The sequence below is a fragment of the Rhodococcus sp. NPDC059234 genome (genome assembly GCF_042754225.1).
GTDB lineage: Bacteria > Actinomycetota > Actinomycetes > Mycobacteriales > Mycobacteriaceae > Rhodococcus_G.
The window spans coordinates 1-42,707 of the sequence record NZ_JBHZAH010000035.1 but is presented as its reverse complement, the minus strand read 5'-3'; the positions used below and the strand labels follow the sequence as shown (position 1 = coordinate 42,707).

36 protein-coding genes are annotated in these 42,707 nt (G+C 70.2%); 18 read left to right on the top strand and 18 right to left on the bottom strand.

Translation table 11 applies throughout. The features are described from left to right. Window positions 1–2,180 precede the first annotated feature (2,180 nt). From rsmG to ACFXGJ_RS10475, 4 genes are all read left to right on the top strand, one after another. Window positions 2,181–2,852, top strand: a complete 672-nt coding sequence (gene rsmG, locus ACFXGJ_RS10490; RefSeq protein WP_378618651.1) for a 16S rRNA (guanine(527)-N(7))-methyltransferase RsmG — start codon at window positions 2,181–2,183, stop codon at window positions 2,850–2,852. 61 nt (window positions 2,853–2,913) lie between these two features. Further along, window positions 2,914–3,918, top strand: a complete 1,005-nt coding sequence (locus ACFXGJ_RS10485) for a ParA family protein (protein ID WP_378618643.1) — start codon at window positions 2,914–2,916, stop codon at window positions 3,916–3,918. After that, window positions 3,918–5,000: a ParB/RepB/Spo0J family partition protein gene (locus tag ACFXGJ_RS10480; RefSeq protein ID WP_378618640.1), complete on the top strand. Its 1,083-nt coding sequence runs from the start codon at window positions 3,918–3,920 to the stop codon at window positions 4,998–5,000. The genes ACFXGJ_RS10485 and ACFXGJ_RS10480 overlap by 1 nt, the downstream gene beginning before the upstream one ends. Before the next feature lie 232 nt (window positions 5,001–5,232). After that, entirely contained in the window at window positions 5,233–5,913 is a 681-nt protein-coding gene (locus ACFXGJ_RS10475) for a GNAT family N-acetyltransferase (protein ID WP_378618638.1), read from the top strand. Window positions 5,914–5,958: 45 nt separating this feature from the next. On the opposite strand, the gene ACFXGJ_RS10470 is transcribed toward ACFXGJ_RS10475, so the two are convergent. From ACFXGJ_RS10470 to ACFXGJ_RS10450, 5 genes are all read right to left on the bottom strand, one after another. Next, the gene (locus ACFXGJ_RS10470; protein WP_378618635.1) at window positions 5,959–7,158 is read right to left on the bottom strand and encodes an N-acetylmuramoyl-L-alanine amidase; all 1,200 of its coding nucleotides are present in this window, start codon (window positions 7,156–7,158) and stop codon (window positions 5,959–5,961) included. A gap of 108 nt (window positions 7,159–7,266) precedes the next feature. Beyond that, window positions 7,267–7,590, bottom strand: a complete 324-nt coding sequence (gene trxA / locus ACFXGJ_RS10465) for a thioredoxin (RefSeq protein ID WP_378618628.1) — start codon at window positions 7,588–7,590, stop codon at window positions 7,267–7,269. A gap of 110 nt (window positions 7,591–7,700) precedes the next feature. Beyond that, window positions 7,701–8,690 carry a thioredoxin-disulfide reductase gene (trxB, locus tag ACFXGJ_RS10460; RefSeq protein ID WP_378618625.1) on the bottom strand — a complete coding sequence of 330 codons (990 nt, stop codon included), beginning with the start codon at window positions 8,688–8,690 and terminating at the stop codon, window positions 7,701–7,703. 44 nt (window positions 8,691–8,734) lie between these two features. Continuing rightward, window positions 8,735–9,358 carry a TetR/AcrR family transcriptional regulator gene (locus ACFXGJ_RS10455; RefSeq protein ID WP_378618648.1) on the bottom strand — a complete coding sequence of 208 codons (624 nt, stop codon included), beginning with the start codon at window positions 9,356–9,358 and terminating at the stop codon, window positions 8,735–8,737. Between the two features lie 146 nt (window positions 9,359–9,504). Then, a complete protein-coding gene (locus tag ACFXGJ_RS10450) occupies window positions 9,505–10,734 on the bottom strand; it encodes an NADH:flavin oxidoreductase (protein WP_378618623.1) in 1,230 nt (409 codons plus the stop codon). Between the two features lie 96 nt (window positions 10,735–10,830). Between ACFXGJ_RS10450 and ACFXGJ_RS10445 the strand changes: the two genes are divergently transcribed. After that, window positions 10,831–11,400, top strand: coding sequence for a TetR family transcriptional regulator (locus ACFXGJ_RS10445; protein ID WP_378618621.1), 570 nt, complete (start codon window positions 10,831–10,833; stop codon window positions 11,398–11,400). A gap of 15 nt (window positions 11,401–11,415) precedes the next feature. On the opposite strand, the gene ACFXGJ_RS10440 is transcribed toward ACFXGJ_RS10445, so the two are convergent. The 5 genes from ACFXGJ_RS10440 to ACFXGJ_RS10420 all read right to left on the bottom strand — a co-directional run bounded on the left by ACFXGJ_RS10440 (window position 11,416) and on the right by ACFXGJ_RS10420 (window position 19,963). Next, window positions 11,416–12,156 carry a hypothetical protein gene (locus tag ACFXGJ_RS10440; protein WP_378618618.1) on the bottom strand — a complete coding sequence of 247 codons (741 nt, stop codon included), beginning with the start codon at window positions 12,154–12,156 and terminating at the stop codon, window positions 11,416–11,418. A 92-nt stretch (window positions 12,157–12,248) separates the two neighbouring features. Next, on the bottom strand, window positions 12,249–12,845 hold the full coding sequence (sigM, locus tag ACFXGJ_RS10435) for an RNA polymerase sigma factor SigM (protein WP_378618616.1): 597 nt from the start codon (window positions 12,843–12,845) through the stop codon (window positions 12,249–12,251). A 70-nt stretch (window positions 12,846–12,915) separates the two neighbouring features. Beyond that, entirely contained in the window at window positions 12,916–16,605 is a 3,690-nt protein-coding gene (gene murJ / locus ACFXGJ_RS10430; RefSeq protein WP_378618646.1) for a murein biosynthesis integral membrane protein MurJ, read from the bottom strand. 392 nt (window positions 16,606–16,997) lie between these two features. Continuing rightward, window positions 16,998–19,409: a glycoprotein gene (locus ACFXGJ_RS10425; protein WP_378618613.1), complete on the bottom strand. Its 2,412-nt coding sequence runs from the start codon at window positions 19,407–19,409 to the stop codon at window positions 16,998–17,000. Then, entirely contained in the window at window positions 19,406–19,963 is a 558-nt protein-coding gene (locus ACFXGJ_RS10420; RefSeq protein WP_378618610.1) for an NUDIX hydrolase, read from the bottom strand. Before ACFXGJ_RS10420 ends, ACFXGJ_RS10425 begins: the two co-directional genes overlap by 4 nt. Window positions 19,964–20,075: 112 nt before the next feature. Here ACFXGJ_RS10420 and ACFXGJ_RS10415 point away from each other — a divergent pair, with 112 nt between their 5' ends. Further along, complete coding sequence (locus tag ACFXGJ_RS10415; RefSeq protein ID WP_378618607.1) at window positions 20,076–21,527, top strand: CCA tRNA nucleotidyltransferase; 1,452 nt, start codon at window positions 20,076–20,078, stop codon at window positions 21,525–21,527. A gap of 20 nt (window positions 21,528–21,547) precedes the next feature. Here the strand turns inward: ACFXGJ_RS10415 and ACFXGJ_RS10410 are convergent, their stop codons facing one another. Continuing rightward, window positions 21,548–22,270, bottom strand: coding sequence for a hypothetical protein (locus tag ACFXGJ_RS10410; RefSeq protein WP_378618604.1), 723 nt, complete (start codon window positions 22,268–22,270; stop codon window positions 21,548–21,550). 17 nt (window positions 22,271–22,287) lie between these two features. After that, window positions 22,288–23,814 (bottom strand): DUF4185 domain-containing protein, encoded by a 1,527-nt coding sequence (locus tag ACFXGJ_RS10405; RefSeq protein WP_378618600.1) that lies wholly within the window; start codon window positions 23,812–23,814, stop codon window positions 22,288–22,290. 175 nt (window positions 23,815–23,989) lie between these two features. On the opposite strand from ACFXGJ_RS10405, the gene ACFXGJ_RS10400 reads away from it, so the two are divergent. Then, window positions 23,990–24,427, top strand: a complete 438-nt coding sequence (locus ACFXGJ_RS10400) for a hypothetical protein (protein ID WP_378618598.1) — start codon at window positions 23,990–23,992, stop codon at window positions 24,425–24,427. A gap of 3 nt (window positions 24,428–24,430) precedes the next feature. Here ACFXGJ_RS10400 and ACFXGJ_RS10395 read toward each other — a convergent pair whose 3' ends face one another. Together ACFXGJ_RS10395 and ACFXGJ_RS10390 are read right to left on the bottom strand one after the other, a co-directional pair. Continuing rightward, window positions 24,431–25,720, bottom strand: a complete 1,290-nt coding sequence (locus tag ACFXGJ_RS10395) for an MFS transporter (RefSeq protein ID WP_378618596.1) — start codon at window positions 25,718–25,720, stop codon at window positions 24,431–24,433. Between the two features lie 9 nt (window positions 25,721–25,729). Then, entirely contained in the window at window positions 25,730–26,677 is a 948-nt protein-coding gene (locus ACFXGJ_RS10390; RefSeq protein ID WP_378618595.1) for an NAD-dependent epimerase/dehydratase family protein, read from the bottom strand. Window positions 26,678–26,809: 132 nt separating this feature from the next. Here ACFXGJ_RS10390 and ACFXGJ_RS10385 point away from each other — a divergent pair, with 132 nt between their 5' ends. The 8 genes from ACFXGJ_RS10385 (at window position 26,810) to ACFXGJ_RS10350 (ending at window position 34,096) form a co-directional block, all read left to right on the top strand. Then, window positions 26,810–27,508: a TetR/AcrR family transcriptional regulator gene (locus ACFXGJ_RS10385; RefSeq protein ID WP_378618592.1), complete on the top strand. Its 699-nt coding sequence runs from the start codon at window positions 26,810–26,812 to the stop codon at window positions 27,506–27,508. A gap of 58 nt (window positions 27,509–27,566) precedes the next feature. Continuing rightward, window positions 27,567–28,172 (top strand): YqgE/AlgH family protein, encoded by a 606-nt coding sequence (locus tag ACFXGJ_RS10380; protein ID WP_378618589.1) that lies wholly within the window; start codon window positions 27,567–27,569, stop codon window positions 28,170–28,172. A gap of 107 nt (window positions 28,173–28,279) precedes the next feature. After that, on the top strand, window positions 28,280–28,786 hold the full coding sequence (locus tag ACFXGJ_RS10375; RefSeq protein ID WP_378618587.1) for a sigma-70 family RNA polymerase sigma factor: 507 nt from the start codon (window positions 28,280–28,282) through the stop codon (window positions 28,784–28,786). Further along, window positions 28,783–29,544 (top strand): anti-sigma factor family protein, encoded by a 762-nt coding sequence (locus tag ACFXGJ_RS10370; RefSeq protein ID WP_378618584.1) that lies wholly within the window; start codon window positions 28,783–28,785, stop codon window positions 29,542–29,544. The genes ACFXGJ_RS10375 and ACFXGJ_RS10370 overlap by 4 nt, the downstream gene beginning before the upstream one ends. A gap of 83 nt (window positions 29,545–29,627) precedes the next feature. Next, a complete protein-coding gene (locus ACFXGJ_RS10365) occupies window positions 29,628–31,364 on the top strand; it encodes a thiamine pyrophosphate-binding protein (RefSeq protein ID WP_378618582.1) in 1,737 nt (578 codons plus the stop codon). Continuing rightward, a complete protein-coding gene (locus tag ACFXGJ_RS10360) occupies window positions 31,361–32,032 on the top strand; it encodes an SRPBCC family protein (protein ID WP_378618579.1) in 672 nt (223 codons plus the stop codon). Before ACFXGJ_RS10365 ends, ACFXGJ_RS10360 begins: the two co-directional genes overlap by 4 nt. A gap of 1 nt (window position 32,033) precedes the next feature. Further along, window positions 32,034–33,077: a 3-oxoacyl-ACP synthase III family protein gene (locus ACFXGJ_RS10355; RefSeq protein ID WP_378618569.1), complete on the top strand. Its 1,044-nt coding sequence runs from the start codon at window positions 32,034–32,036 to the stop codon at window positions 33,075–33,077. Then, on the top strand, window positions 33,074–34,096 hold the full coding sequence (locus tag ACFXGJ_RS10350; RefSeq protein ID WP_378618566.1) for an aminotransferase class I/II-fold pyridoxal phosphate-dependent enzyme: 1,023 nt from the start codon (window positions 33,074–33,076) through the stop codon (window positions 34,094–34,096). Before ACFXGJ_RS10355 ends, ACFXGJ_RS10350 begins: the two co-directional genes overlap by 4 nt. A gap of 27 nt (window positions 34,097–34,123) precedes the next feature. On the opposite strand, the gene ACFXGJ_RS10345 is transcribed toward ACFXGJ_RS10350, so the two are convergent. Then, complete coding sequence (locus ACFXGJ_RS10345; protein ID WP_378618564.1) at window positions 34,124–35,128, bottom strand: bile acid:sodium symporter family protein; 1,005 nt, start codon at window positions 35,126–35,128, stop codon at window positions 34,124–34,126. A gap of 86 nt (window positions 35,129–35,214) precedes the next feature. Here ACFXGJ_RS10345 and ACFXGJ_RS10340 point away from each other — a divergent pair, with 86 nt between their 5' ends. Continuing rightward, on the top strand, window positions 35,215–36,075 hold the full coding sequence (locus ACFXGJ_RS10340; protein WP_378618561.1) for a LysR substrate-binding domain-containing protein: 861 nt from the start codon (window positions 35,215–35,217) through the stop codon (window positions 36,073–36,075). A 7-nt stretch (window positions 36,076–36,082) separates the two neighbouring features. Here ACFXGJ_RS10340 and ACFXGJ_RS10335 read toward each other — a convergent pair whose 3' ends face one another. After that, complete coding sequence (locus ACFXGJ_RS10335; protein ID WP_378618558.1) at window positions 36,083–37,042, bottom strand: DUF1648 domain-containing protein; 960 nt, start codon at window positions 37,040–37,042, stop codon at window positions 36,083–36,085. Window positions 37,043–37,101: 59 nt separating this feature from the next. Continuing rightward, on the bottom strand, window positions 37,102–37,581 hold the full coding sequence (locus ACFXGJ_RS10330; protein WP_378618555.1) for an SdpI family protein: 480 nt from the start codon (window positions 37,579–37,581) through the stop codon (window positions 37,102–37,104). 99 nt (window positions 37,582–37,680) lie between these two features. Here ACFXGJ_RS10330 and leuS point away from each other — a divergent pair, with 99 nt between their 5' ends. Further along, the gene (gene leuS / locus ACFXGJ_RS10325) at window positions 37,681–40,542 is read left to right on the top strand and encodes a leucine--tRNA ligase (RefSeq protein WP_378618553.1); all 2,862 of its coding nucleotides are present in this window, start codon (window positions 37,681–37,683) and stop codon (window positions 40,540–40,542) included. Between the two features lie 57 nt (window positions 40,543–40,599). On the opposite strand, the gene ACFXGJ_RS10320 is transcribed toward leuS, so the two are convergent. Next, on the bottom strand, window positions 40,600–42,072 hold the full coding sequence (locus ACFXGJ_RS10320) for a lipase family protein (protein WP_378618550.1): 1,473 nt from the start codon (window positions 42,070–42,072) through the stop codon (window positions 40,600–40,602). A 160-nt stretch (window positions 42,073–42,232) separates the two neighbouring features. On the opposite strand from ACFXGJ_RS10320, the gene ACFXGJ_RS10315 reads away from it, so the two are divergent. After that, on the top strand, window positions 42,233–42,607 hold the full coding sequence (locus ACFXGJ_RS10315) for a nuclear transport factor 2 family protein (RefSeq protein WP_378618547.1): 375 nt from the start codon (window positions 42,233–42,235) through the stop codon (window positions 42,605–42,607). The last annotated feature ends 100 nt before the right edge of the window (window positions 42,608–42,707 follow it).

The window sequence follows — 42,707 nt, the reverse complement described above, 5'->3', positions numbered from 1 at the left end:
CCCGACCGCTTCCGGTCGGGGGCCAACTGCTTTTGCGGTTACGTCACCGTGACGAATGGTCCTGGTGTGGCGGGGTCGGCGCATGTCGCGGTGTTTTCGGGGGTTTCACGTGAAACGGCGCGCCTCGGATCCGAATCGGGTTCGGGCGGTGCGTTCCTCGTATGCACCCTTCAGTGATCGAGCGTTGACCGTGATCGCGACGTCGGTGTGGCTCCGCATGAGCGATGACACCGTGTCCGTGGTTGGTGTTGTAGGGGCGAGACCGATCACCGCCTGACCCCCAGGGGCCGAGCCGCTGACGATCGGGCGCCACTCCCCTCCCCCGGGCACTGCCGGGTCGGGCGCGTTGGTGCCGGCGAGGTTTCACGTGGATCCGGCTCGAGGATCGCGACGGTGACGAGACCATCGACTCCGCGCTCCCGTTGCCAAGCTGAGGTTGCCGCATCGCGTACTCGACGATGGAACGCGGGAACCGGCTCGAGGACGCGTCGCCGACGGTGGGGCGTGCACACGGCGCATCGAATCGACGGGAACTCGCACGGCGGCCGCGTCCCCGCCCCGACTCACGCCCACCGGTGCTGCCGCTCCGGTGCGGGCGTTGTCGTCGCTTGTGCCGGCGTCGAGTTGCGTCGACACGGGTCCGGTGACCGTCGTATGGACGGTCGATCGGTGGACTCGGCTCGGGGCACTGCGGGCGGACCGCGACACGCGGACCGAGCCATCGCCCACCGAGCGGGATCGCGATGGTCGAACCCTCGTCGAAGCGATGCTCGATTCGGCGACCGGGTGCGAGTCGCACACCCGGACGACCTGCCCTGTGCCGACCCGCTGCCGGGGGCGCCGGCGTCCCGCTGTCGTGCGGTGCCGCGGGTGGCGGTCGTCGCCGCGGGTCGCACCGATCCGGGGTGGTCCGCGCCGTCAATGTTTCACGTGAAGCCGCTGTTTCACGTGAATCCTTGACGGTGGAGCGTCCCGCACCGGTTCGGGTGCGCGACGGTGCGAGTCGACCATGCTGCCGGTGGCGTCGGGTATGTCGCCCGATCGGTGGTGCCGCCGTCGAGGCGGACGGCCTTCTGCCCATCTCGACCGCGGGAGGCGAGAGCGTGGTCACCGTCCCGGCTCCCTGCTCGAGGGGGTCTTTGCCGTACTCCGCGATGTCATACAAGAAACGTCGTCACTCGAGCAACGTCATTCGAGGGCGTGGCACCGCCGACGTCGTGCGGCCGGGGTCGTGGGTGCAGGCCGGAGACGAGTGCTCTCGGTTCACCGGCCCGCCGATGCCGTGCTGGCGTCGACCTCCCGCGCGGGCGCGTCCGTCGCGCCGACGAGGTTGCTCGCGCCGATGTTTCACGTGAATCGTTGTTTCACGTGAATCGTCATGGGGAGGCAACCTCGACCGGAACCACCGCCGCCCGCGGGACGCCCGACCGGCTGCCCTTCGTGGAGAACCACACCCAACCCCTCCCCTCCCCCACCGCCGCAGAACCGCGTACGGGTACCGACCGCATGCGGCCGCAACCCTCGAGTGGATCCGCGGTGGTGCCGACCCGATGCTCCTGCCTGGAGCGGGTGGGGGCCTACCGGGATTCGAGGTGAAGCGATCCGGGCCAGGGTCCGGCACACGCCGCCGACCACCCGCGGGTCGCACGCTCGGCCACCCCGTTCGCTGAGTCGCGTTGCGAGACGACCACTCCCCTCCCCCACCGTTTCCGCACCCGCGCGAACCTTCGGCGGTGAGGGGAACGACGTCCAGGCGGGAGTCGCGCAGTCCCCGAGTCATGTTTCACGTGAATCAGTACGTTTCACGGCGCCGAATCCCTGAGGTCCCCTGAATACGGTGGAGAGGGCCCTACCCCGCGTGATGGTCGTATGGGGGGGCGACGTCCCCGTGACAAGTGGTCCCCACGGGTGGAGTGGAGACCCGGACCCTCCGATCGGTGGGCCTGGGTACGGGCGGTGATCGACTCGCACCCGTCCGCGGGGTGCCCACCTACGTCGCACGCGATCATGCCTCGCGTCTCGCCCCGGAGCCGCCCCGTCCGGCGGTCACGTTTGCCGCGCCTCCCGGTGGCCACCCCTCCCCTCCCCCGCCGGGGGACCGCGCCGGACGGATCGGGTAGAGCGGTCGCACAGCCGATTTCGGCCGTTCGGTTTGTGCAATGCAGAGCCGACGCGGGAAGATGTTTCACGTGGAACAGACCGAGTCCGAGGACATGCCCGAGGCCGCCAGAACCGTTTTCGGGGACCGTCTAGACATCGCCCGGAAGTATCGAGACTCCCTTGCGACGGACGGTGTAGAGCGAGGCTTGATCGGACCCCGCGAGGTCCCCCGACTCTGGGATCGGCACCTCCTCAACTGTGCGGTGATCGGGGAGTTGATCGCCGAGGGCGAATCCGTCGTCGATGTCGGCAGCGGGGCCGGTCTGCCCGGCATCCCCCTGGCGATCGCGCGCCCGGACCTCCGGATCACCCTCGTCGAGCCGCTCCTGCGACGATCGGTCTACCTCGCCGAGTTCATCGAGGCGGCCGGTCTCGACGTTCGAGTGGTGCGTGGCCGCGCCGAGCAGCCCGGCGTCCTCAAGGAGGCCGGCGGGGCCGACGTCGTGACGTCGAGGGCGGTGGCCCCACTGGAGAAGCTGGCGCGGTGGTCCATCCCCCTCGTACACGAGCACGGCAGGATGCTGGCGATGAAGGGATCCAGCGCGGCGGAAGAGATTTCGCGTGACCGCGCTTCCCTTTCCCGGTTGGGTGCTGGCAAGCTAGAGATCGTCGAATGCGGTGTCGACGTCCTTCCCACTCCGACGATTGTGGTTCGTGCGGAACGTGTTCCGCGACGGTCCCAACGCCGATGAGGGTGGTCGAGCCGGTGGGTTCAGTCGTGGTGGTCGAGTCAGTTCAGTGAAGGAGCAATACATGTCGGGTGGACCCGAAATCTCTGTTTCACGTGAAACGGAACACAGCGCCTCGAGATCCACCGACAAACCGTCCGGTAACGGAACCGAACCCCACTCCCCCAGTCCGTACGCGGGCATCTCCGTGGAGGAGACCCCGATCGGCGCCGCGGCCCAGCGCGCCAGTCAGGTACTCCACCCCGCCAGCGTGTCCCTGCCCAAGCCGGACCGCAGGCGGATGCTCACGATCGCCAACCAGAAGGGTGGCGTCGGCAAGACCACCACGGCGGTGAACCTGGCGTCCGCGCTCGCGGTGCAGGGGTTGACCGTCCTCGTGGTCGATCTCGACCCCCAGGGCAACGCCAGCACCGCGCTCGGCGTCCCGCACCACTCCGGGACCCCGTCGAGCTACGAACTCCTCATCGGCGAGGCCACCGCCCAGGACGCGATCCAGAAGAGCCCGCACAGTGATCGGCTGTTCTGCATTCCCGCGACGATCGACCTGGCCGGCGCGGAGATCGAACTCGTCTCCATGGTGGCTCGCGAGGGCAGGCTGAAGAATGCGCTCTCCGAGGCCGCACTCTCGGAGATCGACGCCGACTTCATCCTCATCGACTGCCCGCCGTCGCTCGGATTGTTGACGGTCAACGCGCTGGTCGCCGCCAACGAGGTCCTCATCCCCATCCAGTGCGAGTACTACGCACTCGAGGGCGTGGGTCAGCTGCTGCGCAACATCGATCTGGTCCAGTCCCATCTCAACCCCGATCTCCACGTCTCCACCGTGCTGTTGACCATGTACGACGGGCGCACGAAGCTGGCGGACCAGGTCGCCGAGGAGGTGCGTAACCACTTCGGGGACGCCGTCCTGCGCGCCGTGATTCCCCGCAGCGTCAAGGTCTCCGAGGCGCCCGGGTACGGGATGACCGTCCTCGACTACGATCCGGGTTCACGTGGCGCCATGAGCTACCTCGACGCCGGCCGTGAACTCGCCGCCCGCACCGCATCGACCAACGCGCAGGAGAACTAGTGAGTCAGAGAAGCAAGGGCGGGCTCGGCCGCGGCCTCGCGGCGCTCATCCCCACGGGCCCCGACGCCGGCCCGCGGCTCGGCAGCGCGGCCGCCGACGTCATCATCGGCAATGCCACCGCCCCGGTCGTTCCGAAGCCCGCGCCGGCGGAGCCCGTCGAGGAAGCCCCGGCGGATCCGGCGACGAACGGCAAGGCCGGTACGAAGAGCGCCCGCAAGACCGTGATCACGGTCGAGGCGACGCCCGACGACGCCACCGATCTCGCCCCCATCGGCGCTAGCTACCGGGAGATCCCGGCAGCGCAGATCGAGCCGAACCCCAAGCAGCCTCGCTCGGTCTTCGACGAGGAGGCGCTCGCCGAGTTGGTGCACTCGATCCGCGAGTTCGGCCTGATGCAGCCGATCGTGGTCCGCCGGATCGCCGCCGACCGTTTTCAGCTCGTCATGGGTGAGCGGCGTTGGCGTGCCAGCCAGGCCGCGGGACTCGAGAAGATCCCGGCGATCGTGCGCGAGACCAACGACGGCGCGATGCTGCGCGATGCCCTGCTCGAGAACATCCACCGGGTGCAGCTGAACCCGTTGGAGGAGGCCGCGGCCTACCAGCAGCTGCTCGAGGAGTTCAACGTCACGCACGACGAGCTCGCCAGCCGGATCGGGCGGTCCCGGCCCGTCGTGACCAACATGATCCGACTGCTCAAGCTCCCGATCCCGGTCCAGCGCCGAGTCGCGGCGGGGGTGCTCTCCGCGGGCCACGCCCGGGCGCTGCTGTCCCTCGAGGCAGGTGCGGACGCGCAGGAACTGCTCGCCGCTCGCATCGTCGCGGAGGGGTTGTCGGTGCGGGCGACCGAAGAGGCGGTCACGCTCGCCAACCGCGACGGTGGCGATCTGCCCACTCCCCCGGTCAAGCGCAAGCCGATCCAGATGCCGGGTCTGCAGGACGTCGCGGACCGGCTCTCCGGAGCCTTCGACACCCGCGTGACCGTCAGCCTCGGTAAGCGCAAGGGCAAGATCGTCGTCGAATTCGGGTCGGTGGACGATCTGCAGCGCATCGTGGAGATGATGGAGACCCACGGGCCCCAGTAGTCCCGAAATCCCAGGTCCAGGCACCCTCGGCCGATCCGTCACTGTGACAATAGAGCGGATCGGCGGGGGTGCTGGATCGGGAAGTTGCCGAAATCTTCTGTTCTACAACAGTTTTCGTGCGGCACCCGTCCGGTGGGGGCCGCGGTCGGATGGATCGCCTATCCTTGAGGGTGCGAATGTGTCAGGTGGGGGTCTCGGCCCGCCACTGCGATGTCTTGGAGGCGGAGTCAGGGTGACGATGCGCATCAACCCGCTCACCCTCGACGGTCTCGACCAGCTGCCCCGCCACTCCCGGCGCTGCGTCTTCTGGGAGATGGATCCCTCCGCCCTCCGGCGGTCCCGCGAGTTCTCCGATCCGGAGTTCGAGAAGGAAGCCTGGCTCTCGATGGTCATGCTCGAGTGGGGCTCGTGCGGGCAGGTCGCGACCCTCGACGGCAGGCCCGCCGGATGTGCCCTCTATTCGCCACCCGGCGACGTGCCGCGTGCCAAGCTCTTCCCCACCTCGCCGGTGAGCCCGGACGCGGTCCTGCTGACCACGATGAGGCTCGAACCCGCCGCGCAGCTGGACGGGGTGGGCCCCAGCCTGATTCAGGCCGTTGTGAGCGATCTGGTGCGCCGCGGCGTGCGTGCCCTCGAGGCGTTCGGCATCGTCCGTGGACCCGAAGACGAGGCCCCGGCAGGCAAGGCCGGCCACGAGTGCGGCCCCACGGAATGCATGATCGAGGCCAGCTTTCTCGAGGACATGGGGTTCGAAGTCGTTGCCGCACATCGTCGCTATCCTCGACTGCGGCTCGAGCTGGATCGTGACCACGGTTGGAAGGCGGACGTCGAGTCGGCCCTCGAACAACTGCTGATCGCCGCCTCGCTGACGGTGGTCGACATCGAGCACAAGTCCACCGTCGGTGCCGTCTGACCCCGCGACGTTCCCCGGACGATCAGCTGACGGCGACGATCCGGGTCAGGCCGGGTCAGCCTTCGCGAGCTCCTCGGCGAGAAGCTCCTTGAAGGTGAAGGTCCCGGTCGGCTGGTCGTCCTGACCGAGCAGGTACAGCCGCTTGACCGCGATGAGGATGGCCTCGGCGATGATGTCGCGGTTGCGCGGGTTGATGAGGGTCTTCACGTCGGAATCGTTTGTGAGGTAACCGATGTCGACCTGAACCGTCGGCATGTTGGTCAGCCGCAATACGTCCCAGGATCGGCCGTGTGTCCGGCAGTCCTGTAGCGGTGCGCGCGCGACGATTTCACGCTGGATGAAGCTCGAGAGCACCTGCCCGATGCGGGAGGTGGCACCGTGCGAGTTGCCGAAGTGGAAGCTGGCGACACCGTTGGCGTGCGGGCTCGCGCTGCTGGCACACCGCAGCGAGATCATCAGGTCGGCGTCGAAGGCGTTGGACCGTTCGGCCCGTTCCGCTGTCGACGGGTTCGCGTTCTGCGGCCGCGAGAGGAAGGTCTCCATGCCGGTCGCCGCCATCCGGCCCTCGAGGCGGCTGGCGAGGTCCCAGAGGATCTGGGCCTCGGTGAGCGGACCGTTCGGGGTGTTGAGCAGCGCACCGGTCGCGTCGCCGCCGAGATCCGGGTCGATCACGATGCGCTTGCCGCTGAGCTGCGGGCCGGAGCGTCGGACCGACTCCTCCTCGGTGATCGCGTGCGGCGAGCCGCCGGTCACCCGGGTGCCGAGCAGGTCCAGCGACCGCAGCGTCGCGGGACCGCAGATGCCGTCCGAGGAGATGCCGATCTCGCGCTGGAAGGACGACAATCCCTCGTGCGTCTGCGGCCCGAAGTAGCCGTCCACCCGGCCGGGGTAGAAGCCGAGGTCCTGGAGGCGGGTCTGCAGGGTCGCGACGTCGTCGCCGTACAGCGGCGCCGACAGCTGGTAGGCGAGGGTGCGTGCGCCGAGCCGGTACGACGCCTCCTTGAGTGAGCGGTACGTCGCGGCTCCGACGACGCCGTCGACGAGCAGTCCCCGCTGCTGCTGGAAGGCCCGCACGGCGCTGTCGAGGTTGTGGTCGAACACCGCGTCGGGCGCGATCCACTGGGAGCCGTTGACCGGCTCGCGGCCGACGACGGAAACGCCGTTGTGCAGGAATCCCAAGGCCGACAGGGTGCCTCGAATCTCGGCAACGGCGGGACCGTGGTCGCCGTGACGGAGTCGATGCATATCGTGCGGGCCTTTCCTTCGTCCTGACGGCGCTGCGATGCGCGCCGCGTCGATCGATTGTCGCAGAAGCCCCCGAGATTCTGGGAATCTCGGGGGCTGCGATATCGGCTACAGGACGTCGGAAAGGTCCTTGAGCAGGGCGGCCTTGCCCTTGGCGCCGACGATCTGCTTGATCGGCTTGCCGCCCTGGAACAGGATCATCGTGGGGATCGACATGACCTGGAAGTCACGCGCCGCCGCCGGGTTGGCGTCGATGTCGAGCTTGGCGACGGTCAGCTTGTCGCCGTGCTCGCCCGCGATCTCCTCGAGCACCGGCGCGACCATCTTGCACGGTCCGCACCAGGTCGCCCAGAAGTCGACCAGCACGGGCTTGTCGGAGTCGAGGACGTCCTGCTTGAAGGAGTCGTCGGTGATGGTGATCGTGTTCGCCATGGGGGTCTCCTCGGGTGACGGAACTACGGGGACGGTGGGTGGTCAGGCGTCGCGGGTACTCGGGCTAAGCCTCCGCGGGTACTCGGGCTAAGCCTCCGCGGGTACTCGGGCTAGGCCTCGACGGCGACGGGCGCGCCGGCGGCGTCGACGGTGTTCGCGGTGATGTCGCCCTTCTCGGCCAGCCAGCGCTCGGCGTCGATCGCGGCGGAGGCACCGGTGCCGGCGGCCGTGATGGCCTGGCGGTAGGTGTGGTCGACGAGGTCACCCGCGGCGAACACCCCCGGGGCGGAGGTGTGGGTCGTCGGCGACTGCACCCGCACGTAGCCCTCGTCGTCGATGTCGACCTGACCCTTGACCAGTTCGCTGCGCGGGTCGTGGCCGATGGCGACGAACATGCCGGTGATCGCCAGGGTCGACTGTTCGCCGGTCACGGTGTCGCGGACCACGAGGCCGGTGACGCTGTTCTCCCCGAGCACCTCGATCGGCTCGGCGTTGGTGACGATCCGGATCTTCTCGTTGGCCTTGGCGCGCTCGAGCATGATGCGGGAGGCGCGGAACTCCTCGCGGCGGTGCACGAGGGTGACCGAGCGGGCGAAGCGGGTGAGGAAGGTGGCCTCCTCCATCGCCGAGTCGCCGCCGCCGATGACGGCGATGTCCTGGTCCTTGAAGAAGAATCCGTCGCAGGTGGCGCAGGCGCTGACGCCGCGCCCGAGCAGGCGCTCCTCGCCCGGAATGCCGAGGTAGCGGGCGGCCGCGCCCATCGCGAGGATGACGGCGTGCGCGTAGTAGGCCTCGCCGTTCACGACGACCTTCTTCACCTCGCCGGTCAGGTCGATCTCGTCGACGTCCTCGGTGCGGATGTCGGCGCCGAAGCGCTTGGCCTGCTCGCGCATCTCGTCCATCAGGTCCGGGCCCATGATGCCCTCACGGAACCCGGGGAAGTTCTCCACCTCGGTGGTGGTCATCAGGGCGCCGCCGAACTGGGTGCCCTCGAACAGCAGCGGCTCGAGTTCCGCGCGGCCGGCGTAGACGCCGGCGGTGTACCCGGCGGGTCCGGAACCGACGATGATCAGGTCGCGAACCGAGGTCGGAGTAGTCATGCGGGCCTTCCGGGAGAGTGAACGTTGTCTGGCTCAACACCAGACTAAGGGGTGATGTTCCCGGCCCTCGAGCCCGATGCGGCGAGCGTCACATAGGGCTCGATCAGCTCGGCGGCCCGCGCCTGGACCGAGCCGACGTCGGCACCAGCCTCGATCTGCCGGGTAGCGGCGTGAACCACCGCGTTGATCAGTTCCGCAGTGGCGACCGGATCGCTCGCGCCGAGCTCGGCGAGCGCCGCCGTGAGCGGGGCCACCAGCTGTCGGTGCATCGCCGCGCTGGTCTCGTTGATGCGTTCGCGCGGCGCGATCGAGGAGATGGCCGACGCGATCGCGTGCTCGCCGTCGGCGACCAGGTCGAGGTTCGCCCGGACGTAGGCCAGCACCCGACGGTCGGCCGCGCCCGCCGCGACCATCTCCAGCTCGACCCGCGCCGACCAGCGCGGGAACGAGTCCTCGATGAGTGCGTCGAGCAGGTGCTGACGGGACTTGAAGTACTGGTACATGCTCGACCGGGCCAGGCCGGCCCTGGCCGCGACCTCCGCGAACCCGGGGATCTCGGCGGTGCCTTCGGCACTGCTCTCGGCGAGGAGGTCGCGGGCGGCGTCGAGCAGTGCGCGTTGCTGGGCTGCCCGGTGCTCGGCAACGGTGGGCGCGCTGATCCGCGGCAACGTTCCCCCTCCGGTGCTGGCGGCCCGGGCGCTGCGCTCGGATCGCGGTGGGGCGACCCCCGTCATCGGGTCACCTCGGTCGTGCACATCGTAGTCAAGGGGAACCGTCACGGTGGGAAAGCGCCCACTCTCCGACGGTCCGACCGCTAGCCGGCCGCGACGCTCGGCGAAGGCAGGTTCGTGACGGTCTCGCGCACCACGCACCGGGTACCGGTGTAGATCGTGGGCATGCACTTGTTGCAGTGGATGCACCGCCCCTCGGCCGCCCGATCGCCGCGCATCCGGTTGACGAGGTCGGGTTCACGCAGGATCGCGCGTGCCATCGCGACGAACTCGAAGCCCTCGTCGAGCGCGTTCTCGATGGTGTCGACCCGGTTGACGCCGCCGAGCAGGATCAGCGGCATCGAGAGGATCTCGCGGAACTGCCGGGCGAGGGGAAGGAAGAAGGCCTCCTCGAAGGGATAGGTCGGGAACAGGTGCGGGCCGTACACCTTCAGTCCGAGCCCCACCAGTTTCGGTTGGGACGCAACGAATTCCGCCATCGGAACCTCGCCGCGGAAGAAGTACATCCCGTTGAGCAGCGAGCTGCCGCCGGTCAGCTGCAGGGCGTCGAGGTGCCCGTCCGACTCGAGTAGCTTCGCGATCTGCAGGCTCTCGTCGAGCCAGAGGCCCTTCGGTACGCCGTCGGTCATGTTGAACTTGGCCGTCACCGCGACCCGGTCACCGACCGCGGCCCGGACCCGCTCGATCATCTCGCGGGGGAATCGGGCCCGCGCCGCGACGCTGCCGCCGTAGCCGTCCCGGCGCTTGTTGAGGTTCGGGCTCATGAACGAGCTGAGCAGGTAGTTGTGACCGAGGTGCACCTCGATCGCGTCGAACCCGGCCTCGACGGCGACCCGCGCCGACCGCTCGAAGTCGGCGGTGACCGAGGCCAGCTGGGTCGTCGTCGCTCCGCGCACCAGACCCATTGCGGGAGCGCTGATCCGGGTGGACGGGGCCAGCGTCGGCTGCTTGTTGGACAGGGTGTTGGCGACCAGTCCGGCGTGCCCGATCTGGGCGGCGGCCAGGGCGCCCTCGGCGTGCACGGCCTCGGTCAGCCGGGTGAGGCCGGGCAGGCTGGCCTCGTTCAGCACGAGGGTGTCCCGGTGCACCCGGCCCGACTCGGACACCGCGCAGTAGGCGACGGTGGTCAGCGCGGCGCCGCCGGCCGCCACGGCGCGGTGGAACTCGACGAGCTCGTCGGAGACGGCACCGCGAGGCATGACGCCCTCGAAGGTGGCGGCCTTGACGATGCGGTTGCGCAGCGTCAGCGGTCCGAGCTCGGCGGGTTCGAAGATCTGCGGCCGGGGGGCCGGGGCGGGTGGAGTGGTCGTCATCGGTGTCCTCGCGCTCTGCCCGGAATTACGGTGCCACCGGACTCGTAATGGGGAGGGTATAGCCCCGACGGCCACGATGGAAGAGAATTCGGGCCAATGAATGCCACCGGATCTGGACGACCCCGCGACCCCCGCATCGACGCCGACGTCCTCGCGGCGACCAGGGACCTGCTGTTGGAGGTGGGATTCGACCAGCTCAGCGTGCGGGCGGTGGCGGGACGGGCGGGTGTCAGCCGGGCGGCGATCGCCCGCCGCTGGGAGTCGAAGGCCCAGCTGGTCCTCGACGCCGTGCTGGGCGTGACCCCCGACCTGACCCCCTTCGACGGTGCGGACCGTGCGGGCTGGATTCACTGGGTGGTGACCGGCAGCTCGGCACTGTTCAGGCAGCCGGAGGTCCGCGAGGCGGTCCCGGGACTGCTCGCGACACTGCGGGACCACGACGAACTGCGTGGAGCACTGTGGCGCAACTTCGCGGGTCCGGCCGCCGCGCTCTTCCCGGGCTCGGCGGGGGCGGCTACGGGCGACCCGGACACCGCGCGGGCCCTGCTGGTCCTCGGCGCGGGCGCAGCGCTGTTCCTGTCGTTGATCGCGCCGGAGGAGGACACCCCGCAGATGCGGGCGAAGGTGCTCGAGATCCTGATGCCGGTGGCCGACGGGTCGAACTGACGGGAGCGGGTGGTGTCAGCCGATGTCGGCGCGCGCCAGCGTCGCGGGATCGTCGGTGCCGCAACCTGTTCCGACCACCAATGCGGTGATCTGCGGCGGGCGCGGTCCCGCGAACAGCATGAGGATTCCCGCCACGCCGCGTAGCCGCACCGGACCGGAGCCGAGCAGTGGACGGGAGGGGTCGATTCCGTTCGCGAGCAGGCAGGCATCGCGTGCGGCCGGGGATTCGAGCGGGCCGAGGGACGAGTGGCCGAGCACGCTCAATGCGGTCGCCGGTTGCAGGGAGTCGCCGATTTCGACTCCCCCGTCGGATCGGCCGGGCTGGGGCTGCGCGAACAGGGGCGTCGCCGGCGACGGAGAGTCGGGCTGCGATTCGGTGGTCAGTTGGGCGACGCCGATCGCGGCTCCCGAGGCGACGACGAGCACGGCGGCGGCGGCTGCTGCGAGCCGGACCGGACTGCGCCCGCGGCGGGTCGAGAGCGCGATCGGGGTGGCCGGGGCCTCGGCGAGGGCCCCCTGGATGCGGGTCAGGACCTCGGGCGGGATCGGTGGTGCGGGCGGGTCGAGGGTGCGCAGCGCGCCGAGGTCGGCGCGCACCGCGTCGAGTGCGTCGAGCGTGCGCATCGCCTCGGGGTCCTGGATCGCCACGGCCCGGAGTCGATCGGCGAACTCGGGGTCGAGCACCCCGGCGTGAAGGTCGGCGAGTAGTTCGGGGTCGAATGGGGGGAACAGTGCATCGTCTCCCTGGGCGACCATTGACACCTCCCTGCGATCTAAGAGCTACTGGCTGTACCGAACTCGGTGCAGGGCCGCTCGCTGTGCGCCCGCTGCGATTCCCGTCACAGGAATTAGACCCCGTCCGGAGTGATTTGGTTCCGATCGTTCTGCATATATTTGAGCCGTTGCGCGAGTTTGCTTCGGGCGCGGGCACATCGGCTCTTCACGGTGCCCTCGGGAACACCGAGTAGCGCCGCGGCCTCCGCCACGGAATAGCCTTCCAGATCCACTGCGACGATCGCCGCGCGTTGCTCCGCCGGCAGCGTGAACAACGCCTCCTCGATCGCCATCGACGTCTCTCGGTCGGACATTTCGTCGCGGGCTCCGGCCGGCTCGTACTTCTCGTCGTCCGAGAGCGGCACGGTCGGTCGGGCGCGGTTGCGCCGTATCCGGTCCAGACACGCGTTGACCACGATCTTGTGCAGCCAGCTTCGCACCGCCGCGTCCGCCCGGAAGCTCGCCGCCGTGCGGTGTGCGGACAGCAGCGCCTCCTGCAACGCGTCCGCGGCGTCCTCCGGCGTGTAGCTCGTCCGTTTCGCGGTCTGCCACAGGTGGTCCTGGTGCCTACTCAGTAACTCTGCAAAAGCGCGTGCGTCCCCCGACGCGTGCGCCGCCAGCAACTGGGCGTCTGTCATGCCCTCGCCGGCGATCCCCCTGTTGATTCGCACGCGCGGATGCTAACCGACCGCGAGGTCTGCGGCTACTCCCCGGCGTCTGACCTGGGAGATCTCGTGTCGACTAGCGCGCCTTCGAGAATCCCAGCTCGGCGATGGAGGTCTGGTTCTTGCCGTCGTCGGTACCGAGCTTGGTGATCCACACCAGCACCCGGGTCGCGTTGCCGTCGCTGGTCACCGGGATGGTCGTCACGCCGTCCTTGAGCACGCCCGTCCCGATCACCTGGGTCTGGTCCAGCGTCGGGTTGTCGCTCGGTGCGGTGCGGATCTCGACGGCCGAGCCGACGCTGGGAGAGGTGATCGTGACCTCCCCGAGCGCGGCCGGCTGCGCGAGGTTCACCAGCAGGCCGACGCCGGACTTGAACGACGGGAACTGCTGGAAGTACGTGTCCGTGCTCCACTTGGTGGCCGGATTTCCGTCCACCGCCAGACCGGCGGTCGACGGGTTGTCCGCCGACCCCTGCGGGGAGTACACGGTGGCACCGGCGGGCACGATCGGAGAGGGTGCGGCCACCGGAGCTGCCGAGGGCGAGGGCGCGTCGCTGGGGCCCGCCGCGCTGGTGGTGAGGCCGATGTTCTGCTCGTTCAGCGGCTCGGTCGAGCTTCCGCCGGCGAACAGGTTCGCCAGCCACCATCCGACGAGTGCCAGCACGATCACGGTGAGCACGCCGAGCGCCGCGAGGGCGATGAGCATGCGGTTGCTACGGATCTTCCGCTGCTCGGCGTCCTCGGGATCGGCAAGGGCGTGACCGGACGAACCGGCGGGCCGCTGGCCGAGCCGCAGCGCCGGCATGAGATCGGTCTTCTGGTCGACCACCGAGGCCTGGTCCAGCACGTGCTGGACGGTGGCCGCGGTGCGGATGCCGCCGCCCTGCTCGAGGGAGCGGACCGCGACCGCCGAGATCTCGAACGGGACCTCGGGGCGAATCTTGCGCGGCTCGACCGGCTGGCCGTCGTCCCCGCGGTCGGCCAGCTTCATGCCGCCGACCGTGTTCGCCGGGCGTTCCCCCGCGGCGGGCGGTGCGGCCCCGGCCTCGGGTGCCGGAGCGGGCTCCGCGAGCGGCCAGCGGGCGGTGATCAGGCCGTACAGCATGGCGCCGAGGCCCCGCACGTCGGAGCTGGCGTCCGCATCGGCCAGGGTCGCGGGGAACGCGAGCACCGCGTCGCCGCTCGCCGAGATCCGGACGCGGTCCGGGTGGTCGATCGAGAGCGCGCCGCCGCCGCGATGGGCGGCCTCGGCCGCCGATGCGAGGGCGCGGATCGCGCGGGCGGCACCGATCGGCGACGGCACCGTCTCGGCCATCTCCCGCAGCGACCGGCCGGGAGTCCACTCGGCGACGACGATGCCGCCGGAGCTGCCCCGGACCACGTCGAGCACCCGGGCCAGGCCCGGGGAATTGATCCGCCCGAGCCGAAGGGTGCGCGAGAGGACCGCCTGCGGACCCTCTGCTTCCGGTGTGTCCGCGCCGGCGCGCTGGTCGGCGTCGACGAAGGTCAACGCGACCTCGCGGTCGAGCTTGGTGTCGTGTGCCTGCCAGAACTTGAGCCCGCGCGCACCGCCGTGCGGGGCGAGCAGGCGGTACCGGCCGCCGGCAACGGACGCCCCCGCCAGGAGCTTCGGGCCGCGCTGCGTGCGGCGGGCCGTGGGCTCGCCGACACGCATCGGCGGCAGCTGCGGCGAACCGATCGGGATGATCCCGGTGTCGACCGTGAGGTCGCGCTCCGGTCGCACCGAGTCGGCAGGCCGCTTGTCCGCCCGCGCCTCGGCGTTCTCGGTTGTGCGCGTTGCGGATTGGGGTGCCGACGCCTCCACCGTGGACCCGGCAGATTTGCCGCCGGTAACGTCTTCGTCGCTCACCCTCGCTCCTTCGCGCATCTGGCTGGAATTCTCCCCGCCCGAGATCGGCGCCCCGGTACGCCCGGCACCAGGGTACGGGAGTTGCTGCCTGCTATTGAGTGGTACCTGAGCACGACCTATCACGGGAAGCAACTCGGTGTCGGCCTCGTACATCGAGACCGAATCCGCCGTGGCAGCCGTGGAGACCTTCGGTGCCCTGCCGAGCAGTCGGTTCACGAGACGCGTCACCGCGACGGTCCCGGCCACCACCTCCGGGATCCCGGCGATGCGGAGCAGCGCGAAGGTCAGGCCGAGCATGATCACCGCGGACACGCCGACCTCGACGAAGGCGCCGGGGCCGCCGAACTTGTCGGCGAGCCGGCCCAGGCCCAGCAACTGCTCGGCGGCGAGCATGGTGATACCGCCCGCCACGGACGCCACCACGACGAGGAAGGCCGTCTTGCCGACGTTCGCCATCCGCAGTGACCCGAGGCTGCGCCGCAGCAGCACGCCGCCGATGATCGCGCCTGCGGTGAAGCCGAGTCCGTTCGCGACACCCAGCAGGCTGACCACCTGGCTGTTGTCGGAGGCCACCGTCGGTGCCAGCAGCGACAGACCGACCTTCACGCCGGTGATGCCGAGGATGATCCAGGTGGGCGTCCAGGCCTGCTCGCGGGCGTAGAACACGCGAAGGTGGATGAGCACCAGCGCGTACGGGATCAGCGTGAACGCCGACCAGCTGACCGCGTGTCCCAGCCGCTCGGCGTCGGCAGACCCGAAGTTGCCGTAGCCGAACAGTGCATGTCCGACCTGCGGTCCGGCGAAGGTGAGGAAGATGACGACAGGCACCAGCGAGACCATGGTCAGCCTGGTCGCGACGGACAGGTCGTCGACGACGGCGGGGGTGTCCTCGGCGGCCGCGTTGCGGCTCAGTCGAGGCATGATTGCGGTGAGCACGGTGACGCCGAGGATGCCGTACGGCAGCTGCAGCAGCAGCCACGCCTGCTGGTAGATGACGGGTCCGGCGGCGTCGACGGAGGCCGCGACCCGGGTACCGATGGTGAGACCGATCTGGCTGATCAGCACGTACAGGACGATGGCCACGCCCATGCCCGCGAACAGCCTGAGCCGGTTGTCGATCCCCCACAGCGGCTTGAGGCTGATGCCCTGCCGCCGGATCGCGGGCACCAGGGTCAGGACCTGGACCACGACACCGAAGGTGAAGCCGAGGCCGAGGACCAGCAGGCGTGCAGTGGTGACCTCGTCCCCGCCGGGCAGCAGCCAGTAGATGCCGAGGACCACCAGGACGGTGAGATTGTTCAGGACCGGCGCCCAGGCGCCCGGCCGGAACACCTGTCGGGTGTTCAGCAGCGCGGTCAGCAGCGCGGAGAGGCCGTAGAAGAAGATGGCGGGCAGCAGCAGGTAGGCGAAGTGCGTGGACAGCTGCTCGTCGACCTTGCCGTGTTCGGGCAGGAACAGCCGGGTCAGCAGGGGGGCGGCCGCAACCGCCGCCAGCGCGGCGGTGCCGAGGGTGACGACCGAGATGGTGAACAGTCGCCGGACGAAGGCCGCGCCGCCGTCCTCGTCCTCGTTCTCCGCGCGGACCAGGACCGGCACCACGATCGCGGTGAGGACCGCGCCGAGCACCAGCTCGGAGATCATGTTCGGCATCGTGCTCGCGACGGTGAACGAGCTGGCCGCGGCCGCGCCGAGGGTGGTCAGCAGCAGGACCTGCTTGAGGAAGCCGGTGATCCGACTGACCAGGGTCGCGATGGCGATGGAGCCGGTCGACGCGATCAGTCGGGAGTTCGAGTTGGGGTTGTCGTCCCCGCCGTCCTGCTCGGTGGGGCGCTCCGGGGCGGGCGGCGCCTCGACCAAGGGGGTCGATGCGGGTCGCCGGACAGGGTCACCGGGCAGGTGGCGCTGCGGAGCGGCGCGCTGCGGGACCGGCTGCGGTCGGTAGGGCCGGGGTGGTCCCGGCTGGGACTGCTGGGGACGGCGAGGCTGCTGGGGTTGCTGAGGCTGCTGGGGGTACTGAGGCGGGTACGGCTGGTGCTGCTGAGGACGGGGTGCCTGCCGGGGATCGGGGTAGGACCGCTCCCAGGGCGCCGAAGACGAGGGACCCGCCGCGCCCGGTCGCTCCGCACCGGTGCCGCCGGGTCGCTGCGAACGCTCCGCTCCGGTGCCCTCGGGTCGCTGCGAACGCTCCGCTCCGGTGCCCTCGGGTCGCTGCGAACGCTCCGCTCCGGTGCCCTCGGGTCGCTGCGAACGCTCCGCTCCGGGACCCGGTGGTCGCTGCATGCTCCCAGTCATCGAGCTTTGTACCCTTCATCCGCTGGGTCCGGCTGACCCCGGAACCGGTGCCAGAGCCGCCGTCCCGCAAGTAGCAACAGTAGTGCGCCCGCGCAGCCGGTGATGATCACGAGCACCTTGCCGTACGCATTCGAGCGAACCGACACGGCCGCCGGCTCGCCCAACTCCCGGTCGCTGGTGGTGGTCAGCGCGACGTTGACGACCATCTTCCCCGAATCGGCCACCTTGGCCGGGACCTGCAACGCCCGACTGCCGCGCGCCGGGAGTTGCTGGTCGCCGATGTCGGTGACGGTCATCCCCGGCGGTGCCGAGATACGCAGTCGCACCGTGATTCCGACCGGCAGGTCGTTGCGCGCGACGAAGAGCAGCGGACTCTGCTCCGAGGCCAGCGTGTAGGCGCCGCCGGGTGCCAGTACGGTCACCGAGCCGTATATCCGGTGCATTGCCGCCTGTACCTGTGCGATCCGCTGGTCCGCCGCCGCCGAGGCTGCCGGCCTGTCCCCGCTTCGCCTGCCGGACGAACTCATCGCGCGCAGCAGGTCCTCGCTCAGTGGGGCGGTGTACCGGACCGGCGTCAGGGCCGACTGCGGATCGTTGACCAGTGTCGCGGTCAATGCGTCGATCTCCGGCGCTTCCGCGGCCGCACCGTCCTGTACCGACGTCGGCGCGCCGTCCTTCACCGCCTGCTCGGGGTAGTCCAGGTCGAACGGCGGCTGCGGCGCGGCCCGGTCCACGAGTTCGGACAGCGCCCGCGGCGTCGCCAGGCCCGATCGCAGCATCGTCGAGACGGTGGAGAGCACCGCCCTGGCCTCGTCGCCGTCGACAGTCCACTGCTGCGGCGGCACCAGCAGCAGCGGGCGCGGGTTCGCGTTCGCCAATCGGGTCTGGGTGGACCGGGTGGTCAGCGACAACCAGGTGACCGCGCCCAGCGCGTCCTGCAGCCGGGCGGTCCGGGAGTCGTCGGCGAGGTCGTAGCGGGTGCCGGCGGGCCCGAAGGTGGGGGTCTGCGGTGCATCGCCGACCCCAGCGAGAGCGGTGGCCGCGGGCACGTCGAACAGCGCCGCGTACAGCGGACCGCCGTTGTTGCCCCCGTTCAGCGGAACTTTCGCCTGGGTCGTGTCGTCGGTGAGGGAGTTGGCGGCGAGCAGGGTCGTCGGCCCGAGACCGGGAAGCCCGGCCGCGGTCGCCGGATCGAGGACACCGACGTCCGGCCAGGTCAGTCCGCGCAGGGAGGTGACGCCGAGCAGGGTGTCGACGATGTCGGCGGGAGAGGTCACGGCACGCGCGGTCAGGGCCGGGTCGCCCACGCGGTGCAGCGCGGTCAGGTCCACCTGCGCGAAGGGGACGGCGGTGGTGCACATGTGTGGGGCCAGTTTGCGGAGCCGAGCCAACCAGTCCACGGCCGCCGCCTGGCCGGTGCCGGGGTGAGCCCGGCCGGTCGGGTCGGCCGGATCGTCGACCACCAGGTAACCCGCGGTCATGTTGCCGACCGTGATCAACAGGTCGGGGTCGATCGCCAGGCACATGCTGTCGGCGAGCTTGTGGTCACGGTCCACGCCCTCGCCGGTCGCGAACTCCGCCGCCGCCACGAGCTGCTCGAGCCGGCCACCGGACGCGAGCGACGAGGCGAGGTCGTCGTCGACGAGCCGCACCTTCTCGTCGGTCGAGCCGGGGATCCCGGCCGCCAGCCGCGGCTTGTCCGCCAGCGGCCACATCAGCGTCGCCGCGACCGGGTCGGCGGTGGACGGGGGCACCGGCGCCGCCTCGGGCCGGTTCGGATCGCTGCTGCTGGGGTCACGGGGCACGCCGAGCACCGGCAGGAGGAAGCGGGCGTCGTCGAGGCGAGCCTGCCCGCCGTACTCGGGGGTGCCGTTGACGTTGACCAGCATCGGATAGACGCCGGGATCGGTGATCTGAAGCGACGCCCCGGTGGTCGAGCGCAACGGCATCGAGAGGCGGAACGTCTCCGACTGCCCGACCTCGAGTTTGTCGCGGACCGGGGTGAACTTCCCGATGACGTCGAACTGCTCCTGGTCGGCGCTCAGCACCGTGCGCAGCTGGTTGGGTGCGGACACCGCGGGTGCGCGCTGCAGCCGGACCTGCAGGTCGCGGACGGGCCGGTCGCCGACATTGGTGACGGTGCCCGAGACGGTGACCACGGGATCGCTCGACGTGGTCACCGTCGACGGGGTCACCGCGTCGACCGACAGCGCGACGAACCGCTGCTGCGTGGGACCGGTGGTCGCGTGCGGGGTGCTCGTGCGGGCGGGCGCGGGTGCGCTCGAACCCGCCGGCGGTGTGGTCGTCGTCGGCGCTGCGCTCACCGAGGCGAGAAATCCGGGCGGTGTAGCGGCAAGAGCCAGTGTGGTCAGGGTCGTCACGGTGAGGCGACGCAGGAACGTCCTCATCCGTTCTCTCTGGTCGTTCGGCCGGCTCCGGAACCCATCCGGTCGATCAGCGCACCCGCGACCTCGGCCAGCCGGCGTTCGTCCGCGTACGCGAGTCTGGAACCCAGCTCGGCCAGAGGGACCCACGCCACCTCGGTGACCTCGACGTCCTCGTCGGACAGTTCGCCGCCCTGGAAGCGGAGCAGATAGTGGTGCACCGTCTTGTGCACGCGGCGGCCCTCGGTGACGAACCAGTAGTCGATGCTGCCGAGTTCGGCGAGCACGGTGCCGCGGATCCCGGTCTCCTCTGCGACCTCACGCATCGCGGTCTGCTCGGCCGTCTCGCCCTGCTCGATGTGCCCCTTCGGCAGCGACCACAACAGCCGGCCCCGACGATCGGTGCGGCCGATGAGCGCCGCGCACTGCTTGTCGCGGGGGCCGTCGAGGCCGTCGACGACCAGGCCGCCGGCGGAGGTCTCGCGGACCGTGCGCATGCGAGCGTTCGAGCGCTCGCCGTGCCCGCTTCGACGCCGCGGGTTGCGGCGGCTGCGATTCGCACGTTCGGCAGGAGACACCCAATCGATACTAGTTGTCCCGCCCGACCAGGCCCGAATCCCACACCGGGTGACGGGCGTGCGGTGTCCGCGGCGGCGGAGCCGGCCCGCAGCGTCGGTAAGCTGCACAGTCGTGGTTTCCCCTACTCCCGACGCCGACCGACGCGCACGACTTCTCGCCTCCGCGACCGAGACCCTGCGCGCCCTCTCGGACGTGCTGACTCCGCTCGGTGCGCGATTCGCCGCCGCGGGACACGAGTTGTACCTGGTCGGCGGGAGCGTGCGGGACGCGGTGCTGGGCAGGCTCGGCACCGATCTCGACTTCACCACCGATGCGCGCCCCGAGCAGGTGCAGGCGCTGCTCAAGGGCTGGGCCGACAACCAGTGGGACACCGGCATCGACTTCGGCACCATCAGCGCCGCGAAGTCCGATCAGCAGATCGAGATCACGACCTTCCGCACCGACGCCTACGACGGGGTCACCCGGAACCCCGAGGTCCGCTACGGCACCAGCCTCGACGAGGACCTGATCCGCCGCGACTTCCGGGTCAACGCGATGGCGGTGCGGATCGGCGCGGACGGCGGCCAGGAGTTCGTCGACCCGCTCGGTGGCATGGACGACCTGCTGGCGGGCGTCCTCGACACCCCCGCCGCCCCCGAGATCTCCTTCAACGACGACCCGCTCCGGATGCTGCGGGCCGCCCGGTTCGTCTCCCAGCTCGGCTTCGCCCTGACGCCGCGGGTGCACCAGGCGATCGTGGACATGGCCGGACAGATCGACCGGATCACCGCCGAACGCGTGCACGCGGAGCTCGACAAACTGATCCTCGGCGAGTACCCCGTCGACGGCATCAACGTCATGTGCGAGACGGGCCTGGCCGCCCGGGTGCTCCCGGAGATCCCGAACATGGAGCTCGAGATCGACGAGCACCACCAGCACAAGGACGTCTATCAGCACTCGCTGACGGTGCTGCAGCAGGCGATCGATCTCGAGGACGGCGACCCCGACCTCGTGCTGCGCTGGGCCGCGATCCTGCACGACATCGGCAAGCCGGACACCAAGCGCAACGAGCCGGGCGGCGGCGTCAGTTTCCACCACCACGAGGTGGTCGGCGCGAAGATGGTGCGCAAGCGGATGCGGGCGCTCAAGTACTCCAAGCAGATGGTCGACGACGTCGCCCAGCTGGTGTTCCTGCACCTTCGCTTCCACGGGTACGGCGAGGGGCAGTGGACGGACTCGGCGGTGCGCCGCTACGTCACCGACGCCGGCGACCTGCTTCCCCGGCTGAACAAGCTGGTCCGCGCCGACTGCACCACCCGCAACAAGCGCCGGGCGGCGAAGCTGCAGGCCACCTACGACGACCTCGAGCGGCGGATCGCGCTCCTGGCCGAGCAGGAGGACCTGGCGCGGGTCCGGCCCGACCTCGACGGCAACGCGATCATGGAGTTGCTCGGTATCCCGGCGGGACCCGAGGTCGGGAAGGCGTGGACCTTCCTCAAGGAGCTGCGCCTGGACCGGGGACCGCTGCCCCGCGAGGAGGCCGAGGCCGAACTGCTGAAGTGGTGGGCCTCCACCGAGCACTGAGCGCCGCCGGGGCGATCCCCTCAGCCGGTGACCGCGCGGATCAGCTGCGTGAAGTCGAAAGAAGCCGTGAGGCTGGGTACTTCGAGGGTGAAGGTGACGACGTCGCCGTCGCGTGCGGCGCTGACACCGCGGATCCCGTGCGGCAGCGCGGGCAGCGGAACCGCCCGCGCCCGCAGGTACCGGCGCGGTACCGGCAGTCCGCGCCACCGCGCCTCGAACACCCCGATCTGCACCTTGTCGTCGATCAGCATCGCATCGACGACGGCCCGCAGTCGGCGGTCGCGGTGCTCGGCGTGGAACAGGCCCGACTCACCGTCGCACACGGTCCAGCCGTGTCCCTGCCCGTTGATCCAGTCCAGCAGGTCGGGCACCGCGATCCGCCCCTGCACGTCGATCTGTGCGGTGTGGACGCGCGACGGTGCGCCGGGCACCAGGCGCACGCCGTTGGCCACCGCGGTCAGTTCGGTGACCGGCGGGCCGCTCCACTCGACGTCCGTCAGCCGGACGCGGGACTGCAGGTGCGCCCCGCGGCGGCGGATGCGCAGCGAACCGAGCAGCGCCGTCATCGGGACACCCTGCGGGCTCACGGTGATTCGTCGTCCGACGTAGCGCCGCGCGATCCCGGAGCTGACCACTGTCACCAGGGTGTCGGGCAGCAGCGCGGTCGTCGTACCGGCACCGAGCGTCGCCACCGGATCGAGCCAATCCGATGCCAGCGAGGTCCACGACCTTTCGGCGCCCACCCGGGGGACGATAGTCGTCAGTTCAATTTCGCGTGCATCAGGTAGACGTTGTAGCTGTCCCACTCGGACATCGTGAAGTACAGATCGTGTTCGGTGGACCACGGGTGGATGAAGCCGCCGTACATCTTCGGGTAGTCGGCGGAGAGAACCATCGGAGCCCCGTCGGTCCAGGCTCCCTGCGGACTTGTGGCCTGGCGCAACACGATTGCGCCCGCGATGGTGTCCAGGTAGCTCATCTGCCAGAGCCCGCGGGACTCGTCGTAGCGCACCGACAGTTCGGCGGCGGTACCGCTGAGGATCGGTGTCGGCGCCGACTCCCCGATCGGCGTCCAGTTCCCGTCCTTCCAGTACTGGTAGGCGGTCTTGTTGAGGACCTGGTCCTTCTGCACTCGGGCCACCGCGACGGTGCCGAGCCTGCCGTTGGGGGTGCCGAACATGTACACGTGGTCGCCGGCCGGGACCATGCTGGCCACCTGGAAATGATTGAGGCCGAAGATGTTCTCCCACTGGGCATACGGGTCCTTGGTCCAGGTCTGGCCCTGGTCGTCGGAGTACGCGATGCCGCCGCGGTTGGTGTACCACATGCCGGGGATCATGCTCCAGCGCCGAACCGACATGTAGCTCATGTACTGCCGGTCGCCGATCGCGAAACCGGAGGTCGGGATGGTGGTGGTCTCCCAGTTCTTGATCTTGCGGCTGCCGAGCACTTCGACGGCGTGGCAGCGGCTGTCCTGCACCATGGAGTCGATGGTCATGCCGTCGGCGAGGTTTCGATCGGTGCTGTGCCCCAGCACATTCGACCGCCAGTCCTGCCCGTTGGCGCCCGGCGGCGCCCAGTCCTTGCCGAAGGTGTCGCCGAAGACCACCGCGACCTCGCCCGGCTTGGACTCCCAGGTGATGCCCAGGTCGGTCCCGTTGACCTGCCAGCGCTTGTCGGTGCGGTTGATCGAGCCGTGCCCGGTCAACTGCGAGACGAGCGTGGCGTCACCGACCTTCGGCGCGGCCGCCGCGCCGGCGACCGGTGCGGGTTCGACCGGCGGGGACTGCGGGGCCGGCGCGGGTGGAAGTGGTTGGCCGGGGCCGGGAATCGGGATGGGGATGGGTTCGGGGTCGGGTCCGATGGAGAAGCGCGGCACCGACGATCCCCACGCCCCCGACCCGGACGAGGACGAACCCGACTCGTTCGACGCCGAGCCGGATGACCCCGCTGAACCGGATTCGGGCTGCTCGGGTGTGGCGTCGGTGATGTCGGGGCACGGGTCCGCGCACGGGTCCGCGGGCAGCGGGGCCTGCGGCACCCGAGTCTGGTCCTGCGGCGGGTCGGGAACCGGGACCGGGACGATCTCGGGCCACGGGATCTTGACGTCCAGGCTGCCGGGCAGTGCGGACTGGTCGCCGCCCTTCGAGGACGGGTCGAAGCCCACCTCGCCGCAGGCGTTTGTCGGGGGCGCAGCTGGCGCGGCGGCCGCGGGCCCGACCGCCAGGAGCGAGCCCGATGCAGCCAGCGCCAGCGCGCACAGTGGTGATCCGATCCGTTGGAACATGGTGCCCCCGTAACCCCGGTCGGCATGGCCGCGCGCCATGCGAGTTGCGGACAATTTACCAGCGCTGCCTTCTTCGCCTCGTTGCCGTCGATCGGTGGGCGGACAACACTTTCGACGCTCGTGCAGTTCGCGGGTGTGGTGGGAACCGTTCGCAGGGCTCTCGCGTCCAACACGTATGAGCCTGCTGGAGTACGCGTTCGGGACCGGTGACGGCGATCCGCACAGCTGGGTGTCGGAGGCGGACGTCGATCTCGGTGATCCCGCCACACCGGACGCCGTCGTCCTCGACTTCGACGGCGACGGACTGCTCGACGACGCGCTCTGGGACAGCGACGGCGACGGCCGTGCCGACCGGTCCGTCCTCGACGTCGGAACGCAGGCCGCCCGCTACTTCACGGATCCGAGTGGCCTCGGCACCTGGGAGCGAGAGGTGCCCGCCGGAACGGACGCACCGGACCCGGGCGGATGGTGGTGGGGCGCCGACCGACACACGCTGGTGGTGGACGAGGACCTCGACGGGCGGGCGGACGCGTCGCTGACCGACACGGACGGTGACGGCCGCCTCGACACGATCCGGCGGCACCACCCGCGGACCGTCGACCCAGACGCGTGAGGGCTAGCGGCGCAGCGAATTCGCCCCGACCCCCGCCAGTCCGAGTGCGTACACCCCTGCACCCGCGAGAACCAGGCCCAGGGACCGGCCGTCGGGGGCGATCACCGTCGCGGCGGCGGCGATCGCGGCGATGAACGCGATGTTGAACACCGTGTCCTGCAGCGCGAACACCTGCCCGCGCCTGGCGTCGTCGATGTCGATCTGCATGGCCGCGTCGCCGGTCAGCTTGATCGTCTGTCCCGCCAATCCGAGCAGGAACGCGCCGACCAGCAGCATCGGCGGGGTCAGCGCGGTGATCAGCCCGAGTTGCACCGCGATCGCCGCGATCAGACCGGCCGCGACGGTCCGCGATCGTCCGAGCCGGGGAATCAGGAACGGGGTCGCGGCGGCGGCGGCGAGCATGCCCGCGGCGGTGGCGCCGACCGCCACCCCGAACCCGGCGAGCCCGCCGGGCAGTGAACTCGACGCGGCCGGATCGCGCAGCACCAACACCATCACCAGGGTGTTCACCCCGAACACGATGCGATGAGCGCCGATGCCGATCATCGCGGTGGTCACCCCGGGGGCCTGCCAGACGGCGGTCGCCCCGGTCCGCAGGCCCGCCGCGACCGCGCGCAGGGCCGCCAGTCGGGTGGGGCCGGCCACCGTCAGCTCCGCCTCTCCGGGACCGAGGCCGTGGGTCGGGAACCCGGCGGCCGCGGCCGCGCCGACCACGGAACCGGCAGTGGCGGCCGCCACCGCCACCCCGGAACTCCAGTCCCCGCCGCCGAGCAGTTCGACGATCGCGACCGCCGTGCCCGCCCCGGCGGCGGCCACCGCCGATCCGGCGGTGGCGAGAACGGAATTCGTTGGTACCAGCCAGGACTGGCGCACCACGTGCGGCAATGCGGCGGACACCCCGGCGAGCACGAACCGGCTGACCCCGACCGCCGCGAGCGCGACCAGCAGCAGCGGCGTGTTCGGGGCGTTGAGCAGCAGGAGCACCGCCGCCACCACGATCAGCGCGCCGCGCAGGAGGTTGGCCCACATCAGGACCGCACGCCGGTCCCAGCGGTCGAGCAGCGCGCCGGTGAACGGTCCGAGCAGCGAATAGGGCAGCAGCAGAACGGCGAATCCGGCGGCGATGGCCAGCGGGTCGGTCTGGCGTTCCGGGTTGAAGAGAATGGCGCCCCCCAGCGCGGCCTGGAAGAGGCCGTCGCCGAACTGGCCGGCGAACCGGACGGTCGTGAGGCGGAGCAGTCCGGGCGAGCGGCGGAGCACCCCGCGCGGAAGTCCCCGGGGTGCCGTCGCCACCGCACGACCCTATCGCGGGGCGGGTGCCGCGTCGCGTGCCCGCCACCACGCCACGGTCGCGGTGGTTGCCTCGGCCAGCGGGGTCGGCGCCAGCCCGAGGAGCCGCTCGCTGCGGGTCGAGTCCAGGACGAACGGGCGCTCGAACTGGTAGAGCATCTCGGCGAGCTCGCGGGTCGGCGCGTGCACCGCGCCGACGGCGCGGACCGCCCACGCGGGCAGCACCCCGACCTTCGGGTTGTCGACGCCCGCCGCCGCGGCGAAGGCGTGGACCATCTGCCGCTGGGTGAGCGCCGGTCCGGTCGGCGCGTGCAGCACGCTGTTCCACAGTGTCGGGTTCTCGGCCGCGGCGATCATCGCGGCGGCGAGGTCGGGCACGTAGGTGAACGAGTGCGGGACGTCGAGGGCGGCCATCACCCGAACGGTCTTGCCCGCCAAGACGACCGGCACCATCCGCTCACCGGCGTGAGCCATCAGCGCGTGCGGGCCGAAGAAGTCGGAGGCCGCGACGCTCACCGTCGGAGTCGCCGAATCGGCGCGCTGCCGAAGGAGTTCGGTGCGCACTCCCATCTTTCCGGTGGTGGCGGCGCGCGGGGTGTCCTCGGTGATCGGGCCGTCGACCGGGCCGTAGGAGTAGAGGCTCTCCGGGAACACGACGACCGATCCGGCCCGGCCCGCGGCGTCGAGCACCGCACGTTCGGTGGCGGGCAGTTCGCGTCGCCATGCCGCGGCGGAGTACACCGACCCGTGCGTGCAGTGGTAGACGGCGTCCGCGCCGTCGAACGCCGCTTCGAGTGCGCCGGGCTCGGAGACGTCGACCCGCATCCGCTCGACGTGGGGATGGTCGGGTCCGGATCCCGAGCGCGTGAGCACCCGGACCCGGTCTCCACGCTCGGCGAGTTGATGGGCGACCGTCCATCCGACGGGACCCGCCCCGGTCACGACCTGCAGTGTCGACATCGCGATCTCCGTTCTCGAATCGAATTAGAGAGCACTGCTCTCGAAATCAATGATGCACCCCCGCGTGCGACGAGTCAAGAGCAGTGCTCTCCAAAGTTGACGGTGCTCGCTCACCGGGTCAGGCTGGGGGCCGTGACCGGTACCCCGAGACAGCGCGCCCGCGAGCAGACCCTGGCCGACATCACCCGGATCGGCCGCGACCACCTGGCCCGTGACGGGGCGGCGGCCCTGTCGCTGCGGGCGGTCGCGCGCGACCTGGGCGTGGTCTCCTCCGCGGTGTACCGCTACGTCAAGAGTCGCGACGACCTGCTCACGCTGCTCGTGGTCGAGTGCTACACCGAGCTGGGCGACGCCGTCGACGCGGCGGTCGAGCCGGTGCCCGCCGGCGACCCGCAGGCTCGACTGCGCGCGCTCGGGCACGCGGTCCGGGAGTGGGCCCTGCGCGAACCGGCCTCCTACGGGCTGCTGTTCGGCAGTCCGGTGCCCGGCTACCAGGCCCCCGCCGATCGGACCACCGGACCCGGCACCCGTGTCATCGTGGCGCTGGTGGCGATCTTCGGCGACGCGCAGCGGGCCGGCCTGCTGGCCGATCCGCCCGAACTCCCGATCACCGCGTCGCTGCGCGAGAACCTGCGCGGCATCCGGGCCGAGATGGGGCTCGACCTGCCGGACGAGGTGCTCGCGCGCGGCGTGCTGGCGTGGTCGTCGCTGTTCGGGGCCGTCAACTTCGAGGTCTTCGGGCAGTACGGAGCCGATACCTTCACCGATCCTCGCGACCTGTTCGACCACCACCTGTCCGTGCTCGGGGAGATCGTCGGCCTGCGTCCCTGAAGTCGGCGCCCCGCCCTCGCGCGGCGCACGGGCGGGTTCGCGATGCGATGATTACCCGGTGGAGCACGCTGAGGAACCCGACGATCGCACGGCATCGACAGAACCGGTCGTGCGCCCCGGCAGCCTGCTGGTCTCCGCCACCGACCTCACCGAACCGGCGTTCCGGCGGACCGTGGTCTACGTGATCGAACACAACGACGCCGGCAGCCTCGGGGTGGTCATCAACCGCGCCTCGGAGACCGCCGTGCAGACGGTGCTGCCCCAGTGGGCCGGGCTGTGCGCCCGGCCGCAGGCGCTCTACATCGGGGGTCCGGTCAAGCGCGACGCCGCACTCTGCCTGGCCACGCTGCGCACCGGTGCCCGCATCGACGGCGTGTCCGGCCTGCGCCGGGTGGACGGTCGGGTGGTGATGGTCGACCTCGACAGCGACCCCGACCAGGTCGGTCCTCTGATCGAGGGTGCGCGGGTGTTCGCCGGCTACTCGGGCTGGACCATGGGACAGCTCGACAGCGAGCTGCAGCGCGACGACTGGATGGTGGTGTCCGCGCTGCCGTCGGACGTCATCGGCCCGCCCCGCGCGGACCTGTGGGCGCAGGTGCTGCGCCGCCAGCCGCTGCCCCTCGCCCTGCTCGCCACCCACCCCATCGACGTCGAGCGCAACTGACCCTGCCCTGCAGCCCGCACCCGACGACCGACCGTCGGGGGCCGAGCGGCTGAGCGGTACCTGAACCCTTCCAGCCTTTGTATCGTGAGTACGGCTGGAGGTGTCCGATGCCGGAGGACCAGGCAGAACTCATGCGTGTTCTGTATGGCGAGCATGCGTCGGCCCTGTGGAGATACGCCATGCGACTTACCGGTGATCGGGCGCGGGCCGAGGACGTGGTCCAGGAGACCCTGCTGCGGGCCTGGCAACGCCCCCGGGTGCTGGACCAGAGCGAGAACTCCGCACGCGCCTGGCTGTTCACCGTCGCGCGGAACATGATCTTCGACGACTTCCGCAGCGCCAGGTCGAAACGGGAGATCGGGACGGACAACCCGCCGGAGCAGTCGAGCCCGGATGCGACCGATGCCGCCTTGGACTCGTGGCTGATTGCCGATGCGCTCGCCGCGCTCTCGCCGGAGCATCGGGGCGTACTGGTCCGCTCGTACTACCGAGGGATGTCGACCCATCAGATCGCTGACGACCTCGAGATCCCGGAGGGCACCGTGAAGTCGCGGATGCACTACGCGCTGAGGGCACTTCGGCTGATTCTGCAGGAAATGGGGGTGACGCAGTGACCATCGAGATGGATCCGTACGCCCATTGGGGCGCCGCCTACGTCCTCGGCTCGCTCAGTGCCGCCGATCGCGACGAGTTCGAGCATCACCTCGCCACCTGCGTCCGGTGCTCGGTCGAGGTCGCGGAGGTCGCGGGCATGCCTGCCCTGCTGTCGAAGGTGCCGGTGGACACGGCACTCGAGCTCGGTTCGGCCCCCGCCGCGGGCCCCGCGACGGATGCCCCCGCGGACGAGTCCCCCGCCGACGAGCCCCCCGCAGACCTGCTGCCGAAGCTGATCGAGCGTTCGCAACCGCCGCGGCGGCGTGCCCGGTACGCGGTGCTCGCCGTGGCGGCTGCCGCGGTCGTCGCTGCCGCGGTCGGTGTCGGGGTGGCGGTACTGCCCTCGCAGACCGAGGGGCCGTCACCGAACGCCCCGCACGGACCGTCCGCGCCGGTGGTCGCCCAGCCGATGATTCCGGTCACCGAGAGTCCGTTGACCGCCGACGTCTCGATCGTCGAGCAGGACTGGGGCACCCGTATCGACGTCACCTGCCGCTACGCCGCGCCTCCCGGGGGCGGATACGGCACCGACAAGAGCGAGTACGCGATGGTGATGACGGACAAGAACGGGGACACCGAGCAACTGGCGACATGGACCGCCGTGGCGGGCCAGACGGTGACACCGTCGGCGACCACCAGCGTCCCGATGCTGTGGGTCGACCGCGTCGACATCCGTTCGGTGGCAACGAATCAGGTGCTGCTCACCAGCACGTTCTGATATTCGTCCGGCAGATCTGAACCATTCGTAGCGTTGAACCGTACCTACCAGTGCACGCAGGAGTGCACAGGGAAGGTGTACCGATGAGACAGGCCGTACCGGTCGTGCGACGAGGCGACACCCGCGTGGTCGACTACCTGGTGGACGCCCTCGCCGCCTACGGAGTTGCGCACGTCTTCGGGGTGGACGGAGCGAACATCGAGGACGTCTACGACGCGCTGTTCTACACCCACAGGAACATCACCGGAGTCGTCGCCAAACACGAGTTCTCCGCCGCGACGATGGCCGACGGCTACGCCCGCACCTCCGGTCGGCTCGGCGTGGTGATGGCAACCTCCGGCGGCGGCGCGCTCAACCTGATCGCCGGCCTCGGCGAGGCCTTTACCTCACGGGTTCCGTTGCTGGCCTTGGTCGGTCAAGCTCCGACCGCGCTCGAGGGTCACGGTGGCTTCCAGGACTCGAGTGGGCGGGCGGGCTCGATCGACGCGGTCCGGCTGTTCGGCGAGGTGTCGCGCTACTGCGCGCGGGTCGAGACGGCGGCCGACGTCGGGAAGCATCTGAACCGGGCGGTGTCGGCGGCGTTGCGCGGCGGGCCCGCCGTGCTGCTGCTGCCCAAGGACGTCCAGCAGTCCCCGATCGCCCCCGACCAGTGCCCGCCGATCACGCCCAGACCGGCCGTCGCGGTGGACAAGGTCGGACTGGAGCGGCTCGTGGGTCGGGTCGTGGCGGCACGCCGGCGTGGCAAGGTGCTCGTGATCGCCGGTGACGAGGTGGCCCGCGCAGGCGCCCGGCGCGAGCTGGCGGACCTCGTCGCGGTCCTCGACGCCGCCGTCGGCGTCACCCCCGACGCGAAGGACGTCGTCGACCCAGCCGGTCGCGGCTACTGCGGGGTCGCCGGCAGTATGGGGCATCCGGAACTCGTTGACGCGCTGCGGTACTCGGAGTTGTGTCTGCTGATCGGCACTCGTATGCCGGTGATGGCACGGACCGGCCTCGACGAGGGGTTGCGCAGCACGCCGATCGCGTCGCTCGGGTACGCACCACCGTACGTGCCGTCGACGCACGCCGTCACCGTCGACCTGCGGTCCTCCCTGCGCCTGCTCGTCGACGCGCTCGGACCGGTCGGTCCGACGTCGTCCCCCGCCGCGACCCAGCCGCCGGGCCTGACGAGTCTGCGGGTCCCCGCCGCGACCGGCCCGGGACTGCGCTATCGCGACGCGGTGGCGGCGATCGAACGGCACCTGCCGGCGGGAACGGACGTCTTCGCCGACGCCGGGAACACCGGAGCTGCAGTGGTGCACCATCTCTCGGCGCGCGGAGGGGGCCGATTCGTCGTCGCGCTCGGCATGGGGGGGATGGGCTACGCATTCGGTGCGGGAATCGGCTCGTGCTTCGGACGCAGGCGCCGGACCTTCGTGATCGCCGGCGACGGCGCCTTCTACATGCACGGCATGGAGATACACACGGCGGTCGAGCATCGCCTGCCGGTGACCTTCGTCGTGTTCAACAACAACGCGCACGCGATGTGCGTGACCCGCGAGCAGCTGTTGTACGAGAACCGATACAGCTTCAACAGGTTTCAACCGACTTTCATCGGCGAGGGCATCACGGCGATGTTCCCCACCCTCGACACCTACTGCGCGTCCTCGGTGGCCGAGCTGGACGGCGCACTGGCCGCGGCCGCCCGTTCGCTCGGGCCTGCGTTCGTCGCCGTCACCTGCGATCCGGACGAGATCCCGCCCTTCCTGCCGTTCCTGTCCACACCGGACGCGCCGATGACCCGCGTTCGGCGATCCAGTCGAGAAGGAGTACACCCGTGACCACCAGCCGCACCGCTGCCCTGTCCGCGCTCAACGACATCGACCCTTCGCTGATTCCGGGCGTGTACCGGATCGAGAACACCAGCCCGGCGGAGGGCACCGCGATGGTCGTCGACATGCTCCGCTCGGTGTACCCGCACGAGCAGATCTACGGCGACTACGTCACCGTCCAGGACTACGTCGACTGTCCCCCACGGCAGCTGTACGACTACCTCGCGCAGACCCGCAGCCTCGAGGAGTGGACGGGAAGCCTGCGCGGATTCACCGAGACCGACGAGGCGGGCCTGTGGCTGGCCTACGACCGGATGGGCAACGACCAGACCAAGATCTACACCCGCACCGTCGCGAACCACGAGGCGATGACGGTCGACTACCACTGCGCCTGGGACCAGGGCGCGCACCTGTGGATGATCTACCTGATTCGGGTGGTCGACGCCCAGGTGGTGCTCGACAAGCCGGGATCCGTTGTGTTGTGGACCAATTGCCGCCATCCGTTCTACGACCACAACCCGTTCCCGGAGACCGCACCCGCCGACCGCACGACGTGGGTGGGCGACCTGTGGGACATGTTTGCCGCGGGTCACCTGATCGAACTGCACAACCTCAAGGCCATCGCCGAGTACCGGCACGCGAACGGCCTGCCGGTCACGCCCGAGTGGATGCAGTGAGATGAACACGCCCACCGTCAGTCTCGTGGACGTCGCCAGCTACCTGCCGGAGAATCGGGTGCCCGCCGAGTACTTCCTCGAGTTCTCGAAGGACAGGCGTCAGCCGAAGGGGCCGATGTTCCGGGCCCCCAGGTTCCGGCATCACGTCGCGGCCGACGAGACCGCCGCGGACATGGTGATTCGCGCGACGGCGCCACTGGTCGAGCGGCACGGCGCCGACGTGCTCGCGAACGTGGACGTGGTCGTCACCCACACCCAGCTCCCCGACCTGGCGGTGGTCGGGTGCGGCGGTGAGGTGGCGCACCGGCTCGGCGCCCAGCCGGCCTGGGTGATCGACGTACACAACAGCGGCTGCGCCTCGTTCGTCTACATGATGCAGATCGCGGCACAGATTCTCCGGAGCGGTGGTGGGCGCAGCGCCCTCGTCGCGGCCACGCAGAACTGTGCCGGACAGGTGTTCACGCAGACCGAGGTCCGTGGGCTGGCGCAGGCACCCGTGCCCGGGGACGGATGCGGCGTCGGCCTGCTCACCCTGTCCGACGGCGCGCCCCTACTCGGTACCGAATGTCGTTCCTACGGTGAGTTCTTCGGTGACATGACCGGCGAGGTCGACCCGCCGCGCAAGTACTGGGAGCCCGGCACCGGGCAGTATCGCATCTCGTTCACGGAGAGCAAGATCGCGAAGATCTTCGCTCGCGGAAACCGGCTGGTCCCGGAGATCTCGCTCGCGCTGTGCGACCGGCTCGGCATCGAGCCGAGGACCGTCGACACCTTCGTCACCAACCAGCCGAACCGGCTGTTCCTGCGTAATTGGCGTGATGCACTGGAACTTCCGAAGGATCGGCATCCCGACACCTTCGACGAGTGCGGCAACCTGTTCGGGGCGGGCATCCCGGTGACCCTGGACGTGGAGAACCGGGCCGGACGGATCCCGAACGGCTCGCTGGTGCTGATGTCGGCCTTCGCGCACGCGGGCGACTTCGCCGGTGCGGCGGCGATACGGTGGGGCGCGGCGCCCGACGGCGCGGGGGTCGCGGTCCGATGAGCATACTGGCACTCGACACTCCGAGGTTCGAACTGGCGCTGAGCGAGAACCCGTTCCGGCCACTGAGGTCGGTGCGCCGCGCCCTCGAGCGGGCCGTGGCACGGGCCAACCGATATCCGGAGTTCCTGCCACACAGACTGCCCGCGTTGATAGCCGGGCGGCTCGGGCTCGATCCTGCGCAGGTGGTGGTCGGGGCGGGCGCGACCGGGGTGGCATTGCAGGCCTTGCAGGCGCTGGCCCGGCCCGGCCAACGAATCGTGTACGCGTCACCCACCTTCGACGGATACCCGATTCTGGCGTCGATGGTCGGGCTCGAGCAGGTCGCGGTCCCGCTGCGACCGGACGGGCAGCAGGACCTCGCGACCATGGCAGAGGCGGTCGACGATCGCACCGCGCTGGTGGTGGTGTGCCGGCCGCACAACCCGACCGGCACGGTCGTCGGTGCCGACGCCCTGCTGGAGTTCCTGGCGGCCGTACCCGACCATGTCGTCGTGGTACTGGACGAGGCGTACGTGGAGTTCGTGGCGCCCGCGTTGACCGTGGATTCCCGGAAGCTGGTGGGCAGGTTCCCGAATGTTCTTGTGCTACGGACTTTCTCGAAGGCCTACGGGTTGGCGGCGCTGCGAATCGGATACGGTTTCGGGGTGTCCGAGCTGGTCGAGCGGGTGCACCGGTTGCAGCTGCCGTTCGGGATCGGAGGCCTCGCGGAGCCTGCGGTCCGGGCGTCGTTCGAGGCGCAGTCCGAACTGGCCGAGCGGGTCCGCGCGATCAACACCGAACGCGATCGGATGCGTGCCGAGCTGTCCGCCGTCGGCATCGAGACCCCGTGCAGCCATGCCAATTTCCTGTACCTGCCCGCGTCGGGTCGGCGCGTGGCCGCGCGGCTGGCCGATGCGGGTGTGGCCGCCAAGACCTACCCGTCGGGGGCGGTGCGCATCGCCGTCGGGGACCCGATCGCGGGTCGTGCCGTCCTGCACGCCCTCACCCCCACCTCCCCGATGTCACACTGGGTCGACTGACGCGAACCGATGTGACATCGGGGGAGGTCAGCCGGCAGCTGCGGCGCCGGCGTCGACCGCGTCCGGGTCGGTGCGCTTGGCGAAGTGCTGCGCCAACGCCGCGCAGACGATCAGCTGGATCTGGTGGAAGATCATGAGCGGCAGCACGATCAGTCCGACGGGCTGACCGGCGAACAGCACCGAGGCCATGGGTAGGCCGGTGGCGAGGCTCTTCTTGGAGCCGCAGAAGATGATCACGATGCGGTCCGGCAGGGAGAAGCCCAGCGCCCGCCCGGCGAACGCGGTCGCGCCGATGACGATCGCGAGGATGCCGCAGCAGACCGCGACCAGTGCGACCACCCGCCACACCGACAGCCCCGACCAGGCGTGCTCGACCATCCCCGCGCTGAACGCGGAGTACACCACCAACAGGATCGAGCCGCGGTCGACGAGCTTGGTCGGTTCGGCGTACTTCTTCAGGAAGTCCTTGACCCAGGGCCGGATCAGCTGGCCGACGATGAACGGGATCAGCAACTGGACCACGATGTCGACGATGGACGACGCGTCGACGTGCGCCTCGCCGGTGGTGTTCATCAGCAGGATGACCAGCATCGGGGTGACGAACACGCCGATGAGGTTGGAGGCGGACGCGCTGACGATGGCGCCCGCGACGTTGCCGCGGGCGATCGAGGTGAACGCGATCGAGGACTGCACCGTGGAGGGGACCAGGCACAGGTAGAGCACACCCGTGTACAGGTCGTCGGTCAGGACCGACGGCACGAGCACGTGCAGGGCCAGGCCGACGAGCGGGAACAGCACGAAGGTGGAGGCGAACACCACCGAGTGCAGGCGCCAGTGCTTGAGGCCCTCGAGGGCTTCGCGGGGATGCAGCCGGGCGCCGTAGAGCAGGAACAGGAAGCCGATGGCGATCTTGGTGGCCCAGCTCAGCACGGTCTCGCCGCTGCCGGTCGCCGGGAAGATGCTGGCCAGCACGGCGACGGCGATGATCGACAGGATGAACCCGTCGATGTAGAACCTGCTGAGAAACTTCACGCTCTGAACGTTAATCCGGCGCAGAGGCATCGTGAAAGTCGATGGCGCCGTTTAGTTCCATCGTGAATCGTGATAAGTCTGGAAGCATGCTGGATCCGGTGCTGCTGCGCAGCTTCGTCGCCGTCGAGCGGTCGGGCGGGTTCACAGCCGCGGCCCGTCGCCTCGGACTGCGCCAGTCCACGGTCAGCGGCCACATCGGCAGGCTCGAGCGCAGCGTCGGGCGGGAGCTGTTCCGCCGCGACACCCGCAACCTGGAGCTCACCGCCGACGGCGCCGCGATGCTCGGGTTCGCCCGCACGATCCTCGACGCGTCGCAGCAGGCAGAGACGTATTTCGCCGAGTCGGAGCTGTCCGGACTGCTGCGCTTCGGCGCGTCCGACGACCTGGTCGCGGCGGAGCTGCCCGAGGTGCTGCTCGAGTTCCGCCGGAGCCACCCCCGGATCGACCTGGAGCTGACGGTGGGGCTCAGCGAGAACCTCGGGGCCAAGGTCTCGGCGGGCGAGCTCGACATCGCGTTCGGCATGCGCAGGCCCGGAGAACGGCACGGTGAACTGGTCTGGCGCGACCGCCTGGTGTGGGCAGGATCTCCCGGCGCGGACGTCACCGAGTTGGGGAGCGGACCGGTTCCCCTGGTCACCTATCCCCCGCCGAGCATCACCCGGCGGGCGGCGATGGAGGCGATGGAACGCGCCGGCCTGGTGTGGCGGACGGCCTGCGTCACCGACAGCCTGCTCGGGTTGCGAGCCGCCGTGCTCGCCGGCCTCGGCTTCATCGTGCACGCGGAGTCGTTGCTGCCGGACGGCCTCGAGCCGCTGCCGGGGCACGTCCTGCCGGACCCCGGCGACGCCGACTTCGTGCTGATGCGCCGCTCCCGGCCCGCGACCGGGCCGGAGGCGGCGTTGACCGCGGCGATCCTCGCCAACGAGCGCCGACTGCGCCGCAGCTGATCGGGCGTCAGCGCGCGGCGTCCGCGAGGGCATTGAGAGCGCCCGCCATCTGCTCGGCCCGGTCGGTGCTGACGGTCAGCCGCTGGCCGTTCGCCGCGGTCAGCATCAATGCGGGACCGGTGTCGGTGACCAGGCCGTAGTTGCCGCGACCCTTGATCCGCAACCCCCACCCGCCGAAGTCCTTGAACGGGGTGACCTCGCCGACCCTCGCGCCGACGAGCTCCTCGACCCGGTAGTCGAGGGCGCACATGCCCATGTTGTAGATGCGGATCCCGTTCACGTCGACGGTCACCCGGAACCGCAACAGCCCGACGACCAGCACACAGACGGGCAGGAAGATCGCGAGCAGCCACCACGAGCCGGCGAGCCGGCACAGGCCGAGGGTGATCGCGGCACCGATCGCGACCAGCACGGCGGTGGTGCCGGTACCCAGTCCGCGACGGTCCACGATCGGCAGGTCCAGCGGCCCGCGCGGCAGGCTCGCGTCGGGTCGGTCGGTCGCGGGGGTGCGGGGCCGGTAGTCGCGCAGCAACGCGGCCCCGAGCAGGCCGACGGCGGCGCCCGCCAGTACCCCCACCCCGATCGACGAGGTCGGCAGCCGCGCCCCCTCGGCGGTGGCGAGGTCGAGGTGCGCGAGCAGCAGTGCCACCCAGATCGCGAACATCAGCCCGACCACCGTCAGCCCGACGATCAGCATGGTGCGGCGCATCATCAGCAGCCCGCCCGCGAGCGCGGCGATCGCGGCGGCGCCACCGCCGATCAGCACGATGACGATCGCGAAGGTCCAGGCGGCCGACCAGAGGGTGGTGAAGCCGTCCGGGGTCTCGCCCGTCCAGTGCGTGGCGATCGCGGCGGGCAGGCGCTGCTGCCACATCCGGGTGAGCAGCAGGCCGGTGGAGGCGGCGAGCGCCGGGACCGCGACGCCGAACAGGAGACCGGCCGGATCGAAGGTCCGCGTTTGGCTCATGGGCGCAGATTCAACCAGGCCGCGCTCGCAGGTCGGGCGGTTCGGTCGGCGGCGGGCACTCAGCCCGGCTGGCAGGCGCCCTTCAGGGAGCAGGCGCCGCAGGAGTCCATGCCGCAGTCGGCCGCGGCCGCGATGTCGGCGGCGCTCTCCTCGACCGGCTCGGGGGCGCTGCCGCAGTTGCAGTCGTGGCCGCAGCCGCCGGCCTCGGCGGGCAGCGCGGCGGCCACGCGGGCCCCGATGGACCCACCGGCGCCCGCCGTGATCAGCGCGGCGCCCGCGGCGACCACCGCGGCGACGATGCCGCCCGCGGTGGGGAGCATGAGCCCGGCGACGCCGCCGAGAACGAGCAGACCGGCCGACCCGAGCAGGGCGGGCGCGGCAACCTTGTTGGCCAGTGCGAACGTCGCGTCGTCGCGCAGGGTCGCCTCGGTCCGGACGCCGGCCCAGCGGTTGCGCGGCAGCTTCCCGACGAGTCCGGCGACCGCCACCCCGCCGACGGCGAGGGCGACTACGAACAGCACGGTTGCGACGATGACCACGGTCCCAGGGTACGGCGGGGACCGAGGCGAGGGTCGCTTCGGGTGACGCTTTAGGCTGGTGGTGACCTAAACCCCCAGCCCAGAGAAGACAGCGATCACGTGAGCGAGTCAGTGCAGCAGCCAGCGGACGAGGCGACCCCTCAGCACCGATACACCGCGGACCTCGCGGGCCGGATCGAGGAGCAGTGGCAGGAGCGCTGGCGCGAGCGCGGCACCTTCTACGCACCGAACCCGGTCGGAGACCTCGCCGGGGAACTCCCCGCGGACAAGCTCTTCGTCCAGGACATGTTCCCGTACCCGTCCGGTTCCGGCCTGCACGTCGGGCATCCGCTCGGCTACATCGCCACGGACGTGTTCGCGCGCTTCCACCGCATGCACGGACGCAACGTCCTGCACACCCTCGGCTACGACGCGTTCGGCCTGCCGGCCGAGCAGTACGCGGTGCAGACGGGCACGCATCCGCGCACCACGACCGAGGCGAACATCGCGAACATGAAGCGGCAGCTGCGCCGCCTCGGCCTCGGGCACGACGAGCGCCGCTCGCTGGCCACCACGGACGTGGACTTCTACCACTGGACGCAGTGGATCTTCCTGCAGATCTTCAACGCCTGGTACGACAGCGACCTGGGTCGGGCCCGGCCGATCGCGGAGCTCGAGGCCGAGTTCGCTTCCGGGGCACGCACTCCCGAGGACGGACGGTCGTGGGAGTCGCTCTCCGCTGCCGAGCGCCGCGCGGTGATCGACTCGTATCGCCTCGTCTACCAGTCCGATTCGATGGTCAACTGGTGCCCCGGGCTGGGCACCGTGCTGGCCAACGAGGAGGTCACCGCCGACGGTCGCAGTGAGCGCGGCAACTTCCCGGTGTTCCGCAAGCACCTGCGCCAGTGGATGATGCGGATCACCGCGTACTCCGACCGGCTCACCGACGACCTCGAGTACCTGGACTGGCCGGAGAAGGTCAAGTCCATGCAGCGCAACTGGATCGGACGTTCGCACGGCGCCCAGGTCCGGTTCGACGCCCGCGCCGAGCGCGGTGAGGCGGACGCCACCGTGCACGGGATCGAGGTGTTCACCACCCGGCCGGACACCCTGTTCGGCGCGACCTACGTGACGCTGGCGCCGGAGCACGAGCTCGTCGACCAGCTCGTCGCGGACGGCTACCCGGCGGGCGTGGACCCGCGCTGGACACGCGGCGCAGCGACCCCCGCCGAGGCCGTCGCCGAGTACCGTGCCGCGATCGCCGCGAAGTCCGATCTCGAACGTCAGGAGAGCAAGGAGAAGACCGGAGTCTTCCTGGGCTCCTACGCGGTCAATCCCGTCAACGGGCACAAGGTTCCGGTCTTCATCGCGGACTACGTGCTCACCGGCTACGGCACCGGCGCGATCATGGCGGTGCCCGGCCACGACCACCGCGACTGGGAGTTCGCCACCGCACTCGGCCTGGACATCGTCGAGGTCATCGCAGGCGGCGACGTCACCGACGCCGCCTACACCGGCGACGGCCCGTTGGTGAACAGCGGCTTCCTCGACGGGATGAACGTCGCGGAGGCGAAGGCCGCCATCACCGCGCGGCTCGAGGCGGACGGGGTCGGCAGGGGCACCATCCAGTACAAGCTGCGGGACTGGCTGTTCGCCCGCCAGCGCTACTGGGGCGAGCCGTTCCCGGTCGTCTACGACGCCGACGGTGTCGCACACCCGCTTCCGGAATCCGCTCTGCCGGTGGAACTTCCGGAGGTCGAGGACTACGCGCCGGTCTCCTTCGACCCGGACGACGCGAACTCGGAGCCGTCCCCGCCGCTGGCGAAGGCGGCCGACTGGGTCAACGTCGAGCTGGACCTCGGCGACGGCATGCAGAGCTACCACCGCGACACCAACGTGATGCCGCAGTGGGCGGGCAGCTCGTGGTACCAGCTGCGCTACATCGATCCGACCAACCAGGATGCGTTCTGCGCCAAGGAGAACGAGCAGTACTGGATGGGGCCGCGACCGGAGCTGCACGGTCCGAACGACCCGGGCGGACTCGACCTGTACGTCGGCGGCGTCGAGCACGCGGTGCTGCACCTGCTGTACTCGCGGTTCTGGCACAAGGTGCTCTTCGACCTCGGGCACGTGAGCTCGTCCGAGCCGTACCGGCGCCTGTACAACCAGGGCTACATCCAGGCCTTCGCCTACACCGACAGTCGCGGGGTGTACGTGCCCGCCGCCGAGGTCACCGAGTCCGACGGCAAGTACTTCTACGAGGGCGCCGAGGTCAACCGCGAGTACGGCAAGATGGGCAAGTCCCTCAAGAATGCCGTTGCGCCGGACGAGATCTGCGACGAGTTCGGTGCGGACACCCTGCGCGTCTACGAGATGTCCATGGGTCCGTTGGACACCTCGCGCCCGTGGGCGACCAAGGACGTCGTCGGTGCGCAGCGCTTCCTGCAGCGGGCCTGGCGCACCGTCGTCGACGAGGAGACCGGCGCACTGCGGGTCACCGATGCGGAGCCGACCGAGGACACGCTGCGCGCGGTCAACAAGGCGATCGACGGTGTGAACGCGGACTACGCGGCGCTGCGGGACAACACCGCCGCCGCGAAGCTGATCGAGCTCACCAACCACCTGACCAAGGCGTACCCCGAGGGCGCGCCGCGGTCGGCGGTCGAGCCGCTGGTGCTGATGCTGGCCCCGCTCGCCCCGCACATCGCCGAGGAACTGTGGTCGCGGCTCGGGCACGAGAAGTCGTTGGCGCACGGACCGTTCCCGGTGGCCGAGGAGCGCTGGCTGGTCGCGGACACGGTCGAGTACCCGATCCAGGTCAACGGCAAGCTGCGCAGCCGGCTCACGGTGGCGGCGGACGCGGATCCGAAGTCCATCGAGGCCGCGGCCCTGGCGGACGAGAAGATCGTCGCGTTCCTCGAGGGCAATGCGCCCCGCAAGGTGATCGTGGTTCCCGGCAAGATGGTCAACATCGTCAAGTGAGCTGACCGCGCTCGCTGCGGCCCCGGTGATCGTGTGATCGCCGGGGCCGCAGTGCAATCAGCACTCGGTCGGGGCCGGTTCCCCGCGCAGTCGGGCGTCGACCCAGTCGAATGCCCCGGGGTTCCCGGTCAGTGCGGCGATGAGGTGTTCGCCGGGTACCTGCCGGTACACCGCGCGCACGCCGTAGCGGCACTGCTCGTCGTACAGGTTGTGCGACCCGAGCGCCGGGACCCAGAACTCCTGACCGCCGCTGTAGATGTACAGCGGGGTGCCGGACTTGCGGTCCGCCATCTTCATCTTGGTGTAGATGTCATGTGCGACAGGTGAATCCAGAGCGCGTCGAATATTTGCGAGCGCCTCGGCGGGTATCCCGGGGATGCCGGCGAGGGCGAGGGTGTTCGCGCACTGGTCCTTGATGGACGTGATGCCCATCTGTTGTCCGAGAGTGTTGATCAGCGGCAGTATCTCGGTGTTCTCCCTCGCGATCCCGAACACCGCGGCGAGGAACAGTCCGCCGGCGAGGTTGCCGTTCATGGTGCGTCCGAGCATCTCGAAGTCCGCCGGTACCCCGCCCATCGCGGCGCCGACGATGTCGCCTGCGAGTTCGGGGGCGTACGTGTCGATCAGCTTGACCGCGCCGTGCGTCGCGATCGCCCCTCCGGAGTAACCCATCATGGCGAGCTTGCTGCTGCCGAACTCGGCGGGGAACACGGTGCGCAGGCCGCGGATGGAGTCGAGGATCGCGTGCCCGGCGACGAAGGGTTCGGCGTACGCCATCCGGGGGCCCTCGTGGTCGGGGATGAGGACCGCGTAGCCGCGTTCCTCAGCCTTCGCGGTGTCGGGCCGGAGAAAGTCGAAGAAGTTCTCCGACTGCGTGATCCCGTTGCCGAGGGTGTGTCCCGGGGTGCAGGACCGGCCGAGGCCGTTGATCGGCACGTTGTTGACCAGGACCGGGCGCGGGCCCGGACCGGGCCAGGGCGTGGCGGGCACGACGAGCGTCGCGGTCGCGAACGACGGCGCGCCGGCCGAGTCGGTGCTCTTGACCTTGATCTGGCGCACCTCCCGCACCGGGCCGCGCAGGAGTGCCCGGGCGGCCGGAGTCACGTCGCGGGTCTCGATGACCTGGCCGTTGGTCATGCCGGGCAGGCCGGGCGGGTACTCGTCGAAGAACGGATCCCCGACCGGCTTGGGCAGCATCTTGGCGTACAGCGTCTCGAGAGGCGGCGGGGGATCGAGGTCCGGCCCCGGGATCACCGAGCCGACCACGCCCGGAATCGCGGACCCCAGCGGGGACTCGGCGGCGGAGCCGGTCCCGAGCGAGCCGGTGATCATGGTCGTTCCGTTCAGGGGTGTGCCGTCCGAGGCGGTGCCGTCGGTCAGCGACCCGGTGCCGACCGACCCCTCCCCGCCGGCGCTGCCGGACGATTGCGCCAAGGCCGTGCCCGCGAACGCACCACCCCCGACCGCAACGGTCGCCGCGAGCGCAGCGAGCGACATCCGAACCCAAAGACCCCGACCTTGGACTGGCATGTGCGGCACGCTAACACCGGAAACGAACCGTGCGGCCTGTTCCTCGGTATGCGTTGTGACTCGAATTGGTCTCGGTCGGGAACCGGAAAGACTCACGGGCGGCGCGGTCGCCTGTACCCTCGCGACTAGAATAAGTTCTAGTCAACGAAGGGTTTCCGGCATGGCGGCATCACGCGAGAGCATCCTGAACACCATCGAGTCCTACGTGAAGTCGGTGGCCGGTGGCACCGTCGACGACGTGCTCGCGCTGTACGCGCCCGGCGCGACGGTCGAGGACCCGGTGGGCACCGATCCGCGCACCACCGAGGCGTCGCTGCGCGAGTTCTACGGCATCATCGAGCCCCTCGAGCAGACCGTGGAGCTCGGCGTCGTCAAGATCGCGGCCGGCACCGCGGCATTCAACTTCACGCTCACCACTCATATGGGCGAGCAGAAGATCGACATCTCCGTCATCGACGTGATGACCTTCGACGACGACGCCAAGATCACCACCATGAAGGCGATCTGGGGTCCGGAGGACATGGTCACGCGCTGACCCGGACGATCCACACAACTCGGACACGCTAAGTCTGGCGGGCGCGACCGCCTGGCAGTAGCGTGTGGCGAGCACGCAAGGGCCGCGACCTCATCGGAGG

Excerpts from the sequence above, each read along its gene's own strand:
- rsmG (WP_378618651.1), top strand. The coding sequence starts at position 2,181 with ATGTTTCACGTGGAACAGACCGAGTCCGAGGACATGCCCGAGGCCGCC.
- ACFXGJ_RS10485 (WP_378618643.1), top strand. The coding sequence starts at position 2,914 with ATGTCGGGTGGACCCGAAATCTCTGTTTCACGTGAAACGGAACACAGC.
- ACFXGJ_RS10470 (WP_378618635.1), bottom strand. The coding sequence starts at position 7,158 with ATGCATCGACTCCGTCACGGCGACCACGGTCCCGCCGTTGCCGAGATT.
- trxA (WP_378618628.1), bottom strand. The coding sequence starts at position 7,590 with ATGGCGAACACGATCACCATCACCGACGACTCCTTCAAGCAGGACGTC.
- trxB (WP_378618625.1), bottom strand. The coding sequence starts at position 8,690 with ATGACTACTCCGACCTCGGTTCGCGACCTGATCATCGTCGGTTCCGGA.
- ACFXGJ_RS10450 (WP_378618623.1), bottom strand. The coding sequence starts at position 10,734 with ATGACGACCACTCCACCCGCCCCGGCCCCCCGGCCGCAGATCTTCGAA.
- ACFXGJ_RS10445 (WP_378618621.1), top strand. The coding sequence starts at position 10,831 with ATGAATGCCACCGGATCTGGACGACCCCGCGACCCCCGCATCGACGCC.
- ACFXGJ_RS10440 (WP_378618618.1), bottom strand. The coding sequence starts at position 12,156 with ATGGTCGCCCAGGGAGACGATGCACTGTTCCCCCCATTCGACCCCGAA.
- ACFXGJ_RS10425 (WP_378618613.1), bottom strand. The coding sequence starts at position 19,409 with ATGAGGACGTTCCTGCGTCGCCTCACCGTGACGACCCTGACCACACTG.
- ACFXGJ_RS10405 (WP_378618600.1), bottom strand. The coding sequence starts at position 23,814 with ATGTTCCAACGGATCGGATCACCACTGTGCGCGCTGGCGCTGGCTGCA.
- ACFXGJ_RS10400 (WP_378618598.1), top strand. The coding sequence starts at position 23,990 with ATGAGCCTGCTGGAGTACGCGTTCGGGACCGGTGACGGCGATCCGCAC.
- ACFXGJ_RS10390 (WP_378618595.1), bottom strand. The coding sequence starts at position 26,677 with ATGTCGACACTGCAGGTCGTGACCGGGGCGGGTCCCGTCGGATGGACG.
- ACFXGJ_RS10375 (WP_378618587.1), top strand. The coding sequence starts at position 28,280 with ATGCCGGAGGACCAGGCAGAACTCATGCGTGTTCTGTATGGCGAGCAT.
- ACFXGJ_RS10365 (WP_378618582.1), top strand. The coding sequence starts at position 29,628 with ATGAGACAGGCCGTACCGGTCGTGCGACGAGGCGACACCCGCGTGGTC.
- ACFXGJ_RS10355 (WP_378618569.1), top strand. The coding sequence starts at position 32,034 with ATGAACACGCCCACCGTCAGTCTCGTGGACGTCGCCAGCTACCTGCCG.
- ACFXGJ_RS10350 (WP_378618566.1), top strand. The coding sequence starts at position 33,074 with ATGAGCATACTGGCACTCGACACTCCGAGGTTCGAACTGGCGCTGAGC.
- ACFXGJ_RS10340 (WP_378618561.1), top strand. The coding sequence starts at position 35,215 with ATGCTGGATCCGGTGCTGCTGCGCAGCTTCGTCGCCGTCGAGCGGTCG.
- ACFXGJ_RS10335 (WP_378618558.1), bottom strand. The coding sequence starts at position 37,042 with ATGAGCCAAACGCGGACCTTCGATCCGGCCGGTCTCCTGTTCGGCGTC.
- ACFXGJ_RS10320 (WP_378618550.1), bottom strand. The coding sequence starts at position 42,072 with ATGCCAGTCCAAGGTCGGGGTCTTTGGGTTCGGATGTCGCTCGCTGCG.
- ACFXGJ_RS10315 (WP_378618547.1), top strand. The coding sequence starts at position 42,233 with ATGGCGGCATCACGCGAGAGCATCCTGAACACCATCGAGTCCTACGTG.